This window comes from Actinoallomurus rhizosphaericola (assembly GCF_024055675.1).
GTDB lineage: Bacteria > Actinomycetota > Actinomycetes > Streptosporangiales > Streptosporangiaceae > Actinoallomurus > Actinoallomurus soli.
The window spans coordinates 1-57,126 of record NZ_JAMXMW010000029.1; the positions used below are offsets into that span (position 1 = coordinate 1).

The window sequence follows — 57,126 nt, forward strand, 5'->3', positions numbered from 1 at the left end:
GTCACAACGCGCCCGTGATGGCGCCACGGCGGCCGAGCTCGCCGAGACCGCCGAGCTGGCCCTGGCGGCCTGTCAGGCGGCCGGAGTCGGCTTGACGTAGGTCACCGCGACATTGAGGTAGGTCGCGAGACCATAGTCGTGGCCCCGGACGGCGAGCAGGTTGCAGCAGTCCAGGTAATTGGCCGGAACGACGACGTCGATGGCGCCGGCGTTGCAGTTGCCGCTCTTGACGGCCTGGAGCAGATGGCCGTTGAGGTAGACGCTCGCGTCGTTGTCCACGGTCCCCTGGATGCGGACCTCCTGGGCGTCCCGCGGGATGTGCACCCAGTGGCGTACGAGGATGTCCGTGTTGACGGCCCAGTGGGTCTTGACGTTCGCGGGATTGTTCCACTTGCACGTGCGGTTGACGGTCCCGAAGCCCTCCTGGCCGGAGGGCCAGCCGCTGTCGTCGAAGCTCCGGTCGGCGAAGAGCGGCTGGTCGGCCGCCGGGGGCACCTGCAGGTACCTCCAGTCGGTGCTGTTGTAGCCGAGCGCGGTGACCACGGTCTGCCGCTTCCCGGCCGGGGAGGCGGACGCGGGCGCCGCGGTGGTCAGAGCCATGGCGGCCAGCAGCGAGCCGGCCGCGAGGCCCACGGGCAGGAAGCGCAAGGACTTCGTCGACATGAGAGCCTTTCGTCGATTGTGCGGAGATTTCGCGATCCGGTCGATGTCTTCAGGCGACGGGATGCGAGGGAAGCGAATCATCCCGGCGTCGGCGGCGAACGGATCCGCGATCGCAGTTGGCCGATCTTTGCGCGGAGGATGCTTCCCGCTAGTGCGGTGACTGCTCGGGGAGACGGCGCGCACCGTGTTCAGGCGTTTGCGGCGGCGGATCGGCGGGTCGAGGAAATCGGATGGAAGTACGTCGACGGACCGTTCATCGTGCGCCCCGGACGGGAGGAGCGGGCTCACTTCTCCGTACGGCTTTCGTGGGAGACGCCGACTTCCGTGGACCACGTCGACTGGCTCGCGGAAGTCCGGCGGTGGACCGACGAAGTGGCGGCGAGAGCGTGACGAGACGCGTCAGGCGACGACGGCATCCGGCCCGCCGTCATCGCCGCTCGTACAAGGTGATTCTCGGACGATAGCGGCTCATCGAACCGGGCGGTACGGTCTATGGCATGCCGGTTCGCAAAGGCGCGACGATCAACCCGGCGCGCACCCGCGCCGCCATCCTCGAGACGGCCACTCCCCTGCTGTACGAGCGCGGCCTCGACGGCATCGGCGTCGCCGAGCTGTGCGCCCGGCTCGGGGTCTCCAAGGAGACGCTCTACCGACACTTCGGCACGAAGGACGGCCTGGTCGAAGCCATGCTGGAGGCGCGCAGCGAGCGGGTGACCCGATGGCTGGCCGAGGCCGTCGCCGCCGCCGGGCAGAACCCCGCCGACCAGCTCGCCGCGGTGTTCGACGCCCTGCAGGAGTGGTACGACGACCCGGCCTTCCGCGGCTGCGCGATGCTGAACGCGGCCGCCCAGCACCACGTCGCGTCCGTACGCGCCATCACCGCGCGCCACCTGAACGGCTACCTCGAGCTCCTGACCGGCATCGCCGAACGCGCCGGGGCCGCCGACCCATCGGCCCTGGGACGGCAGTGGCTCATGCTCGTCGAAGGAGCGACCGTCGTCGCCGCGCATCACGACGCGGCCGGCGCGGGTGAGCGCGCCCGCCAGGCCGCGCTCGCCCTGCTGCCCGCCGCCCTAACCGGCCCTCGGGGCTGACCCGCCGCGCCGGTTCCTCCCTGCCATCCGGCCGACGGACGTCCGGAACCGCTTGCTGCAGCACGTAGTCGTCAACGGTCGTTCCGTTGTTCCCCGAGGGCCCCGTCCCGGCCCGCTCACCGACCGCGACATGGGCGAAGCGGCATCGAGCGGCCCGCGACCGGCCTGGCCTCAGTCCCGATGCGTGAGCCCGGCCAGGTCCTCAGGGGCGCCGACCCCGTTGCGCGAGGACCTGGCCGGGCGCGGTCACGATGATGCGGTGGGCAGGTCGTGGATGTTCCAGGTCTTGGAGCAGGAAACCGGGGCCTGCATAACGGGGATCAGCTGAGTGCCGACGTAGCCCGTCATCGTGGCGGTGCCGCTGATGGTGACGGACTGCTTGTCGTCGCTGATGGTGTAGGTGCCGCCGTTGAAGTTGGAAATGTCCTCGAACGCCGTGACGCCGCCCAGGTAGCCGGCAATGTTGTTCACAGCGGTGATCTGGCCGAACGAGTTGTTGGTGTCCACGGTGACATCGGCGGTGACGTCGAACCAGGTGTCGATGGTCTCCTTGGTCGAGCACATCACGTGGAAGACCTGGGTCCCGCCGGAGGCGGGAGCGGCGTGGGCGGGCGTGCTGAGCGCGAGCAGCCCGCCGGTCAGTGTGGTGATGATGGCGGCGGCCAGCAGGGCGACGCGGCGCAGTGCGCTCGAACGGACGGCGGTGCGGCTGGTGGTGGTCATTGACGGTGCCTCCGAAGGCGTGTCGGGAGAATGACCGCGCCGGTCGGCGGCGGCCCGCCATCAGATTGAGGCCGGGTGCCGATTGCCCGGAAGGCTACCGTTGTTCGCCGTACAAACACCGCACAATCACCGGCACCGAACAATCAATCCCGCTGCGACCAGACCAGCCATGACCAGCTCGGACATTCGGTGCGGACCGCTGGCGGGCGACAATGCTGATGCGATGAAGAGCGGGGCCATGCTCGCCGAAGGCGCGACCGTCGTCGCCGCGCACCACGACGCGGCCGGGCAGGCCGCGTCAGGCCGGAACCGCGCGGATGAGGACCAGCGAACCCTCCAGGCACCGCTGCCGGCGCAGGGCTCCGTGGCGGCGGTCCCAGTCCCCCGACTCCAGGTCGTTCCGGAGCCGCTCGACGTACTGCGCGCGCACGGCCGGGTCGACGAAGCTCCATGCCGAGCAGGCTTGCCGTGCCCCGGGGTCGAGGAGGCGTTCCGGGCGCGCGTAGTACGCCTCGTTGAACCCGTCGGTGCAGTCGGCGGGGATGGGCACCGGCCGCACCGACGCCTCGCCGCCGAGCACCTCGGTGATGTCGCCGATCGCCGGGTACCGGCGGGCCTCGGTGTCCAGGACCAGCGGGGCGTACTCGTACAGCCAGAAGTTCCGGACCAGATCCGGGTCGCAGGTCAGGATGACGACGGGGCCACGGGCGACGCGCCGCATCTCCCGCAGGCCCGCCTTCAGGTCGCTCCACTGGTGAACGCTGAACGTGGTCATCGCGGCGTCGAAGGCGTCGTCGGCGAACGGCAGGTGCTCCGCCGTGGCGTCCACGGCGGGCGGCAGGTGGGCCGGCCGCTGGGCGCGCATGGACGCCGACGGCTCCACCGGGGTGACGTCCGGCGCCACGGACTCGTAGCCACCGGCGCCCGCGCCGACGTTGACCACCGTCCGCGCCTCTCCCAGGGCCTCGGCGATGAGCCGGGCGATACGGTCGTCCGGCCTGCGGTAGTCGCTGTACCCGGTCCCGATCGTGCCGTAGTCCGCGTCGCCCGCGCTGCCGTCCGCTTTCCGCTCTCCCATGACGAGCGAGCCTTCCACACCGCCACCGGCCTCGGGAACCGGTTTTCCGGGCACCCGTGGCATCGGCCGGGTCACCGGTGGAGGCGTTTCCCGAATGCCCTGAGCACTGGACCGCCGGGATTTGGGTAGCGTCGCGTGCGTGCGGCTTCATGTGGGATGTGCGATGTGGACCCATGCGCCATGGCAGGGGCGATTCCTGCCTCACCCGCTTCCTCCGCAGGAACGGCTGAAGGCGTACGCGAGCTGGTGCAATGCGGTCGAGGGGAACACCACCTTCTACGCCATTCCGGCACGTGGCACGGTGGAGACCTGGGCGGGTCAGACCGACGAGGATTTCCGCTTCGTCCTGAAAATGCCCAAATCGATCACGCATGTGCGCCGCCTCGGGGACGTCGGCGCCGAACTCCGCGCCTTCCTGGACGCCATCGAGCCGCTCGGGCCGCGGGCCCACGCGCTCTGGATCCAGCTGCCGCCGGCGTTCGCGCCGGCCGACGTCGGGGTGCTGGCGGCCTTCCTGCGCCGGCTCCCGTCCTCGCACCGGTACGCCGTCGAGGTACGGCACCGCGCGTTCTTCGAGGACCCGAGGGCCACGGCGCTCCTCGAGAAGGCCCTCGCCGGCGTCGGCGCGGAATGGATCCCCTTCGACACGACGACGCTCTTCCAGACCACGCCGACGAGCGACATGGAACGCGACGCCTGGACGCGCAAGCCGCGCGTCGCACGACGCACGGTCGCCCTCACCGACCGGCCCATCGTCCGGTACATCGGCCGTGACTCCGTGGACGAAACGGTCGCCGGCTGGCGAGGATGGGTCGGCCAGGTCGCCGGGTGGCTGCGGGAAGGCCGTTCGCCGACGGTCTTCATCCACACCCCGGACAACGCCGAGGCGCTGCGGCTCGCCCGCCGGTTCCACGATGACGTACGGGCCCGGCTCCCGGAGATCGAGCCGCTGCCGGAGCCGATGCGGGCGCCCGCCGAGCCGCCGACCCTCTTCTGACGGAGAGGCTGGCGGCCGGTACGGAGAGCATTTACACACGGCATACTCAGTGAGTGTGGACGTCCTCTTCGATTCCCCCGTCGTGCGGCTGCGGCAACCCGGAAAAATCCTCCCGACCCAGGCGAGCTACGAGATTCTCGATGACAAGCGGAATCGCCTGGCGTTCGCCACGGAGACCGATCGGCGCACCCGCCTGCAAATGCTGAAGGCGACCCTGCCCACCGCGCCGCCGCCGGGCGCGCGGATCCTCACGGTCACGGGCACCGACGACCAGGCGATCCTCCTGCTGACCCGGCATCCGAACGGGCGGCTCGCCGAGGTCCACCGGCCGGACGGCGGCCCGGTCGGCCGGATCCGCGCGACCGGGACGACGCGTCACTACAAGCTCACCGACGACCAGGAGCAGGTCGTGGCGACCGCCGTCGGGGAGCTGTCGCTCAAGCACTTCCAGGTCACCGCGGCCTCGGGCGCCCGGATCGCCCACGTGAGCAAGACCTGGGCCGGGCCGGTGAAGGAGTGGCTCACCCCCTCCGACCACTACAAGATCGAGTTCAACCGGGACATCTCCGAACCGGCCCGCACCCTCACCGTCATGCTGGCGATCATGCTCGACCTGTCCCTGTTCGGCCCGATGTGAGCGGTCCGCTTCACCGGATGAGGCCGGCGGGGCCACCGGGTCAGAGCCCTTTGATGAGGCGGCCGCTTAGGGGGCGCCTCGGGGTGCACGGCACTTACGACCCCATTCTGCCGGATCTGGCCCCCGGCGCCATCCGCAACCCCGACGCGCCCAACGACGGGGAATGAGCCCCCGTGACTACGCGGGCTCACCGTATTGGCCCCCTGCTCCCTAAAGTGTCCGCAGGCCCGAGGCGGTTCCTGGGCAGGGATTCCCGGAAACGTTTCTGCAAGTCGCGGTGAGGTCTACACACTTCCGGACGCCCTACCCGCGAGCAGCATCCAGATTCCCCCGCACCGTCCTCGTGAGTGGATGGTTGGTGCCCAGAATCCGCTCGGCATCGGTCAGGGTCTGCCTCAGCAGCGGGATCGCCCGGGCCGGGTTCCCCGCCGCCTGGTAAGCGGCGGCGAGGTTGTTGCGGGAGGTCAAGGTGTCGGGGTGGTCGGGGCCCAGGACCCGCTCTTGATCGGTCAGAATCTGTTCGTGCAGCGGGATCGCCTGGACCGGGTTTCCCGCCGCACGGTAGGCGGCGGCGAGGTTGTTGCGGCAGGTCAAGGTGTCGCGGTGGTCGGGGCCCAGGACCCGCTCGGCATCGGTCAGCGTCTGTTCGTACAGCGGGATCGCCCGGGCCAGGTTCCCCGCCACACGGTAGGCGTAGGCGAGACTATGGCGGGAGCTCAGCGTGTAGGGGTGGTCAGGGCCCAGGACCCGCTCGGCATCGGTCAGCGTCTGTTCGTACAGCGGGATCGCCCGGGCCAGGTTCCCCGCCGCCTCGTACGCGGCGGCGAGGCCGTTGCGGGAGCCCAGGGTGTCGGGGTGGTCAGGGCCCAGAACCCGCTCGGCATCGGTCAGGGTCTGCTTCAGCAGCGGGATCGCCCGGGCCAGGTTCCCCGCCGCCTGGTAAGCGGCGGCGAGGCCGTTGCGGCAGGTCAGGGGGTAGGGGTGGTCGGGGCCCAGGACCCGCTCGGCATCGGTCAGGGTCTGTTCGTACAGCGGGATCGCCCGGTCTAGGTCCCCCACGGCCTGGTAGGCACCGGCGAGACTATGGCGGGACATCAGCGTATGGGGGTGGTCGGGGCCCAGGACCCGCTCGGCATCGGTCAGGGTCTGTTCGTACAGCGGGATCGCCCGGTCTAGGTCCCCCACGGCCTGGTAGGCACCGGCGAGATTAAGGCGGGAGGTCAGCGTATCGGGGTGGTCAGGGCCCAGGACCCGTTCGCTATCGGTCAGGGTCTGTTCGTACAGCGGGATCGCCCGGTCTAGGTCCCCCACGGCCTGGTAGGCGTGAGCAAGGTTGTTGCGGAAGATCAGGGTGTTGGGGTGGTCAGGGCCCAGGATCCGCTCTTGATCGGTCAGGTTCTGTTCGTACAGCGGGATCGCCCGGGCCAGGTTCCCCGCCGCCTCGTAGGCGTTGGCGAGGTTGTTGCGGGAGGTCAGCGTGTTGGGGTGGTCAGGGCCCAGGATCCGCTCTTGATCGGTCAGGTTCTGTTCGTACAGCGGGATCGCCCGGGCCAGGTTCCCCGCCGCCCGGTAAGCGGCGGCGAGGGCGTTGCTGGAGGTCAGGGTGTCGGGGTGGTCAGGGCCGTGGAGGCGTTGGGAGGTGATCAGGGAGCGGTGCAGGTAGGTGATGGCGCGAGTGGTGGCGCCTTGGTCGTTGAGAAACAGTCCGGTGTAGGTGAGCAGGAGGCCGGTGGTGTCGGTGTCGGTGTCGGGGGGTGCGTGCTCGATCAGGGCGTCGATGTGCGGGAGCAGCGTGCGCCGGGTCGGCCAGGTCGCCGGGTCCCGAGGGTCAGCCTGTTGTGCGGCCTGCAGGAGCCGGGTGGCCTCATCGCGGGCGGCGTGGATGGCTGTGGGCTGGCGGTGCGGGTCGGTGGGGTCGGGCGTGCGGGCGATGGCTTGGACGAGGCGGTGCACGGCGATGGTGTCACCGTCAAGAATGATCATGTTATAGGCGGCCAGCGCGCCCAGCGCCTCGATCAGCTCGGCCTCATCGGCCAGGCCCTCCAGCAGGGATCGGGGGATGGCCTCGGGCGCCCACCACGCCAGCACCCGCAGCAGCTGCCCGGCCAGCGGCCGGTCGGCCAGCCGGTCCAATGTGAGCCGCCAGATCCGTGCGATTGTCCGCTGCGCGTCGGCACCCTCGGCGGCTTGGTCGTACATCACCGCGGGCCGCGCGGCCAGCAACCGCAGGTAAGCCGCCGGGGACAGGTGGGTCTGGTACAGGTAGGCGGCGGCCTGATCGATGGCCAGCGGCAGATACCCCAGTTCGGCGCACAATTCGGCGGCACCGTCCAGGTCCGCATGGTCGCGGTCGCCGGTTGCGATCTGGCGCAGCAACCTCAGCGCCTGGTCGGGCGGCAGTACGTCCAAGCGGATGCGGGCCGAGGTGACGTGGTGCCAGCCGGTGGCCAGCCGGCTGGTGATCAGAAACCGGCCACCCGTAGCGGCGGCCACCAGTTCTTGGATGTGGGAGGGGTGGGTGACGTTGTCCAGCACCACCAGCCAGCCGGTGTGGCAGGCCAGCCACCGCACCGCCCACCCGGCACGTTCCTGCAACCCCACCGCCTCCCCGCCCGGGGATACCGCCGCCAGTGCGGGTTGTAGCGCCTGAGCCAGATCCGCCAGCCCCTGGGTGATGTCGGCCTGGCTGTCGGCAGTGATCCACCAGGTCAACGTGTGCTGGTCGGCGTGAGCGGCGGCCCAGTGGGCGGCCAGCGTGCTCTTGCCCACCCCTCCCAGCCCATGCAGCGCATGCACCACCACACCCCCCGCGGTGGCCAACGCCGCGTCCAACCGAGCCAGCTCCTGCTCCCGGCCCACGAACATGGCGATCCGGAACGGCAGATTCGGCGGCAACCCCGGCGGCACATCCACCCGGTCGGCCGGCAGCAGCGGCGCCGCCTGATAGACATCCCCCACATGCGTGGAGGCGCCGATGACATCACCCCCGGCAGCGATCGCCCCCGCACCCCCGGCCCCGACCAGGCCCCCACCCCCCGGCGTGGGGGACGGCGACGGTTGAGAGCCGGAGCGGCGGCCCCGCCTCATGAGGTGGGGTCCTGGCCCGTGACCCGCGTATGGACGTCCTCGATCTGCCCGCCTGCCGCGACGGCACCCAGCCCCGACGCCGAGACTCCATCACCAGGATCCACCCGCCGGCCACCACCGGGCCCAGGCCGGGTCACCGTGGTCGACACCCCCTTGACCGAGTCACCGGCGGCGACCGAACCATCCCCCGACGCCACCACCCGACCAGCAGGTCGCTCCCGGACCGTTAACCATGCCTGCAGCCCGCCTCCGGCCAGCACCAGCACCCCGGTCGTCAGCCACCAGGCCACTGCCCAGTGCTGAGTCAACATCCCCGTCGCCACGTTCACCGCGGCCGCCACCGCCACGGTCCCCGCAGCCGCCGCCCCCCGCATCATCCCGATGCCCATGCCTGCCTCCCGCAGCGCACCGACACGTCCGCCGTTGCACCAGATTGTCCCCCTGGAGCCCCGGTCTGTCTCTACCTTCCGCCCACCCCCACTGGGGTCCCGGAACGTGAACGTGCCCGGATGCGACGTCCAGAAGAACCGGACAGCTGGGCCACCCACATCCGAACGGTCGACGGCGGTAACTCCGCCCGACCCGGCTCGCTATCGCCGTTGGTCGTTCGGTGGTTGCTCAACGGCGGTCAGCCGTCGGTGGTCTTGGCGGGGCCGGCCCAGATGCCGCGGACGTGCCGCAGGTGGTGGCGCATCAGCGTCTCGGCGCCCTCGACGTCACCGCGCGCGATCACGTCGAGCAGGGTCAGGTGCTCCCGCGCCGAGGGCAGCAGTTCGCCGCGCTCGGCGAGCTTGGGCACGCCGTACAGGCGGGAGCGGTGCCGCAGCTCGCGGACCACCTCGACCAGCTGCGCGTTGCCGGCCAGGGCGAGCAGCTCCAGGTGGAAGGTCTGGTCGGCCTCGATGTAGGCGAGGATGTCGCGGCGCTCGGCGGCGGTGACGATCGCCTCCGCCATCGGGCGCAGCCTCTCGACGCCGTCGGGCGACGCGGCGACCCGGCCGACGGTCGGCACCTCGATGAGCGCGCGCACCTCGGTGATGTCGTCCAGGTCCCGGTCGGACAGCTCGGTGACCCGGAAACCCTTGTTCCGTACGACGGTGACCAGGCCCTCTTTGACCAGGTCCAGCATCGCCTCGCGGACGGGGGTGGGCGAGACGCCGAACCGCTCGGCCAGCGCGGGCGCGGAGTAGACGACGCCGGGCCGCATCTCCCCGGCGACGAGCGAGGCACGCAGCGCCTGCGCGATCTGGTCGCGGACGTTCTGCCGCACCCCCAGCGACGGCAGGTTCAGCTCGCTCAAGCGCCCTCCTTCGCCGGAGGAGCGACCAGAGACGCTACGCCCGTGATTCGCTCGCTCATGTGCCATCCCTCCTGACCGCGGCCATGGTGACGATCCTCCCAGGGCGGTGTCGCCGCTCGTGACCGGGCCCTCGGCGCGCTACCAGGCATGTCCCCGGTCAGGTCTTCTGCTCCACGCGTCGTGACCGGCTCCGGGGAACCGGTCACGACGCGTCGAGCGGGTCAGGCCACGCCGCCGAGGTACGCCTCGACGACACGGGCGTCGGCGGCCAGGTCCGCCGCGGGCCCGTCGAGCACGCAGCGGCCGTTCTCGATGACGTAGCCCCGGTGGGCGATCTTGAGCGCGACCTTGGCGTTCTGTTCGACGAGCAGAACGGCGGTGCCGGCCTCATTGATGTCGCGGATGACGTCCATGACCGCCGCGACGATCAGCGGGGCCAGCCCCATCGACGGCTCGTCGAGCATGAGCAGCCGGGGCCCGGCGACCAGTGCACGGCCGATGGCCAGCATCTGCTGCTCGCCGCCCGAGAGGGTGCCGCCCTGCTGGGAACGCCGCTCGGCGAGCTTCGGCAGCAGGGCGTACGCCCGGTCGACGCGGCGGGCCAGCTCCTTGGCGTCGCGCACGAGGTAGCCGCCGAGCAGCAGGTTGTCGTGCACGGTCAGGGTGCTGAAGACCCGCCGCCCCTCCGGCACGTGCACCAGGCCGCGTCCGACGATCTTCGGCGGCGGCTCGCGGGTGATGTCGTCGCCCTCGTACGTGATCCGCCCGGCGCCGGCCCGTACCAGCCCGGACACCGCGGACAGCGTCGTCGTCTTGCCGGCGCCGTTGTTGCCGAGCAACGCGACGATCTCGCCCTCACCCACGGTGAGCGACAGCCCGCGCAGGGCCTGGACCCCGCCGTAGCTCACCTCCAGGTCACTCACCTCGAGCACCGCCGACCTCCTCTCTGGCCGCCTCGATCTCCGCCTCGTCGGCGTCCCGCCCGAGGTACGCCTCGATGACCGCCGGATCGGCGCGGACCTGTTCGGGCGGCCCGTCGGCGATCTCCCTGCCGAAGTTGAGCACGACGACCCGGTCGGAGACCTCCATGACCAGGCCCATGTCGTGCTCGATCAGCCCGATCGCGATGCCGAGGTCGCGGATCCGCCGGATCAGGTCGAGCAACTCGGCCTTCTCACCGTGGTTGAGGCCGGCGGCGGGCTCGTCGAGCAGCAGCAGCTTCGGCCGGCGGGCCAGCGCGCGGGCGATCTCGACCCGGCGCTGCTCACCGTACGGAAGGTTCCGTACGAGTCCGGTCCGGTCGCCGCGCAGGTTCACGAAGTCGAGCCACTTGTTCGCCTCCTCGGTGCCCTCGCGCTCACTGCGGCGGTACCGCGGCGTGTGCAGCAGCGCGTCGACGACCCGCTGGCGCAGCCACAGGTGCGTGCCGGCCCGTACGTTGTCCAGCACCGACATCTCGCCGAACACCCGCAGGTTCTGGAACGTGCGGGAGACGCCCCGGGAGGCGATCAGCGAGGGCCGCCGCCCGGTCACGTCCGCGCCGTCGATCCGGATCCGGCCGGCCGTGGGCTTGTAGAACCCGGTGACGCAGTTGAACGCCGACGTCTTGCCCGCGCCGTTCGGGCCGATCACCGAGACGATCTCGCCCGCGCCGACGCCGAACGACAGCCCGTCCACGGCCAGTACGCCGCCGAAGGACAGGCGAAGGTCCTCGACTTCCAGCATCACCGCTCCCTCGATCGATGGGGCCACAGGCCCTGCGGCCGAGCGATCATCACGATGATCAGCAGCACGCCGAACGCGAAGAACCGGTAGTCCGCCAGGCCGCGCAGCACCTCCGGCAGCAGGCTGATCACGATGGCGCCGAGCACGACGCCGGGCGTGGAGCCCATGCCGCCGAGCACGACGGCCATCAGCACGAGCGCCGACTGCAGGAACGTGAAGCTGGCCGGTGAGATCGCCGACAGCTGCGCCGCGAACAGCACCCCGGCCAGCCCGCCCCAGATCGCGCCCGCGATGTAGGCGGCCAGCTTCACCTTGTACGTGTTGATCCCCATCGCCTCGGCGGCGTCCTCGTCCTCGCGGACGAACCGCCACGCCCGGCCGATCCGGGACCGGCCGAGCCGCGCCGCGAGCAGCACGGCCACCGCGACGATGAGCAGCACCGCGTAGTAGAAGACGACCTGGCTGGACGTCGCGTCGCCGAACAGCCCGGGGATGCCGTAGATCCCGGACGGGCCGCCGGTGATGCTCAGGTTGTTCGCGGTGATCCGGATGATCTCCCCGAAGCCGAGCGTCACGATGGCCAGGTAGTCGCTGCGCAGCCGGAGCGTCGGCCCGCCGATGATGACGCCCGCGAGCACCGTCACGACGATGACCGCCGGGACCGTCGCCAGCAGCGGGATCTTCAGCTCGGTGGACAACACGCCGCTGGTGTAGGCGCCCACCGCGAAGAACGCGGCGTACCCCAGGTCGAGCAGGCCGCAGTAGCCGACGACGATGTTCAGCCCGACGGCGAGCATGACGAAGACGACCGCGCTGGTCATCACGTCCATCGCGTACGGCGTGGCGATGACGAACGGCGCGAGCAGCCCGATCGCCAGGCCCGCCCAGCCGAGGTGGCGGCTCTCCAGGAACCGCGTGACGAACGTCGGCCCCCGCCCCTTCACCGGCTTGACCGGCGGATCCTGCACCACGTCGTTCACACCCGCTCCGTGACGCGTTCGCCGAGCAGGCCGGTGGGCCGCACGGTCAGGAACAGGATGAGGAAGCCGAACGCGAAGACGTCGCGCCACTGGCCGCCGACGAAGTGCGTGCCGAACGACTCCAGCAGGCCGAGCAGCAGGCCTCCGAGCATCGTGCCGGGGATGTTGCCGATCCCGCCGATGACCGCGGCGGTGAACGCCTTGAGCCCGATGATGAAGCCCATCAGGAAGTCGATCTTCCCGTAGTAGCCGCCGGCCATGACGCCCGCCGCCCCGGCGAGCGCGGAGCCGATGAAGAACGTCCGGGAGATCACCTTGTCGACGTCGATGCCCATGAGCAGGCACGCCTTCGGGTCCAGCGCGATGGCCCGCATCGCGCGGCCCTGCCGGGTCCGGGTGATCAGGAGGTTCAGCGCGACCATGAGGACGATGGAGACCGCCATCAGGGCGAGCTGCTGCCAGGTGATCAGCGCGCCCAGGACGTGCAGCGCCGTGCCGTCGAGCCGAACCTGGTAGACCTTCGGGTTCGGCCCGGCGACGATGCGGGTGCCGTACTCCAGGGCGAACGACGCGCCGACCGCGGTGATCAGCAGCGAGAGCCGGGGCGCGCCGCGCAGCGGCCGGTAGGCGACCCGCTCGATGACGACGCCGGACAGGCCGGTCGCCACCATCGTGAGGATCAGCACGACGAACAGGGCGACGAGCGAGGAGGACCTCACCAGCCCGCCCATCGCCCCGAGCATCGCGAACCCGCTGAACGCGCCGAGCATGTACAGGTCGCCGTGGGCGAAGTTGAGCAGCTTGATGATGCCGTACACCATGCTGTAGCCCAGCGCGACCAGGGCGTAGAACGAGCCGACGAACAGGCCGTTCCAGATCAGCTGTGACATGGACCTGGGCCTACTTCAGCGCGTCCTGGAGCACGAACTTGCCGTTCTTGACGACGAGGATCACGAAGCCGCCGCTGGTGAGCGTGTGCCGGTCGGTGAACTTCAGCGGGCCGGAGAACAGCTGCAGCCCGTTGATGCCCTCCAGCGCCGTGACGAGCTTGTCGCCGTCGGTGCTGCCGGCCTTCCTGATGGCCTCGGCCGCGACCCGTACGGCGTCGTAGGACTGCGTGGAGTACGGGCCGGGGTCGGCGCCGAACTTCTGCTTGTAGCCGGCGATCCAGTTCTCCGCGCCCTGGATGGTGTCCGGGGTCTGGGTCATCGTCGCGTACGCGCCCTCGGCGGCGGTCCCACCGGCGATCTTGACGAGCTTGGCGTCCACCGAGCCGTCGGCGACCATGAATTTGCCCTTGTACCCGGCCTGCCGGAGCTGCCGCAGGATCAGGCCGCCCTCCTGGTAGTAGCCGGTCCAGTAGACGAAGTCGGGCTTGGAACGCAGCAGGTTGGCGACGTTCGCGGAGTAGTCGCTCTCTCCCGGGTTGACCGCGTCCAGCGTCGCCTTGTCGGGGCCGCCGGGCTTGTCGAGCTCGGCGGCGGTGCGCACGGCGATGTCCTTGGAGTAGGACGTGTTGTCGTGCAGGAGCGCGACCCTCTTGGCGCCGCTCTTGGTCATCCAGGTCATCGCGGCGACGGCCTGCTGGTCGCCGGTGCCGTTGACGAAGAACACGTGCTTGAGCTTCTGGTCGACCAGCTCGGTGGAGTTGGCCGCCGGGATGATCATCGGGATCTTGCGGCGGTCGAAGACCGGCAGCGTGGGCAGGGTCGCGCCCGAGCAGTACCCGCCGACCGAGACCGCGACGTTCGCGGCGACCAGCTTGTTCGCGGCGGCGACCGCCGTCTTCGGGTCGCAGGCGTCGTCCTCGGCGCGCAGTTGCAGCTTGCGGCCGATCACACCGCCCTTCGCGTTGATCTCGTCGATCGCCATCTGGGCGCCGTTCTTCATGTACGGGCCGATGTCGGCGCTGCTCCCGGACAGGGGGATGTCCATCCCGAGCAGGATGGGGCCCTTGTCCTTCTTGCTGTCGCCGCCGAGCACGCCCTGGCCACAGGCCGAGGCGGTCAGAGCGGTCGCCGCCAGCGCGACGCCGAGCGCTGCTTTCCTCATCATTGCGGATCTCCGATGCGTGAGCGACGGGTAGGGGGAGATGGCGGCGCGGCCGGGACGGCCGCGCCGCGTCGGACGGTCGGGTTCGGGAGGGTCTAGAGGCGGGGGGTCACAGGAGGAACCCCTCGGGGAAGGGGTCGTCGGGGTCGAGCAGGTACTGCGCCGTGCCGGTCACCCAGGCCCGGCCGGTGATGGCCGGGACGATCGCGGGCCGCGAGCCGCCGACGGTGGTCTCCTCGGCGATCCGGCCGACGAACCGGCTGCCGATGAACGACTCGTTGACGAACTCCGCGCCCGGCGCCAGTTCCCCGCGCGCGTGCAGCTGGGCGAGCCGGGCGGATGTGCCGGTGCCGCACGGCGAGCGGTCGAACCACCCCGGATGGATCGCCATCGCGTGCCGGGAGTGCTTCGCGTCCGAGCCGGGTGCGACGAACTGCACGTGGTGGCAGCCCGCGATGTCGGCGTTCTCCGGGTGGACGGGGCGGCGCTGCTCGTTGATCGCCGCCATCATCGCCAGGCCGGCGGTGAGGATGTCGTTCTTGCGCTCCCGGTCGAACGGCAGCCCGACCCGCTCGATCGGCAGGATCGCGTAGAAGTTGCCGCCGTAGGCCATGTCGTACGTGACGGGCCCGACGCCCGGCACGTCGACGGTCTGGTCGAGGGCGTCGACGAACGACGGGACGTTCCGGATCGTCACGCTCCTCGCCGCGCCGTCGCGTACCTCCACCTCGGCGACGACGAGCCCGGCGGGCGTGTCCAGCCGGATCGTGGTGACCGGCTCGGCGACCTCGACCATCCCGGTCTCGACCAGCACGGTCGCCACGCCGATCGTGCCGTGCCCGCACATCGGCAGGCAGCCGGACACCTCGATGTACAGCACGCCGTAGTCGGCGTCCGGCCGGGTCGGCGGCTGCAGGATCGCGCCGCTCATCGACGCGTGCCCGCGCGGCTCGTACATCAGCAGCGTGCGGATGTGGTCGAGGTGCTCCATGAAGTACGCGCGCCGCTCGAACATCGTCGCGCCGGGGATGACGCCGACGCCGCCGGTGACGACGCGGGTCGGCATCCCCTCGGTGTGCGAGTCCACGGCGTGGAACACGTGCCTGCTACGCATTGCTCTCCAGGTGCGCGGCGGCCTCCGTGGCGGCCCGCACGGTCGCGGCCTGCTCCTCGGTCAGCGGGAGGCGGGGCGGGCGGCAGGGCCCGCCGTAGCCGCCCATGACGTCCATCGACAGCTTGATCGCCTGGACGAACTCGGTACGGGAGTCCCAGCGCAGCAGCGGGTGCAGCGCGCGGTACAGCGGCAGGGCCCGCTCCAGGTCGCCCGCGACGGCCGCCCGGTACAGCGCGACGCTCGCCTTCGGCAGGGCGTTGGGGTATCCGGCGACCCAGCCCTTGGCGCCGGCGATGGCCAGCTCCAGCGTCACGTCGTCCGCACCGATCAGCAGGTCCAGCTCGGGGGCCAGCTCGGCGATCCGGTAGGCGCGGCGCACGTCGCCGCTGAACTCCTTGACCGCGACGATGTGACCGGCCCCGTGCAGGCGGGCCAGTAGCTCCGGGGTCAGGTCCACCTTGGTGTCGTACGGGTTGTTGTACGCGACGATCGGCATGCCGGCCTTGGCGACCTCGGCGTAGTGGGCCTCGACGATCCGGTCGTCCGCGCGGTAGGCGTTCGGCGGGAGCAGGAGGACCGCGGCCGCGCCCGCCTCGGCGGCCTGCTCGGCCCAGCGTCGCGAGTCCGCGGAGCCGTACGCCGCGACGCCGGGCACGACCCGGTCGCCGCCGACCGCCTCGACGGCGGTCCGCACGACCCGCGCCCGCTCCTCGGGGGTGAGGTTCTGGTACTCGCCGAGCGAGCCGTTGGGGCACACGCCGTCGCACCCTGCGTCGATCAGTCCGCGGACGTGCTCGGCGTACCGGTCGAAGTCGACCGACAGGTCCTCGCGCAACGGCAGCGCGGTCGCGACGAGGACGCCGTGCCAGGGCTTACGGGGGACACTCATGCGGTTCTCCCTTGTGCGATGTGACATTTCACGTTGGACCGAGCGCGGCCGTCAATACGTGGCCGGACTCGTGATCCGTCCGTTATGCCGGGTTAATCGGATGGTTCCCGTGCCGGTGCGGTCAGCACCGTCAGGGCCGGTCGCCCGCCGGGTCACGCGGATCCGCAGGATCCTCGGGCTCCCCGGCGAGGTCGCGGAGGCGTACGGGCTGGGCGATCGGCCGTCGCGCCGTTCCGAGCAGGTCCTCCGGGCCCGGGATCCGGCCGCAGACGCCGGTCGTGAGCCAGGCGGTCGCGTAGCCGCACACCCGGCCCTGGCACCGGCCCATGCCGGCCCGGCTGAGGAGCTTGGCCGAACGCGGGTCGGTGGCGCCGAGCTCGGCCGCCTCGGCGAGCCGCCCGCAGGTCACCTCCTCGCAGCGGCAGACGAGCGTGTCGTCCCGCAGCCGGTCCATCCAGCCGGGACGGACCGGGTACGCCGCGTGCATGGCCGCCGCGAACGCGCGCAGCCGCCGCCGGCGCGCCAGCAGCCGCTGGACGTCGGCCGGGTCCGGGGCGACCCCGCCCGCGGCCTCCGCGACGGCCAGTCCGGCCAGCTCCCCCTCGACGAGGGAGAGCTGCGCGCCGCCGACCCCGGTGGTCTCCCCCGCCGCGTACACGCCGGGCACGCTGGTGCGCTGCGCGATGTCGACCGCGACGACCAGGCTGCCGTCGGCGTCCATCCGGGTGGCGCAGCCGAGCTGAAGCGGGATCTCCAGTTGCGGCGTGAAGCCGTAACCGACCGCGACCGTGTCGCACCCGATGACGCGCTCGCGCACCGGCGCCCAGTCCCGGTCGAGGCGGGCGACGGTGACCGCCTCGACCCGGTCGTCCCCGTGCGCGGCGACGACGGCGTGGCCGGTGCGGTACGGGATGCGGTGCCGGGCCAGCAGGGCGGCGTAGCCCGCGCCCTCCCGCGCCTTGTCCGGGTGCCGGGCGACGTGCCGGGCGAAGCCGTACGGGCGGTTCGCCTCGAAGACGCCGGTGATCGTCGCGCCGGCCCCGGCCAGGCCGGTGGCCACGGGCAGCAGGAACGGTCCGGTGCCCGCCACGACGATCCTCTCCCCCGCCGTGATCCGGTCGCCCTTCAGCAGTGCCTGCGCGCCGCCCGCGGTCAGCACGCCCGGCAGGTCCCAGCCGGGGAACGGCAGCGACCGGTCGTGCGCCCCCGTCGCGACGACCAGCGCCCGCCCGCCGATCCGCACCGGGCGCTCGTCGCGGTCGCCGGTGAGGGCGTGCACGGTGAACCCGTCCTCGACGTGCCACACCCGGTGGCCCGGCAGGTACGTGAGCCGATCGAGCGCGCCCCGGAGCCGTACGAAGGCGTCCCAGTCATGGTGGAGACGGCCCGTCTCGGCCGCGTGGTGCCGGTAGTACTGGCCGCCGGGCCGCCGTCCCGCGTCGAGGAGTGCGACGTCCAGCCCGGCCGTCGCCGCGGCCACCGCCGCCGCCAGGCCCGCCGGGCCCGCGCCGATCACCACCAGGTCACGCATCCCGGCCACCGCCCTCCACCGTGTCGCCGTCCCGTGCCTCGACCATGCAGGCCCGCAGCGAGGGGCGGCCGTCGACGGTGACCAGGCAGTCGAAGCACACGCCGATCCCGCAGTACAGCCCGCGCGGCCGCCCGCCGAACCGCGTCGTACGCCACGAGCGGATGCCCGCGGCGGTCAGGGCGGCGCCGATGCTCTGGCCCGGTTCGAACGGCACGGGCCGCCCCTCGAAGACGAACTGGCTCATGGGTACTCCGGGAAACGGTCGGGGCGGAACGGATGCAGGTCGAGGTCCGGCGTCGCGCCGGTGAGGGACTGGGCGAGCAGGTGGCCGGTCGCCGCCGCCAGGCCGATCCCGGCGCCCTCGTGGCCGCAGGCGTGCAGCAGCCCCTCGGCGCGCGGGTCGGGGCCGATGACCGGCAGATGGTCGGGGCAGTACGGCCGGAACCCGCAGTAGGCGCGGATCGCCGCGACATCGCCGAGCGCCGGGAACAGCCGGATCGCCTGGCGGGCCAGCCGCCGCAGCGCCGCCATCGACAGCGTGCGGTCGAACCCGACCCGCTCACGGCTGGCGCCGATCAGGATCGTGCCGGCCGGCGTGCCCTCGACGACGGCGGAGGACTCCAGTCCCTCGTCGTCGCTCGCGACGTTCGCGACGTACTCGGCGGCGTACACCTTGTGCCGGATCAGCGGCGGCAGCGGCTCGGTGACGAGGATGAAGCCCCGGCGCGGCAGGATCGGGACGGTCACCCCGGCCAGGGCCGCGACCTCCCCGCCCCAGGTGCCGGCGGCGTTCACGACCGCCCCGGCGGCGAAGTCGCCCCGGTCGGTGCGGACCCCGGTGACCCGGTCGCCGCTCCGCAGCATCCCGGTCACGGTGACGCCCGTACGGACCTCGGCCCCCGACGCGCGCAGCAGATGCGCGGCGGCCAGCATCGGCTGGACCTGCGCGTCCTGGGGGTAGAACACGCCGCCCGCCAGGTCGGGCGCGAGGTGCGGCTCGTAGCCGGTCAGCTCGGCGGCGGGAACCTCGACCGCGTCGACACCCGCGGCCCGCTGCTCGACCGCCAGCCCGGCGAGCCCGGCCACGCCCTCCTCGGTCTCGGCGACGACGAGGCCGCCCTTGGGCTCGTACTCGACCGCCGCGCCGAGTCCGTCCTCGGCGGCGAGCTCCGCCCACCGCACAGAGGACAGGACGGCGAGGTCGAGCTCCGGCCCGGGCTCCTTGTCGGAGACGAGAAGGTTGCCCTCCCCCGCCCCGGTGGTGCCTCCGGCCACCGCGCCGCGCTCCACGACGGTCACCGTCAGCCCGGCCCGCGCCGCGTAGTACGCGCACGCGGCACCGACGACGCCACCGCCGACGATCACCACGTCAGCACTGCTCACGAGCGGTAAAATGTCACATGGCTCACATCTCGCACAAGAGGGCACTCAGCTGGCCGTGGGCCGGATGAGACTCCCTATCGCGGATCATCCATACCTGGTGGTCTCGGACGACCTGCTTCGAGTCGACCCGCGCTCGGAAGTGTGACGGCTGTACCCGCCGCCCCCGTAGCCGGTTTCCCGGAACCTGGTGCGCTCGGACCTGGTGCGCTCCGACTCGGAGCTCCGGATCCTGGTGCGCTCGTACGGCACACCGACATAGCGGTCTGGTCCATACCGGCGGCCTTCGTACCGACCGGGTCCGTACCGGCTGGGTCCGAACGGGCCACCTTCGTACCGGCTTGGTCCGTACCGGCTGCTCTCATACCGGCTGCTCTCGTACCGGCTCCTCTCATGGCGGCTGCTCTCGTAGCGGCCTTCTCCGTACCGGCTTGGTCCGTACCGGCTTGGTCCGTACCGGCTGCTCTCATACCGGCTGCTTTCGTACCGGCTCCTCTCATGGCGGCTGCTCTCGTAGCGGCCTTCTCCGTACCGGCCGTGCCCCGATCGGCCATCCCACCAGGGGGGCGGCTCACTGCGGGGAAGTCCGGCGCCGGCTACCGTCCGGACAGGAGGGGCACTGGTCAGAGCCATCGCCGTGGCGCCTTGAAGACCCCCGCCGAAACCACCGGCACCGAGCACAGTCAGGCCCAGTGCGGCTATCAGTTTCTTGCCGCGATCCATGATTCCCTCCGCTCACGTTTCGCCGCCGACAGGCTCCCGTTCCCGCAGGGGCGCTTCAGCGCCACGCGCCGAATCCCGCACGCGGCCGTACAACCGGCCGAAGCTTCTCCGGCTGCCTCCGAAGGAGGGGCCTGGCGGAAGATGCCTTTTCACCCACGCTAAACAGACAAGTTGTAGATTCGGGGCAAAAGCGCAGGTAATTCGCGCACAAGGCGGTTCACCGCTCAGCTCATCGCGGTGGTCAGCGTGCGTCCGGCGGCCGGCACGACCCGCTCAGATCGTCTGAACCGCGAACCACCCGGCGGTTCAGCCGGTTCGGCAGAGTGCGTGGTCGATCAGCGCCAAGGCCGCTTTCCCCTGACGCTCCGCGGCGGCGTCGGAGCCCTCGAACTCGGTGGACATCGAGACCACGGCGCCCCGGCGGCCGTCTTCGGTGAAGCCGTTCCTCGTCATGAAGCCCAGGATGTCCCCGCCGTGGCCCCAGTAACGTCCGCCGCAGGACAGCGGGATGGAGAACAGCGCGAATCCGTACCGCGCGCCGGGGAAGGCCTTCCGCATCTTCGCGTTCACGGGGACGGTCCGCTTCATCTCGGCCAGCTCCGCCGGGCGCAGCAGCCTGCCGGTGAGAAGAGCGCGGTAGAAGCGGTCCAGATCGGCGGTGGTGGAGATCATGGCGCCGGCGGCGTCGGCGGTGTAGGCCTCACGGGTCAGGGTGACGTCGATGAGCGCGCCGTCCGGGAAACGGTCATAGCTGGCGGGATGCGGGGCCGGAAGGTCCGGGGAGAGGCCCGGCACGGTCGTGTTCCGCAGCCCGAGCGGACGGACGATGCGCCGATCGACCTCCTCGGACCACGGGTGCCCGGTCACCCGCTTGATGATCATCGCGAGCAGGATGTAGCCGGCGTTCGAATACTTCCATGAGGTCCCGGGCGCGAAGGACGGCCGATGCTTCATGGCCTCCTTAACGACCTCGTCAGGCGGGACGACGTCGAACCGGTGCCGGTAGTAGTCGGCCGGCGTCTCATGTCCACTGGGGCCGTCGTTCAGGCCACTGGTGTGCTGGAGCAACTCGCGAATCGTGATCTTGCTACCGTCGTTACCGTTGCCGCGCACCACGCCCGGCAACCAGTGTTCCACCGTGTCGTCCAGCGACAGGCTCTTCTCTCCGGCCAACTGCAGGATGACCGTCGCCGTGAACGTCTTGGTGGAGCTGCCGATCCGGAAGTGATCGTCGGGCTTGACCGGTCGCCGGGAGTGAACGTCACCGACGCCGCTGGTGGCGACGAGGTCACCGCCGTCGCCGGTCACGCGTGCCTGGACTCCCGTCACCCCCGTCGCGACGATCGCGTCGGCGTCGTGCTGCAGCCGGCCCTGGCCGTACGACTGCGGGACGGCCTCATGCGGCGGCGCGCTCGTCCCGCACGCCCCGACGGCGAGTACTCCCGCCAGGACCGCGGCGGATGCCGGCCGGCGACGCGGGGACCACCGGCCCGCTCGCCTGACCGGCCGCGCATCTCCGCTGTTCACGTAGTGTGATGTTCCACTGACGCCGGGAATTCATGCGTCACCGGGAGGCGGCGGCCGGTCAGCCGAGCCGGGAGAAGCGCCGGGCGGCGACGACGAGTGCGCCCACCGTGAAGGCGGCGACGACGGCCAGTTCGACCGGTGGCGCCGGGCGCAGACCGCCCCAGGTGACCGGCTCGGTCAGCATCGCCCGTCCGTGGACGAGCCGATCGACTCCGACGGTACGCCGCATGGCGTCCACGGCGTAGGTCAGCGGGTCGAAGCGGGAGAGCAACGACAGCCAGCCCGGCAGCGCGCTGATCGGGAACATCGTCCCGGACAGGAAGAGCAGGGGCGCCATCAGCACGCCCAGCACGGTCGTCAGCGTGCGCGGCCGCCGGACGAAGACCGCGATCGTCGTGGCCAGCACCGTCAGCGTGAGCGACGTCAGCGCCAGCTCGGCGGTGAGCAGCCCGTAGATTCCGGGCCGGTAGGGGATGTGGAGCAGTCCGGCGCCGGCCAGGATCACCAGGCCCTGGCAGGTCGCGACCGTCATGCCGCCGAGACATCGGCCGATCAACAGGGTGGCCCGGTGCACGGGGGCGACGAGCATCTCACGGAGGAAACCGTCCTCACGGTCCCAGACGATGGACGCGCCCACGGCGACCGTGGCCGGTTGCGCCGCCAGCACCAGCACACCGGGGAACAGGAACGTCAGATAGTCCGACGCGGACCCCATGCCGGAGCCGGCGAAGAGCCCTCCCATCCCGACGCCGAGGATGAACAGGGACATCAGAGACTGCAGCAGGGACACCAGGGTCCCGATCCGATCACGGAGAAAGTGCAGCATCTCCCGCTGCCACACCATGCGCGCGGCGCGGAGCTCGGCGGAGAGGCCGCGCCCGTACGCCGCGGGTGGCACCGCGCCGCCGGCCATCAGTGGCCTCCCCCGGGCTCGTCCCGGAGGTGGCGCCCGGTGTGGTGCAGGAAGACCTCGTCGAGGCTGGGCCTCGTGACGGTCACCTCATGGACCGGGACGTCCAGACCCGAGCACAGGCGGGGGACGAGGCGCGCCCCGTTCTCCGCCTGGACGCGCAGACCTCGCGGTCCGGCGACGGCCTCGATGCCGAAGCGCTCGCGGAGCGCCGCGGCCGCCGCCACATCGTCGCCGGTGCGCAGGTCGATGCGGTCGGCGGCGACGGTCGACTTCAGTTCGGCCGGCGCGCCCCGGGCGACGATCCGTCCCTCGTCGAGGATGGCGATGCGGTCGCACCGCTCGGCCTCATCGAGGTAGTGCGTCGTCAAGAAGAGCGTGGTCGCCTCGCGTTCGCGCACCTCGCGAAGGTGGGCCCAGAGCCGGTCACGTGCCCGCGGGTCCAGGCCGATGGTGGGTTCGTCCAGGAAGAGGACGCGTGGCCGGTGCAGCAGGCCGCGGGCGATCTCCAGGCGGCGGCGCATCCCACCGGAGAAGGTCCGTACGAGGTGGTCACGCCGTGCCGCGAGCCCGGCCAGATCGAGCATCGCCTCGATCCGGGCTGCCAGTTCCGCCTTGGGCAGGGCGTACAGATCGGCGTGGAAGCGGAGGTTCTCGGCGGCGGTGAGCTCCCCGTCGAGCGTGCTCTCCTGGAAGACGATTCCAAGGCTCCGACGTACGCGGCCGGGCGCGGTCCGGGTGTCGTGACCGGCCACCTCGATCCGACCCGCGGTGGGCACGGCCAGCGTGCACAGCATCGCGATGATCGTGCTCTTGCCCGCGCCGTTCGGACCGAGGAGGCCGAACGTCTCGCCCTGCTCGACCGTGAGGTCCACACCGCGCACGGCGTCCACGTCCGGATAGGACTTGTGGAGGCCGGTCGCCCGGATGGCGGGAACATCCTGGTACCGGCACGGAGCGTTCGATTCCCGCTGGCGCATCCGGCCGGTTCCGAAGACCGCTTCCCCCTCTGTCATGTTCCAGGTACCGGATCCAGGAGGAGGGGGGAGGGGATCCGGTCGGGGTGGGCCAGGCGCAGGACGTGCATGCCGAAACCGGACATCCCGGCCATAAGCCCGGGAAGAACGCCCTCCGCCTGCCCGATGACGCCGTTCTCGGTCTCGCCGAAGTGCCGCCACTGCTCGTGCGCCTGAACGTTCGCCTCCAACCGGAAGACCGGCTCGTCCTGCAGCGTGGCGAAACGCAGGAACAGTTCGGCGTTCCCCGACCGGCCGTGGCAGAGCGTGTCGTTCCTCAGGCGGGGGAAGTTCCGCAGCGTCGCCGAGACGGCGTAGCGGGTCTCGCGCAGCAGGGACTCATCCTCGCCACCGAGGATCGCCCAGCTCGCGACGCGGCTCAGACCGATGCCGGCGGCTCCGTTGCACCAGGCATTGGCGTAGTAGCGGCCGTTCTGCCGGAAGCCGCCGGGGCGGGTGCGCAGGTCGTACCAGTCCCGCGTCGCCTCGTCGAAATGCCGGGCCTCGTAGGCGAAGGCCCGGAGTCCGGCGGTCACGTACTCCGGCCGGTCCGTCAGCCGCCCGAGCCGGATCAGCGCCCATCCGATGCCGGCCGCGCCGTGGGCGAATCCGGTCAGATCGGCCGAGGCGACGCGAGGATCGGGTGGCGGCCAGCTCAGCGTGTCCGCGTCCCCGACGGCGTGGCGCAGCAACACCTCCGCGCACGACCGTGCCTGCTCGATGCCCCGGCCGTCCGCCTCGGAGGCGAGCCCGAGCAGCACCGGGACGAGACCGGCCACGCCGCTGAAGATGTCCAGCGCCGCGTCGTCCTCGATCCGTAGGTTCTCGCCCAGCCGGACTGCGAGCTTGAGCAGCTCGCGGTCCCCCCACAGGCGGTGCAGGTGGGTGAGCAGGTAGATCAGGCCGCCGACCCCTTTGAAGGCGCCGATCTCGCGGCGATCGGCGGCCGCGATGGCGTGGGACAGCGCCCGTTCGGCCGCCTGCCGGAACTCCGGCCTTGGAGCGATGTGGTCGAGGTAGGCGAGGAACAGCGCGATTCCCGTCGCCCCGTCGTACAGGTCGCCGCCGACGCCGACCCGTACGGGCCCGTCGGGGCCGCTCTTGTAGGACGTCCACGGCGCGGCCTCCGATGGCTCACGGAGCATGGCGCACAGGCGCTCGCCGATCCGGCTCGCCTGCTCGACGCAGGCGGACGTGAACGCCGGGGTGGCGACCTCGCTCGTGGACAGGCCGGCCGCGATGTACCTGCACTGCTGATCGCGGTTGTCCGCGGACAGCAGCCGGATCCGCTGGACGGCATGGTCGAGCGGAGAGATGTCGAGGCCGGTCGCGAGCGCCGTCGTGTGGTCGTGGACCAGCGGGCCGCCGCGGGCGTCCGCGGTGAAGATCGGTACGTCGAGTCGCCACATCGACTCGACCTCCCGCTCCGCGAGGCGACCGTCCTGGTCCCAGACTTGCGGGAAGGTGCGGACCGTGCCGATGACCAGGTCCACCTCCAAGGGGTCGACCAGGCATTTCGGGTGCCGCGCGTACTGCAGCAGATCGACGTAGGCCTGGGTTCCCCAGTTGACGTACCGGACGGAGGCACCGCCGAAGATCTCCGTCACCGCGCGTACGGCCGCGTCGGGACGGCCCGCGAACCACTCGTAGATTCGGCCGAACCCTTCCATGATCGCCTCGGTGAAGTCCTCCGGCCGTACCAACGTGCCGCCGAGGAACACCCGGTTGTACGTCTCCGGTTCGACGCGTACGCCGGTCACGTGCGTCACCGACATCCGGAAGCTGTCGCGCCGCCCTTTGACGCAGGGCACGGGCATCGGCACCTCGTACGCCTCGCCTCCGGAGTAGCCGCTGGCCCGGATGGCCGCGCCGGAGCCCGCCCCGCGTGGCCACTCGAGCAGACCGGTCCTGAACACCGAGTCGAGCAGTGTCCCCGGCGGTTGGGCCTGACCGCGCGGAATCACGCTGAGGGCGGTCTCGCAGTCGCAGACGTGGGCATGGCCGTCGGCGACCAGAACGTTCTCGAAATGCAGGTCGTCGCCGCCCAGCACATAGAAGATCCCGAGGTGGCCGCCGAGCTCCCGGTAGATCCGCTCGGCCTCCCCCCGGGTCGTCACCTGGTTACGTCCCCGGGGGATCAGCTCTTCGTAGCCGTAGCCCGTCCGCCGCAGGACGACATGCGGAGCGAAGCCGAGTACGCCGTCGTCACGCAGCCGGCCGAGCAGTTCCTGCATGGCAGCCTCGGCGGTGAGCGAGCGCGGCTTGTAGACGAACGAACCGGTCGTGCCGTCCGCCAGCCGAGCCTCGACGACGGCGACGCTCCGGGCCCCGGCGTGGTAGTCGGACAGACCCGGCCGCAATGACCTGAATGAGGAGATGCCCTCGCCGAAGATCTCGCGGCCGATCGCCGCGGCGTCCGCATCGAGGCGTTCGATGAGCTCGCATCCGAAATCGGCCAGCAAGGCGGTGACGTGCGCCAGCCAGCGTCCCAGCACCGGGAACCTCAGATGGAACCCGTGGTGGGCGGCCGCGTCGGCGAATGTGGCGTCGAGATACGCCCGGAAGTCCTCGCGGGTCGCCTGTTCCCTGTCGATGCCCGCCTCGGCGCGGTACACCTTCGCGTCGGCCTCCACGGCCCAGGCGAGTGACAGTTCGAAACGCTCGAAGAGGTGCCACTGCAGATCCTCGGTCATGCGGCGGCCGAACCGGCCGGGACGGCGCGCCCGGGCGGTGTCCATCCGGCGACCGAGCTCGCGCAGGAAGGGCTCGCAGGCGATGGCGAGCCGGCCGTAGTAGGTCTCGGGGCGCCGCCACCTCGCGTCCGGCGCATCGTCGGCGGAGCGGTCGAACCGGCCGACTGCGGCCTGGTAGGTCGGCAGCCAGGAGCGCTGAACCTCGGCGAACACCGCCTTGGTGCCGTCATCGGCCTCGCCCAGGCCGAGTTCGTGGTTCCGGAAGGCGGTGAGCGCCCGCATGAGGCCGTCCCGGCCGTGACCGGCGGGTGCGGCCGGCCGCGGTGTCCTCCCATCGGTCTTCACGGCGAGCCGCCGGGAGATCCGGTCGATCTTCCAGGCGTCGAAACGAGGCAGCGGGTCGGCCGGCCTCGCCGGTCCGGTCGCGTCCAGCCTGGCCACGACGCGCAGACGTTCGGCGAGGTTCGCGGCGGCGGCGGCGATGTCGACGAAGGAGTGATCACCCAATGGTCGAGACTCCTTTCGGTGCGCAACGGTCAGCGAGCCTGATCGCGCGATCAACGGTGGATGGCCGTTCCGTCCGTACACGTTCGCGGACGCACGTGGATCTCGACACGGGCGCGGCCGACGGCTGCCGACCGCGCCGCGGGCGTCTGCACTCGCCGCCTAATAGGTCGGGTGACAGGCGTAGGTGTGGTTGCAGTGATGGGTGCTCGGACAAGCGTAGATCTCGCCGGCATCGCCCTTCACCCAGAACTCCAGGGACTCCCGGCCGGACTGCTCGATCGGGTCGGGCAGCGAGCCGACCCCGGCGCCGAAGGCCGTCGGATCCGCCATGAGCTGGGCACGGAACTCGTCGTCGACGACGGCCTGAATCGTCATCGCCCTGTCCATTTCAATCCCCCCTTTGATCAGCCCTTACGAGGAACGATCTATCCGGACCTGGACGAATATGACCGTTCGGGCCTCCTTGCCATGACTTAATTGTCACTCACCGAGTCACGAACACCGCAACAGAGATGTAACTAATCAGCAAAGGCAGGACAGCGCGCGATCTGTGCTTTACACGGATGTTAGCTTCATTTGCGGTTTGTTTGTTGCAACGGCAATCGTCGCAATATCGAATGGTCGCGTGCAGGTGTCATGCGGGTTGCGAGAATCCCGCAGACGGGGCCGGCGCCGAGCCCCGGGAGGGCCGATGGAGCGAACACCGTCTCGTGGCGAGGTCTCACGCCGGGCCGTCATGGCGGTCGCCACCGTCGCCGCGGCGCTCGCCGGGCCTCCGGCGCTCGCCGGACCTCCGGCGCGTCCCCTCCCGGCCGCGGATCACGACGACTCCGCCCTGCGTGCGGTCTTCGCCGAGGCCGTGCGCCAGAACCACTATCCAGGGGCGCTGGCGCAGGCCCGCAGGCAGGGACGGATCCGCGACATCGCCATCGGGGTCGGCGACACGCGGAACGGCGGACCGCCGCGGCCGGACGCGCGCTTCAGGGCCGGCAGCATCACCAAGACGTTCGTCGCGACGACGGTCCTGCAACTGGTCGCCGAACGCCGGATCCGGCTGACCGACACCGTCGAGCAGTGGCTGCCGGGTCTGGTCGACGGCAAGGGCAACGACGGGAGGCGGATCACCGTTCGGATGTTGCTGGACCATACGAGCGGCCTGTTCGACTACACGAATGACAAGGATCTGGGCCGGGCGTTCGAACAGGATCCGTCCCGACGGGTCCCGCCCCGCGCGTTGGTCGGCGTCGCGGTCTCCCATCCCCCGCTGTTCCGCCCCGGATCGGCCTGGAACTACTCCGACACCGACTATGTCCTGCTCGGAATGATCATCCAGCGGGTCACCGGCCGGTCGTACGCCGAAGAGATAACCCGGCGGATCATCCGGCCGCTGGGGCTGCGTTCGACCTACTTCCCCGGCGCATCGCGGTCCATCGACCCCCCGTACCTGCACGGCTACACGACGTCGGGCTCCGGCGCCGTCGAGGACGTGACCGCGCGCACCCCCACCTTCGCACCCGCCTCCGGTGACCTCGTCTCGACCGTCGGAGACCTGAACCGCTTCGACTCGGCCCTGCTCGCGGGACGTCTGCTCCCGCCGCCCGTCCTGCGGCAGATGCTGACGCCCGTTCCCAGGTCCCGCGCGGGCTCGGACCTCGACAAGTACGGCCTCGGGGTGATCATCACGAAGCTCCCCTGCGGAGTCACGGTGTACGGCCACGGCGGAACCCTCGACGGCTACCTCACCGGCATGGCCGGACGGCCGGGCGGCGCCCACACGCTCGCCTGGGTGGTCAACGGCGGCTGGGGAGTGGAGAAGCAGATGGCGCTGACGGACAAGGCCTACATCGCCGAGTTCTGTGGCGGCCGCCGGCACGCATCCCCGTCACCGAGCAGTCCATGACTCCGCCGGCACGACGGGGCGTGCTCCGCGTCAACGCCGTGACGGTGACACCGGCCGGCGAACACGTCGCCGCGCCGCTCCCGCGACACGCCCCCGGACGACGCATCTCATCATAACGTTGCGTCCATGCCTCATCACCGTTCGCGATCAGGTCGGCGCCCGGCCGCGCTCGCCACCGCGCTCACCCTGCTCGGCACGCCGGCCTTGCCCGGCTGTTCCACCGCGCGTGGCCACGCCCCCGGCAGGGCGAGCTCTCCGGCCGGCCGCGTCGGCGACGCGATCCAACGGCGGCTGGACGACCTGGTACGCAAAGACGGATACCCCGCCGTGCTGGCCGCCGTCCGCGGCCGCGACGGGCGGGTGCGCGACTACACCGCGGGCGTCGCGAACCTGCGCACCAGAGCCACGGTGCCGGTCGACGGACAGGTGCGCATCGGCAGCATCACCAAGGGCTTCACCTCCGCCGTCATCCTCCAGCTCGTCGGCGAGGGGAGGATCGGCCTGGACAAGCCGGTCGAGACCTATCTGCCCGGACTGATCCGCGGGGCCGGCATCGACGGCCGCCGCATCACCGTCCGCCAGATCCTTCAGCACACCAGCGGCCTGCCGGAGTACACCACCATCTTCGATCGGCACTTCCCGTCCTACCAGCACGTCTACATGGAGCCCCGGGCACTGCTGGACCTCGCGCTGAAGCAGAGGGCCCACTTCGCCCCCGGCACGCGCTGGGAGTACTCCAACACGAACTACATCGTCGCCGGGCTGATCATTGAGAAGGTCACCGGCCGCCCGGTGATCGAAGAGATCACCAACCGGGTGATCAAGCGTGCCGGGCTGCGCCACACCTACTTCCCCGCTGTGGGCGACCAGACCATCCACGAGGCCCATCCCCAGGGATACGCCGCCGAGGCCGGCGCGGCAGGCCCGCTGCGCGACGTCACAGAGTTGGACCCCTCCTGGGCCTGGTCCGCCGGCCAGATCGTCTCGACCAGCGGCGACCTCATCCGCTACCTCGCCGCGTTGCTCGGAGGGAGGCTGCTCCAGCCGGCACAGCTCAAGGAGATGCGCACCACCGTCGGCACCGGAGACAAGCGGGGCGCGGCGTACGGCCTCGGCCTGTTCCGCGCCCCGCTGCCCTGTGGCGGTGCGGTGTGGGGACACAACGGTGGAATCCCCGGATACAGCACGGCGGACTTCGCCGCCGAGGACGGGCGCGCGATCGCCATCGCCGCAACCGCCGAGCCTGTCAGCGACGTCAAGGTCGCGCACCTCGACGCCGCCGTCATCAGTGCCTTCTGTCCCTGACCCGGGAAGCGGCCGGTGAACGGACCGTGCCGCGATCCGCGAACCCGCTGCCGTCGATGGTGGCCCGTCGAGTCGGTGACGCCGCCCTTGACCGAACCGAAGTCTGGGCGAACACCGCACCGGGTAGAAATCCGGACCACGGGGACGATCCGCTCGCGGGGGGAGCCTCGATCGTGTTGATCTCGGGGGGCTGCCGCGACGCTGAGCCGGCGGGTGTTCGCCGCCGCCGGCAAGGGGTCGCCGGCGACGTCTGGTACCGGCGCCGTGACGGATCCGACGCCGGCGGATGACACCCGGCGCCCGACCGCGCGGGAACCGGCTCGCGTCACCGTCGTGGTGGCCACCCGGAACCGCCGCGGGGAACTGGAGCGGACGCTGATCCGCCTCCGGACGCTGCCGGAGCGCCCGCCGGTCATCGTGGTCGACAACGCCTCCTCGGACGGTACGGCGGACCTCGTGGCCACCGGGTTCCCGGACGTGCGCCTCGTCACTCTGCCCGCCAACCGGGGCGGGGCGGCCCGCAACATCGGCGTGCGCCTCGCCCCGCACGCCGTACGTGGCGTTCAGCGACGACGACTCCTGGTGGGAGCCCGGTGCCCTGCGCGCCGCCGTCCGCGCGCTCGACCGGCATCCGCGCCTGGCGGTGCTGGTCGCGCGGATCGGCCTGGGCGACGGGCGGCTCGACCACGTCTCGCGGAAGATGGCGCGGGGGGCACTGGGCCGGGCACCCGACCTGCCGGGACCGTCGGTCCTGCTGTTCCCCGCGTGCGCAGCCGTGGTACGGCGTGACACCTTCCTCGACGTCGGCGGATTCGACGAACTGCTGTTCTTCGGCGGCGAGGAGAGCCTGCCCGCCCTGGACCTGGCCGTGTCCGGATGGGGGCTGGCGTACGTTCCGGAGGTGACGGCGCGCCATGCGCCGTCCGGCCTTCGCGGGGACTCCGCGCGGCGACTCGCCCTGCACCGCCGCAACGACCTGCTCGTGACCTGGATGCGGCTGTCGGCCGGCCGGGCGCTGCGCCGCACGGGCGCGCTGGCGATCGAGGCCCTGCGCGACCCGCTGGCCCGGGACACCCTGCGCCGGGTGCTGGTCCGTCTCCCGGCGGCCCTGGCCCGCCGCCGGCGCGTGCCGCGAGCGTGGGAGCGAAGGCTCGAGATCCTCCACGAACTGGAGTGAGCCCCCCGACCTCGGGGCACGCGTCCTCGTTCGGTGACCGAAGGTGCCGAGCCCGTCGTTCGCTCGCCGCGTTCGCTCAGGTGTAGCCCCAGGCCCGGCAGACGTCCCGGAGCTGCGGCGGGACGTCGTCCGGGGGGTCGGTGCCGCGCAGCGGCCGCCCGGCGTCCCCTCCCTTTACATTGTAGATTTTTATTACGGATCGCATCCAATCGATCACGATATGCTGTTACGCTGACCGCGTGACCTCGGAACCCCCCGCAGGCCGGCCGACGCCCGGCGACTACGACCTGACCCGCGACCTCGTCGGCGGGCTCCCCCACGACCTCGTCGAGCGGTGGCGGCACACCGGCCAGACGGCCGAGGACGCGCGGCGCCTGCTGAGCGGATACGCCGTCGAGGGCTACAGCGTCGTGTCCGACTCGGCCGGGCTGACCCGGCTGAGCGAGCAGGTGGCGCTCCTGGAGGTCCTGGCGCTGATCGACCGGCCGAAGCGGATCCTGCACGCGTACGGCCGGGCCGTCGGGGGACGCGCGATCGGAGTGTGGGCGGCCGACAACGCCCAGATGTTCCATCCGGCGGACACGCGCGCCTCGACGCTGCTCTCGGCCCTCCTGAGCGTGCAGGACGAGATCCGGCGCCACTGCCGGGTCCGGATCGGCATCGGCGTCCACCGCGGGACCTTCGACCAGCTGTCCGGCGGGCTCTACGGCGAGGAGGCCGACGGGATCGAGGACATCGCGGAGAACCACACCGAGGGCGGGGAGATCGCCGTGACCGCGCCGGTGGTCGGGCTCCTGCCGTCCGATCACCCCTTCGTCCTGCGTCGCAGGGACGACCTGCGGCATCCGCTCGGCCCGGTCCACCGGGTGCTCGACGGTCCGCGCCTGGAGGACGTGCGTCCCGTCGAGGACGAGCGGTACCCCATCCCCTACTCCCCCGAGTTCCACGCCGACCTGCTGCGCCTCGAGCACTCCCCCGGCGACGCCGAGCTGCTCGTCCGGCTGACCGCCCGGCACCTCCGCGAGCGGACGGTCGTCCTCGTCGAGCGCGGCGGCACCTCGGCGGGGACCCCCGACCTGGCGCTCCTGAGAGGACTCGCCCTGTCGGCCACGATGCGGGAGACTGCCCTTCGCCTGCTGCCGCCCACCGGCGCCGTCGAGATCAAGGTCGCCGGCCCTCTGGGCATCTACCTCTTCGACGAGCCCGGGGCCGCCGTGACGTTCGCCCTCCGGCTGCGCTCGGATCTGGCCGAGCGCGAGATCATCTGCCGCATCGGCGTGGACACCGGACCGGTGCTGACCGGCGAGACGCCGGGCGGCGGCCGGGACATCGCCGGCGCTCCCGTCAACGTCGCGTCGAAGATGGCACAGGACCTCGGACGGCCCGGCCGCGTCTACCTCAGCGAGGCCCTGCGGGCACAGACCGGCCTGGCCCGCTTCGTCCCGGTCGAGCGCGCCGTCTCCGGAGTGCGCATCACCTTCTTCGAAGGCTGAGCCCGGCCCGGCGGCCAGGGGCGCGAGGGTTCGTCAGGGCGCCGCGTCGTGGGCCTCCGGCCGCCGGTAGCAGTAGCCCACCCGCCGTACGGTCACCAGGCGCGCGCCGTGGCGCCCGAGCTTGCGGCGCAGTCGATGGACGTGCACGTCGACCGTACGGGGCACGGCCACCGACGCGCCTTCCCAGACCGCGTTCATGAGGTGGAGGCGGGAGATCACCTTTCCGGGGCGGGCGGTCAGGTACTCCAGCAGCTCGAACTCCTGGAACGTCAACGACACCTCCTCACCGTCCGCCCAGACACGCCTGGCGTCGCGGTCGACGAGCAGGTCGTCGGGCTCCTGCTCGGTCGGCCGCCGGCCCCACGGAACAGGCGGGGATCCCCGGGGCGGCACGACGACCGGCGTTCCGACGTCTCCGGCCGGGAGAAGCTGAGCGGTGATCACCACGACCTGGCCGGTCCCGGGAAGCGGGATCACCTCCAAAAGGCCGCCCGGTGGCGTGCCCGGAACCTTCGGCGGCCCGACGTCCAGGTCGGGAGATGAATCAGGGAGGTGAGTGTCGAGCTTCGCAAGCTGAAGTCGTGGCATGGCGGATTCCTTCATCGACGTTCAGGGACCTGTACGAGCACCTGAGGCGGCCGTCCGGCTCGCGCCATCCAGAGTGAGAGAGATTTCCTACTTTGTCAATCGACAATACATGGATGCTGGCAGATGCCGGGGAAGAAGATGAGCGTGATCGGGGTTGTCGTACCATCGGCCAAGAATGACTGGGGGCCGTAAGGTTGAGACCACCATCATTCGGCGTGGAGGTGGGGACGAATGACGGCGGACCGATCGGACGAGGCGACGCTGGACGTGGCGGTCGAGCCACGGGGCGAGTGGTCGCTGGTACACGTGGCGGGCGAGCTGGACTACACGACCGTCGGCGGCATCCGCGACGAGCTCGACGCGATGCTGTCGGCGGGCCAGGTCCGGATCGCGCTCGACCTGTCCTTGCTCGAATTCTGCGACTCGGTCGGGCTCGGTTGCTTCGTCGGCGCCTGGAAGCGCGCGCGTAAGGACGGTGGCGAGCTTCTGCTGCTCCGGCCCGCCGGGCACGTCCAGCGCATGCTCAAGATCACCGGTCTCGACCGGTTCCTGTCCAGCACGGACGAGATCCCCGGAGACGCGCCCACCGGTGACGCGGATCTGACGGCGGCACGGTAGGGCGTCAGACGCCCGTCGGCATCTTCACCGCCGCATCTCCGTCGACGCACTGTTCGCCTTGCGGGAGCCCGCAGACCGCCCTGTGACGGCGCCCTGCCGGCCGCCTCGCGGGGACCACCCGGCGACGTCGGCCGGCCACGAGGCCTTCTTCGCGAGGGCCGCTCCGACGCCGGAGCACATGCCCCTGCCCGGCAGCACGACGAGGCGCGCTCGGGTTCCATCGGCGATCAGCGATCTGCGGGAGCTGCGGTGGGGACGGCGCTCACCGGGAGGGATCGGGCGGGATCCGCAGCGCGGTGATGGCCGTCGCGAGCATGTCGTAGTGGCCGACGAGCATGATCAGCTCGATGCACTCCCGGTCGCCGAGGTGCGCGCGGAGCCGTTCCCACGCCGTGTCGTCGAGGTCGCGCGCGGCCTGCAGCGCGTCCACCGCCGCCAGGACCGCGCGCTCGCGCGGCGACCAGCCGTCGTCCTCGGCCCCGCGCTCGACCAGCCGGGCCACATCGACGGCGGTGACCCCGGCCCGCGCACCGAGCCGTACGTGATGCTCGAACTCGTAACGGCAGCCCCGCAGATGCGCCACCCGCAGGATGACCAGCTCGGTCTCGCGGCGGGGCAGCAGGCCGCCCGGCATCAGCCGGCCGGCGAAGTGGAGCCAGCCGCGGAACAACCGGCGGTGCCGGCCGAGCACCCGGAACAGCACCGGCGGTGCCGTGCCCGCGCGCCGTCCCGCCAGCCGGGCGAACACCCACGCCGGCGTGCCCAGCTCGCGGCGCGAGCCGGCCGGGACGCGCGGCCCTGCATCTCTTCGCTCCGCATTCCAGGGCACTGCGCTCTGCGACACCGCACCCCGTGCCCCCGCACTCGGCGGCGCTGCATCCTGCGGCGCCGCGTTCCGCGGTGCCGTGCCCTGCGGATCCGTCATCCGGCCTGCTCCTCGGGCTGCGGTGTCGTCAGCGGCGGGTCCTCTTCGGCCGCGATCCGCAGAGCGGGCTCCACTCGTGCCCGCACCGCCGTCTCGAGCACACGCTGGGCCGCCATCCGCCCGTACAGGACCGGCCCGACCCAGCGCGGGGCGTGCACCCGGCGGGCGCGCGTCGCGATGCCGCGTTCGAGCGCGTCGATCCCGGCCCGGAGCGGCGTCACCCCGGTGAACGCTCCGCGCCTGCCCTGCAGCGCGGCGGCGGCCCGCGTGCCGAACCCGCGGTGCGTCATGTCGGTGTCCAGCTCGGCGAAGTAGGCGACGCCCACCCGCGCGCCGGTGTGCCGCAGCTCGACGCGGAGCGTGTCGCCCAGGGCCTCGACCGCGGCCTTCGAGGCGCTGTAGGCGCCGAGCAGCGGCGCGTGGACGGCGGCGGCCAGCGAGGCGACCGCCAGCGCGTAGCCCTCCGGGTGCGCAATGTACGGGCCCGCCGACCGCAGGGTGTGGTAGGTGCCGAAGACGTTCACGCGCATGGTCGTCTCCAGGACCTCGGGATCACCACCGAGGAGGGGCCACTGGCAGGCGACTCCTGCGTTGGCCACCACGACGTCCAGGCCGCCCAGCCGATCGGCCAGCTCCGCCACCACCCATTCGACGAGGTCGCGGTCGGTGACGTCGCAGGTCCGCCAGGGCGCGTCCGCGCAGTCGCGCGCGACGGCCGCCAGACCGTCCGGCTCCAGGCCCGCCAGGGCGACTCGGGCACCGCGGGCGTGCAGACGGCGGGCGAGGGCCGCGCCGATGCCGCGCGCCGCTCCGGTGACGAGGACGCGGCGCCCGCTCAGCGCCGCCGGGTCGTTCGGTCGTCCCATGAATCAGCAATACACCGGCTCCGCCGTTCGCGGAACCCGGTCTCGCCGGCCGGCCGCGTCCGCCGTCAGGCGGCGTCGGCGACGGACGCGGGCGGCATCGCCGGCTGCGGGGCGCGCCGCCAGGCCGGAGCGGCGAGCAGGACCACGAGGAGACCGGCCGTGCCGGAGATGGCGAACGCCCAGCGGGTGCCCAGGCCGTCGATGATGACGCCGGTGAGGGGGCCCGAGACGGCCAGTCCCAGGGTCATCGCGGTGCCGTGCAGTCCTGTCGCCTCGCCGCGGGCCGCGGCCGGCACCCATCGGCTGAGGGTGTCGATCGTGGTGGAGATCGCCGGGGCGCACATCACCCCCGCCGGGAGCAGCGCGAGGCAGAGCCACCCCCAGTGCCCGGCCAGGCCCATGGGAACGGTGAGCGCGGCCATGCCGCCGACGATGACGAGCGGGGAGAAGCCCCGGGCCAGCGCGCCGTACACGAACCCGCCGGCCATCGACGCGAGCCCCCAGACGGCGAGCACCAGGCCGGTCCAGCGGGTCGCGGAGTCGGCCTTGAGCACCGCGACCAGGCCGAGCTCCGTCGCGGCGAGCACGAAGGTCGCCGCCGCCGTCACACCGAGCAGCGCGAACAGGGCGGGGGTCAGCCACTCCCGGCGGCGCACCGCGGCCGCGCCGGTCTCCGGCTCGTCGTCGACGCGGATGGGCGGGTCGAGCGCCAGCAGTGCCGCGCCGGACCCGACCAGCCCGATGCCGATGAGCGCCATCGTCCAGGAACTGCCGATCGCGGTCGCGACGGCCACGGCGAGCGCCGGGCCGGTCATGTAGGCCACCTCGACGAGCATCGAGTCCAGCGCGTACGCGCTGCGGCGGTGCTCGGCCGGAACGGCGGCCGCGACGCACTGGCGGACGACGGTGAACACCGGCAGCGCCAGGACCCCGCTCACGAAGGCGCCGGCGAACAGCGGCCAGTACGACAGGAACGGCGCGGCCGTCCAGAAGACCAGCTGGGCGAGCGTGGTGACCACCAGGACCGGCCGGAGGCCGCGCCGGTCCACGAAGCGCCCGGCGATCGGGGCGCCGACCGCCACTCCGGCGGTCGAGGCCGCGCCGACGAGGCCCGCCTGCATGAACCCGCGTCCCAGGCCGCCGACCACGTACAGGGTCAGCGTCAGTCCGCACGCCACGACGGGGATCCGGGCGACCAGGCCGACGAGCAGCAGCGTTCGGACTCCGGGGATGGCCAGGACCCGCCTGTAAGGTTCAACGGTCACAGTGATCACTTACCTCCGCGGGCAGTATGCCAGCGGCCACTGACAGCCCGAAACCGGTTTTCCGCGCGCCACGCCGCCGGCCGCGAGCCGCCGGTCCTTTCCCGACACCGTTCTTCATCGCGCGTTCGGGCGGCCGGATTTCGCGGGTATAGGTAACGCGACGGGGGTGGCCCATCGCGGTCCCCGCTGTTCGGCTCGACATTCCGGACCGTTCCTGGCCGCCCCCCGAACCCTGCGCATGACCAAAAGTCGCTCAGTCGGGGGCAAAGGTGACGAACGACGAAAACGATAAAAATAATAAAGACGAGAAAAGCGGATTTCTGCAACGGCGTTGGGCCGTGCCCGCCGCCCTCGGCGCGGCCGTATTGGTGGGCGGTGTGGTGGGCGCGGGGGTGTTCCTTCTCGCCCGTTCGCCGTCCCACGAGAACCGGTCCGCCGCCCATCGGGCCGCGAAGCCACGGCCGGCCGCCCCGGCGAAGGTCGACTGCCACGTGCGCAAGTGCATCGCGCTCACCTTCGACGACGGACCGGTCACCGGCACCGCCAAGCTCCTGGACATCCTGAAGGCGCACGGCGCGCACGCGACCTTCTTCGTCCTCGGCCAGCAGGTGGCGAACAACCAGGACATCCTGAAACGTGAGGCCACCGAGGGCCACCAGATCGGCAACCACACGTTCGACCACGCCAAGCTGACCGGCGCCCCGCGAGCGAAGGTCGAGGACGAGCTCATCCGCACGCAGGAGGCCATCCTGCAGGCCACCGGCACGACGCCGACGGTGATGCGGCCGACCTACGGGTACTCGGACAAGCAGCTCAACGAGATCGCCAAGCAGATGGGGCTGGCGCAGATCCTGTGGACCGTCGACACGCTGGACTGGAAGGACCGCAACACCGCGGTGGTGACGAAGCGCGTCCTGGCCGGCGCGAAGCCGGGCCACATCGTGATCATGCATGACATCCGGCCGACGAGCGTGGCCGCGATACCCGGCATCCTGGACGCGCTGAGCAAACAGGGCTACGCCTTCGTGACGGTCTCCGAGCTGTACGGCGGCAACCTCGTGCCCGGCGACCGGTACCCGCCGTTCCTCGGATCGCCCACCGCGGGGCCGGCCCCGCCCACGTAAGCCCGCCACCCGGCCTGATCGGCGCCCGCGCGACCACGCGCGGGCGCCGTCGGCCGTTCAGGGGCCCCGGTGCCGCCCGGATCCCCTAATGGGCGGTCCAGCCGCCGTCCATCGTGAGGGACGCCCCTGTGATCATCGACGCGTGCGGCGAGCAGAGGTAGGCGACCATCTCGGCGACCTCCTCGGGCTCGATCAGCCGCCGGATCGCGGCCCTGGCCAGCATGACCTCGTCCACGACCCGGTCCGGTTCCATCCCGTGCGCCGCAGCCTGGTCCGCGATCTGGTGCTCCACCAGCGGAGTCCGCACGTACGCCGGACTGACGCAGTTCGCGGTCACCCCGTGCTCGGCGGCCTCCAGCGCGATGACCTTGCTCATCCCCTCCAGGGCGTGCTTGGCGGCGACGTAGGCGACCTTGTACGGCGAGGCGATCCGGCCGTGCACCGACGAGATCCCGACGATCCGGCCCCAGCCGCGTTCGTACATCCCGGGCAGCGCCCGGCGGGCGAGACGGAACGGCGCCTCCACCATGATCCGCTGGATCCGTGCGAAGACGTCCGGCGGGAACTCGGTGACCGGGGCGACGTGCTGCAGTCCCGCGTTGTTGACCAGGATGTCCACGTCGCAGTCGATCGCCTCGACCGCGGCGGCGTCGGACAGGTCCGCGGTGACCGCCCGGCCGCCGATCTCCTCGGCCGCGGCCTCGGCCTCCTCCTCACGCAGGTCGACGATGACGACCTCGGCTCCGGCGGCCGCCAGCCGCCGGGCGCACGCCAGGCCGATGCCGCCGGCCGCGCCGGTCACCAGGGCACGCCGGCCGGACAGGTCGGGACCGGCGGACGACTGAGGGGACGGTTCCGGGGCGTTCGGCGGGACCACGCGCTCCTCCTCGATCGGGACACTCCAGTGGATACGACCCTATCCACGCGATTCGGTGGCCCTGACCAGGCGATGGTACGAACGGGTAAACCCAAGACGATCTTGTGGCGTCCTCCGAGCGAACATCCGCGACGAAGGGGATCGATCATGAGGATGCGCACCACGGCCGTGGTGGGGGCCGCGGCGGTCGTGACCACGCTCGGGCCGGCGGGGGCGGTCACCGCCCCGGCCCACGCCTCGGCCGGTCCGGCGAAGGCGGGGGACTTCAACGGCGACGGCCGCCGCGACCTGGTGACGGCGAGCCCCGGCGGCACGGTGGCCGGCAGGCAAGAGGCCGGTTTCGTCACCGTCGTCTACGGCGGCAAGACGGGGCCGGACAAGACCCACCGCCAGGTCATCACCCAGGACAGCCCGGGGATCCCCGGCACACCCGACGACTACAACGCGTTCGGCGGCGCGGTCGCCTCCGCCGACTTCGACCGCGACGGGTACGCCGACCTCGCCGTGACGGCCGCCGGACGGCCGTGGCGGATCGTCATCGTCTACGGCGGTGCGAAGGGCCTCACGTCCCGCACGACCGCGCTGACGGGGCCGGGCGCGTGGAACAACCCGTACCTGGCGGTCGGGGACTTCGACCATGACGGCGGCACCGACCTGGCGTCCTCGGTGTCAGGCGACACGAACGCCCTCGTCCTGTTCCGCGACGTCCGCGACCGGGCCGTCCCCGCGACCGCGTACCCCGTCCAGACGAAGGGCGACGAGGTCGACGCGATCGACCCGATCGCGGGCGACTTCACCGGTGACGGGTACACCGACCTGGTCGTACTGGTGCGCAGCTCGATCGACGGCGAGCCGGTCGAGAAACGCGCCGAGCTCCGCCGCGGATCGCCCTCCGGTCTCGGCGCCCCGACCCCGGTGGGCTCCGACATCGGGCGGGCGGCGGCCGCCGGCGACGTCAACGGCGACGGCCGGGCGGACCTGATCGCCGCCACCGGCGGGGGCGACGGCGACCGCTCCGACCCGCCGGAGGGGATCCTCGTCTTCCTCGGCACCACGTCGGGCCTGGGCACGCCGAAGGAGTTCACCCAGGACACCCCCGGTGTTCCCGGCGTCTCGGAGGCGTGGGACGGCTGGGGCACGGTGCTCGCCGTGGGCGACGTCGACGGGGACCACCGCGCCGACGTCGCGATCGGCGCGCCCGGCGAGGACGTCGGCCGGGTGCAGGACGCCGGCGCGGTCACGATCCTGCGCGGCGCGGCCGGCGGTCTCACCGTCAAGGGCGCCCAGATCTTCGACCAGAACACCGCGCACGTGCCGGGCGTCGCGGAGACGGCCGACGCGTTCGGCGGCGGGCTGTCGCTGGCAGACCTGACGGGCGACGGCCGGGCCGACCTGACCACGGGCGCCCCCGTCGAGAACCGCGAGGAGGGCGGCCTCTGGGTGCTGCGCGGCGCCAAGACCGGGGTCACCACCACGGGCCTGCGCACGCTGAGCCCGTCCGATCTGGGCGTCGCGAAGCGCCACGCGCAGCTGGGCCGCGTCCTGCTCCCCTGAGATGACGGCTCCGTGATCACGCGCGCCGCCGGGCCGCCCGGCGGAGCCGATCGTCCCCGCCGCCCCCGTACGACCGCCGGTGCCGTACGGGGGCGGCGTCGTTCGCGACGGGAACGGTACGCGGGCGCGGTCCGCCGACGTTAACGATCTTGTGGGCATTCCGCCGTTTCCGTTGACATCGGCCCGCCGACGCTCGATGCTCCCGGAACGTACGCCCAAAATTTGCTCACTACGCCCACTATTCGGGCACCGACGGGGGGCGCGAGTCCTTGTCCGATTCACCGGAGCAGCGACCTTCCGGGCTTCCCGGGAACGACGCCGTGACGGCCACGACCGGGTCCGCGGACGGACGCCGCCGGTCCGGATGGTGCGACCTCCCGGGCTCGCGGCTGGCGCCCTCCATCGCACGCCGCTGGGTCGCGGCGATGCTGGACTCCTGGAACCTCTCGCTGCCCCCGGCGGACCTGGCGACGATCGCGGAGCTGACCAGCGAACTGGTGACCAACGCCGTCCAGCACGCGGAGCCGGGTCCCTCCGGCGACCAGGAGATCAGGGTCAACGTCCGGGTCGACTACGGCATGGTCTGGCTCGCCGTCTGCGACCGTGACCCGACCCTGCCCGTACGGAGGACGCCCGACTTCATCGCCGAGTGCGGCCGCGGCCTGTTCCTGGTCGACGCCCAGGCCGACCAGTGGGGCTTCGTCCGGTACCACGGCGGCAAGTACGTCTGGTTCGGTCTCGAATACCCCGGCGGCGCTCATCGGGCGACCGCCGCCCGCCGCCCGGAGCTCATCGTGGCCGCCGCCCCGGAGCCGCCCGCCACCCCTGATCCGTCCGCACCGCCTTCGACAGAACAGGACCCGGTATGTCTCCCGTCGCCCTTCCCCATGCCCTCTGCGGCTCCGGACCGCATCGGGTGATCGCGCTGCACGGCTGGTTCGGCGATCGCGACGCCTTCGCCGGGATCCGGCCGTACCTGAACGGGGAGGCGTTCACGTACGCGTTCCCCGACTACCGCGGGTACGGCGAGGCCCGCGACGTCGCCGGCGACCACACGCTCACCGAGATCGCCGGTGACGTCATCGCGCTGGCCGACGAACTCGGCTGGGAGGAGTTCTCGCTGGTCGGGCACTCGATGGGCGGGACGGCGATGCAGCGGGTGATGCTGGACGCGCCCGGCCGGGTCCGCAGGATGGTCGGCGTCTCGCCGGTCCCCGCCTCCGGCGTCCCGTTCGACGACCAGGCATGGGGGCTGTTCTCCGGTGCCGCCGAGGAAGCCGCGAACCGCCGGGCGATCATCGACCTCACCACCGGCGGCCGCCTCCCGGGCGCCTGGCTCGACGCGATGGTGGACACCTCGCTGCGCGTCTCGACGGTCCCGGCGTTCCGCGCCTACCTGGACGCCTGGGCCCGTACGGACTTCCATGAGGAGGTGGTGGGCAACGCCACGCCGGTCCTCGTCATCGCCGGCGCGCAGGACCCGGCGCTGTCCGCCGACGTCATGCGGGCGACCTGGCTGGAGTGGTACCCGAACGCCGAGCTGGTGACGTTCCAGGACGCCGGCCACTACGCGATGGACGAGACGCCGCTCGCGCTGGTGGCCGAGATGGAGCGTTTCCTGGCCGCCTGAACACCGTCCGGGCGGCCGGCGCGCCGGCCGCCCGGACCGGTCCGGCCGTCCGAGGATCGAGGGAGCACGTTGCCGTCCGAAGAACGAGACACCGCCGCCGTCCCGTCGGGCCCGGCCGCGGGTCTCGACGTGTTCGACCCGGCCGTCTACGCGCGGGGCGTCCCGCACGAGACCTACCGCCGGCTCCGCGACGAGGACCCGGTGCACTGGCAGGAGGAGTACGAGGTCGGCGGCTGGCCGGCCGGTCCCGGATTCTGGGCCGTGACGCGGCACGCGGACGTCGTCCACGTGCTGCGCGGCCCCGCCGAGTACAGCTCGTGGATCGGGGCGACGCAGATCCGCGACCCGGACCCCGCCGACCTGCCGTTCATCCGGCGGATGATGCTGAACCTCGACCCGCCCGAGCACGGCCGGCTGCGGCGGATCGTGTCCAAGGTGTTCACGCCCCGCCGCGTCGAACGCTTCGCGGCCGACGTCGAGCGCCGGGCGCGCCGCCTCGTCGACGGCATCGCCGAACGCGGCGCGTGCGACCTGCCGGTCGACGTCACCGACGACTACCCGATCCAGAACCTCGCCGACCTGCTCGGCATCCCCGATGAGGACCGCGACCGGATCCTCGCGTGGACCAACCGGGTGATCGGCTACCAGGACCCCGACCACGCGGAGGCCGCCCGCGGCCCGGACGGCAGGCCGGTGAACCCCCGGTCCCCCGCGATGCTGGCCGACATGTTCGAGTACGCGCACGAACTCGCCGCCGCCAAGCGCCGGGACCCGGCGGACGACCTGATGACCGCGCTGGCGACCGCCGTGGTCGACGGGCGGCGCCTCAGCGACGCCGAGCTCTCGATGTTCTTCTTCCTGCTGGTGATCGCCGGCAACGACACCGTACGCTCCGCCCTGCCCGGCGGGGTGATGGCGCTCCTCGACCACCCCGATCAGCACCGGCGGCTGCTCGACCGTCCCGAGCTGCTCGACTCGGCGATCGACGAGATGCTGCGCTGGCATCCGCCCGTGCTGAGCTTCCGGCGCACCGCCGTACGGGACACCGTGCTCGCGGGACGGCCGATCGCCGCCGGGGACAAGGTCGTCGTGTTCCACGCCTCCGCCAACCGCGACGAGCGGAGGTTCCCCGAGCCGGAGCGGTTCGACATCGCCCGGCGGCCGAACGACCACGTCGCGTTCGGCGACGGTCCGCACGTGTGCCTGGGAGCGCACTTCGCCCGCCTGCAGCTGCGGATCTTCTACCGCGAGTTCCTGTGGCGCCTGTCGGATCTGGAGCCCGCCGGGCCGCCCGCGCGGCTGGTGTCGAACTTCATCGCCGGGATCAAGCACCTGCCCGTCCGCTACACGCCCGTACGACGGAGCGACGCCCGATGACCGACCGACCGCACCGCTCGGCGCCGCCCGGCCGTCCCCGCGCCGGCTCGCCGTCCCCCGTCCCCGGAGCACCGCCCTTTCCCGGCTCCGGAGCACCGCCGTCCCCCGCCGCCACCGGGTCGAAGACCATCGACACCGGTCTGCGGCTCCTGGAGATCCTCCGGGACCATCCCGACGGGCTGACGATCAGCGAGCTCGCCCGCACCGCCGACGTGCACCGCAACGCCGTCTCCCGGCACCTGACCGCGCTGCGCAACCACCGCCTCGTCTCCCGCACCGGGACGCGGTACACGCTCGGGCTCGGCATCGTCGAGCTCGGCGCCGCCGTGCAGCACCGGCTGCGCGCCGCGGCCGAGGGGGCGCTCCAGTCGCTGGCCGACGGCTGCCGCGCGACGGCGTTCATCAGCGTGCTGGACGCCGATGAGGAGGTCGTCGTGCTCGCCGTGGCCGAGCCGCGCGGGTCCGACTTCCACGTCGCGTACCGCGCGGGCAAGCGCCACGCCGTCGACCATGGCGCGCCCGGGATCGCCATCCTCGCCGGCCGCCCGCCGCGCCCGCGCGAGCGGCCGATCGTGCGGGAGGCCCGCCGGACGGGATACGCGGTCACCGAGGGCGAGTTGCAGCCCGGCGCGTGGGGCGTCGCCGCGCCGATCGTCGCGAGGGGACGGCCCGCGCAGGCGAGCATCGGGGTGGTGACGATCGGCGCGCAGGACGAGTCCGCCATCGCGCCGCGCGTCGTCGCCGCGTCCGGCGAGATCGCCCGCCTGCTCTGAGCCTTCCCCGTCCTGCTGCTCCCGCCGATGCTCAGGCGGGCGGCCGGCACAGGCCGCGCCAGGCGGGCCGGGCCGCCCGGGCCGCGTCTGCGCGAGCCGGACCGAAGCAGGCAGCGTCAGGCTTGCCGAGCCGCATCAGGTGGGCCGGGCCGGCGCGGGGCGCCGCGCGTGGCCGAGCAGGGCCAGGGCTCGCGCGGTCTCGGTGGCGGTGAACGGCAGGCCGGGCCGGTGCAGCCGGATCCGTTCGCCGGTCGGAGCGGTCAGGGACAGCGTGTCCCGGTCGGAGCGGACCGCCCGGTCGGTGCGGTCGCCGGCGTCCGGGAGGAGGCGGGCCTCCAGCAGAGCCGCCAGGGCGGCCGGCAGCCGATGCGCGTCCGCGGCGGCCCACGACACCAGGAGCAGCGCGCGGGTGACCGGATCGACGAGTTCGCGGACGGTGGCCGGGCGGGCCTGGACCGCCCGGCCGCCCGCCGCGGTGAGCGCCTCGACCAGTGCCTCGGCGGTGACGGGCTCCGGCAGCTGGACGTGGAGTTCGTCGACGGTTCCGCCGGTGTCGGGCTGGGTGCTCAGCGACAGGATGTTGCCGCCGATCGCGGCGGTTGCGGCCGCAAGCGCCGCGAGCTGTCCGGGCGTCTCGCGCACCCGTGCCCGTACGCGCCACAGCCGCGCCGCCGGGACGGCGATACCCGCCGCGGAATGGTTCGGCGCGTGCCCGTGGCGGTCACGCCGGTGGGTCAACCAGAGGTGCGCCGACACGATCGCGCAGAGGACGCCGCCCAGCACGACGAGCATGAGGGCGCCCGACCGGCGATGGCCGAGCGCCGTGGAGAACAGGTGCGCGACGCCCGCCGCCACGAACAGCGCCGCGAACTCGACGGCCTCGCGCCGCCATGCCCGCCTGCCGTGGCCGTGGGAGGCGCCGCCGCGGTCGATCGGACGGCCGTTCCTGATCTTCAGTCCCATGCGGACCACTCTGGGCGGCCCTCGTTGCGGTTCGCGATCATCGCTGTGACGTCGGCGTAACCGAACGCCCTTTTTGGTGAAGACCGGAAAAATTAGGCTTTACCGGGCTCGGTGACAGCGACGGCAACTGTGGCTTACGGTGGGCGTCAGCGGATCGGCGACCCGGGAGCGAGGAGCGATGACGCACGGCGCGGACCTGGCGCGGCTGGACTTCTGGGGACGGCCGCCGGCCGAACGCGAACAGGCGTTCGCCGCGCTGCGGGCCGGCGGGCGTCCGGTGTTCGTCGACTACGCCCCGGACGCGGCGCAGACGGTGAACGGCTACTTCGCCCTGACCCGCCATGAGCAGATCATCGAGGTCAGCCGGCACCCGGAGACCTTCAGCTCCGAGCCGACCGCCACCAGCCTCGACGACCCGCCGCCCGCGCTGAGCGAGTTCGTCGGCTCCATGATCAGCATGGACGACCCGCGGCACGCGCGGCTGCGCCGGATCGTCTCCCGCGCCTTCACCCCCCGCATGATCAAGAAGTTCGAGGACGACGTCACGCTGGTCGCCAGGGACATCGTGGACCGGCTCGCCGAGCGCGGGCCGTGCGACTTCGTCACCGAGGTCGCGATGCCCCTGCCGCTCACGATCATCTGCGCGATGATGGGCATCCCGAAGTCGGAGTACGACGGCGTGATCGACGCCACCAACCTCATCATCGGCGTCGGCGACCCGGACTACGTCGGACCCGACGGGCAGGACCGGACCTCGATGGTCGGCGAGAGGTTCGCCTACCTGCACGGGCTGATGGGCGAGCTCGCCGCCGAACGCCGGGCACGGCCCTCCGACGACCTGGTCTCCGCCCTCGTCACCGCGAACCTCGACGGCGAGTCGCTGACCGAACGCGAGCTCGGCAAGTTCTTCGGGCTCCTCGTCGTCGCGGGGAACGAGACCACCCGTACGGCGCTGAGCCACGCCCTGACGCTGTTCACCGACCACCCCGACCAGCGGGCGCTGCTCACGGCGGACCTCGACGCCCGGCTGCCCGGCGCCGTCGAGGAGGTCGTACGGTACGCCACGCCGGTGACCTGGATGCGCCGCACCGTCACCCGCGACGTGGATCTGCTCGGGCACACCTACCGCGCCGGCGACCGCGTCGTCCTCTACTACAACTCGGCCAACCGCGACGAGGCGGTCTTCGACCGCCCGGACGAGTTCGACATCACGCGGTCGCCCAACCCGCATGTCGGGTTCGGCGGCCCCGGCCCGCACTTCTGCCTCGGCGCGCACCTCGCCCGCCGCGAGATGACGGTGCTGCTGCGGGAGCTGTTCACCCGGCTGCCCGGCATCCACGCGACCGCGCCGCCCGTCCGACAGCGCAGCAGCTTCATCAACGGGATCAGCCGGCTGCCCTGCGCCTTCTGATGCGGCCGCCCCTCGATCGCGTGAATTCTGCGTTACACGCCGTGTCGTCCGTGCTGTCCGCGTTCGGGCCCGCCATGCTGGTAGTCCCCCTCTCTGATCCACCCCTGTGCGAGGAATTCGATGCTCAGGCGCTCGCGGCTGTTCGGCCGCAAGATCCGTGTCACCTTCAGCCTTCCCCCCGACCAGCCGGAAGGGGTCGTCAGCGTCGTCGGCGACTTCAACGACTGGGAGCCCGGCCGTCATGAGCTCGTCAAGCGGCGCCACGGCAGGCGCACCGTCTCGGTGACCCTGCCCCCCGGCGTCCACCGGTTCCGCTACCTGGCCACCGGCGGCGTGTGGTTCGACGACGAGACCGCCGACGACAGGGACGAGCACGGCTCCCTGATCAGAGTCTGATCACGTCACCACGTCGGGTGCGGGGCCTCAGTCGCCATGGGCGGCCGCCTCGGGACCGGCGTCGAGCGCGTCGAGCACCGCGTCGCCGTTCGCCCTCGCCCACTCGGTCAGCATGTGGATCGGATCGATCAGTGTGGCCCCGAGTGGGGTGAGCTCGTACTCGACGCGGGGCGGCACCTCGGCGTAGGCATGGCGGCGGATGAGTCCGTGCGCCTCGAGCCGCCGGAGCGTCTGGGTGAGCATCTTGCGGGAGATGCCGCCGATCATCTCGATCAGCTCGCCATGGCGCACCGGGCCCTCGCTGAGGCCGTAGAGCACGACCGCCGTCCACTTGTCGGCGAGGAGCTCGACCGTCAGACGCGCCGGGCAGTCGGCGAGGAAGACAGCATCGGGACCGAAACCGCTCATGGCGCCAAAGGTACCTGGCGGTACCTATCGGAAACCTAGCCTGGGTCCTCTCCCCCCTTCAAAGCCAGGAGAGTCATGCGAGTCATCACCCAGCAGACGCTCGGCGGTCCCGAGGTGCTCACCATCGTGGACGCGCCCGAGCCCAGGCCCATTCCGACCGAGGTTCTCGTCCGCGTCAAGGCGATCGGGCTGAACCCGCTGGAGGCACGCCTGCGCGCCGGCGAGTTCCCGCTGATCGGCCGGCCGCCGTTCATCCTCGGCTGGGACGTCAGCGGTGTGGTCGAGGAGGCGCAGACGTGGCGGTTCAGGCCCGGCGACGAGGTGTTCGGGTTGCCGATGTTCCCGCGGGCCGCCAACGCGTACGCCGAGGCCGTGGCGGCGCCGGCGTTGCACCTGGTCCGCAAGCCCGCGTCGCTCTCGCATGTCGAGGCGTCGGCGCTGCCGGCCGTCGGGCTGACGGCGTGGCAGGGCCTCGTCGACCTCGCCGGCGTGACCGAGGGCGACCGCGTCCTGATCCACGGCGGTGGTGGCGGGGTCGGCCACGTCGCGATCCAGATCGCGAAGGCGCTCGGCGCGCACGTGATCGCGACCGCCAGCGGGAGCAAGCGGGAGTTCGTCGAGGGGCTCGGCGCCGACGAGGTGATCGACTACACGGCGGTCGACTTCACCGAGGTGGCCGGCGACGTCGACGTCGTGCTCGACACGATCGGTGGCGACACCGTCGAGCGGTCACTCAACGTGCTCCGCCCAGGCGGTCACCTGGTGACGGCGGTCGCCGAGTCGGATGCGGAGCTCGCCGCCAAGTACGAGGCGGCCGGCATGCGCTTCAGCGGCATCGTGGTCGAGCCCGATCCGGTCGGCCTGCGCGGTCTCGTCGACCTCGTCGAACAGGGCAGGCTCCGGGTCCACGTGCAGGAGACGTTCCCATTCGAGCGCGTCGCCGACGCGCACCGGCTGCTCGACGGCGGTCACCTCCAGGGCAAGCTCGTCCTCACCCTCTGATCCCGTCATGGGGCCTCGCGCCAGCGAGGCCCTGAGACGGGCGTCGGCCGGGCGGCCGGCTTGATCACTGGCCGTCACTGCCCTCTACCGTCACCGAATGCCAGTGATCAAGGTGTCCTGACCCGCCGCCATGTCCGGGCCGCGGAGCATGGCGGTGCCGGTCAGGATGGCACGTCGGCGGCGGGAAGGGCGCAGCCGCGTACGACCTCGAGGTATTCGACGATCGCGTCCCGGTTGCGGGTCAGGCAGTCGATGCGCTCGGTCATCCGGTCGCGCTCGCGTTCCAGCGTCGCGAGCATCTCCGGGGTCGCGTCCGGGAAGTGGATGGACCTCGGCTTGTCGAGGCAGGGAAGGATCTGCTTGATGATCCGCGTCGGCAGCCCGGCGTCCAGGAGCCCCCGGATCTGCAGCACCCGGTCGACGAAACGCGGATCATAGTCGCGGTAGCCGTTCGCGCAGCGCTCGGAGACGATCAGCCCCTGCTCCTCGTAGTAGCGCAGCAGCCGCCTCGACGTGCCCGTGCGCTCCGCCAACTCCCCGATGCGCATGTGCGCCACCTCACAGGATCCCGGGTTGACCGTCACATCAGTGTGAGGGTTTGAGCATACGGCCATGATCCTTCATGGCACAGCCCGGTCCGTCGACCCGGCCGCCGGGGGCCGGCGGCTCCCCCTGTCCCCGCTGCTCGCGCTGGCGACGGCCGTGTTCATCACCAGCCTCACGGAGACGCTGCCCGCCGGCCTGCTCCCCGGCATCGGCGCGGACCTCGGCGTCGGCGAGTCGGCGGCCGGGCAACTGGTGACGATCTACGCGATCGCCACGGCGGTGACCGCGATCCCCCTGACCTCGGCGACCGCGGGGTGGCGGCGCAAGCGTCTCCTGCTGACCGCGATGACGGGATTCGGCGTCGCGAACACGGTCACCGCCGTCTCGACGAGCTATCCCCTCACCATGGCGGCCCGGTTCGTGGCGGGGGTGGCGGCGGGCCTCGCGTGGGCGCTGCTGGCCGGGTACGCGCGCCGGCTGGCCCCCGCCCACCTCCAGGGCCGGGCGATGGCCGTCGCCATGGCCGGAATCCCGGTCGCCCTGTCGCTGGGAGTGCCCGCCGGGACCTTCGTCGGGAAGGCGCTGGGCTGGCGGACGGCGTTCTGGAGCATGACCGCGCTGACCGCCGTCCTCATCGCGTGGATCCTCGCGTCGGTCCCCGACCATCCCGGCGCACGGCGGCGCGACCGGGCGCCGATCCTCGGCGCGCTCCGCGTTCCCGGCGTGGCGCCGGTCCTGGTCGTGACGCTGGTGTTCGTGCTGGCCCACACGATCCTCTACGCCTACATCGCCACGTTCCTGGACCGGTACGGGATGGGGGCCTCGGCCGGCTCCGTGCTGCTCGTCTTCGGCATCGCGTCGCTGGTGAGCATCTGGGTCGTCGGCGCCCACATCCACCGACGGCTGCGCACCCTCGCCCTCGCCGCCACGCTCCTGGTCGCGGCGGCGGCCGCCGTGCTGGCGCAGTTCGCGGACAGTCCCGCAGCGGTGTACGCGGCGATCGCCCTGTGGGGCCTCGGCTGGGGCGGGGTCCCCACCCTCCTGCAGACCGCGGCGGGCGAGGCGGGCGGTGCGCGGGGTGACGCGGCCCAGGCGATGCTGGTCACCCTGTGGAACGTCGCCATGGCCGGTGGCGGAGTCGTCGGCGGCGTCCTGCTCGCCCGGTTCGGCCCGGCGTCGTTCCCCCGGAGCGTCCTCGTCCTGATGGCGCCGGTCCTGCTCGTGGTGCTCGCCGCCCGTACGCACGGCTTCCGGAACGCCCGCCCGGTCTCGACCGCGCCGTCGGGCTCCGGGAACGGCGTGCCTGACGCTCGGTGACCGGGGTCGCGAACCGTGCGAAGGACGGTGGATCGCGGCGCGGTCCGCGGTCCGCGGGACGTTAGGGTCGGCGTCATGGATCCGGCCGGAACGCCGCCCCGAACGGGGCCGGATCAGTGTCACACTTCGGCGTCCTGTGTCGTCCCTGGAGTGTGGGAAGCGCTGTTGCCAGAGGAGAGCGGTCGTGACCGGAACGCCGAGGAACGATGACCCGCCCGCCGGCGGCCGGTGGACGCAGGATGACCTCGCCCGTGCCTTCGAGACGGAGCGGCCTCGCCTGCTCAACGTCGCGTACGCGACGACCGGGTCCCTGGCGGAGGCGGAGGACTGCGTGCAGGACGCGTGGCTCCGGCTGCGCCGGCTCGAGGACCCGTCCGCGATCCGCGACCTGGCCGCGTGGCTGACGACCACGGTCGGCCGGCTGGCGCTGGACGCGCTGGGCAGCGCGCGGGTCCGGCGGGAGCGGTACGTCGGCCCGTGGCTGCCCGAGCCGCTGGTCGGGGACGCCGTCGCGGGCGATCCCGCCGACCGGGTGACGCTCGACGAGTCGGTGAGCATGGCGCTGCTGGTCGTCCTGGAGCGCCTGTCTCCGGCGGAGCGGACGGCGTTCCTGCTGCACGACGTGTTCGGGGTGCCCTTCGACGAGGTCGCCGAGGTGGTGGGCCGTACACCGGTGGCGGTGCGGCGGCTCGCGTCCCGGGCGCGCAAGCACGTCGAGGAGGGGCTGCCGCGGTTCCCGCCGACGTACGGCGAACAGCGGGAGCTCGTGGCCGCGTTCATGGCGGCCTGCCAGGGCGGCGACCTGGACCGGCTCGTGGGCGTGCTCGATCCCGGCGTCACCCTGCGCGGCGACGGCGGCGGCAAGGTCCCCGCCGTGAGCCGGGTCGAGGGGGGCGCCGAGCAGGTCGCGCGCATGCTCCTGGGATTCGCCGCCCACCCGTCCGTCGAGGTACGGATCGCGGACGTCAACGGCGCGCCCGGGCTCGTCATGCTGGACCCGACCGGCGTGCTCACCGTCATGGCGTTCACGGTCGACGCCGGCCGGATCACCGCGATCGACGCGATCCGCAACCCCGACAAGCTGCCCGGCCTCCGGTTCTGAACGGCGCCGGGCCCCGGCGGGGAGGGCTCAGAGATCGGCCAGGTCGACGACCTCGGCCATGGCCCGGTAGCCCGCGTCGTTGGGGTGCAGGTGGTCGCCCGAGTCGTACTCGGGGCGCAGGGCGAGGGGGTCGGCCGGGTCGCGGGTGGCCGCGTCGAAGTCGATGACGGCGTCGAAGGTGCGGCTGGTGCGGATGTAGGCGTTCACGGCCTCGCGCGTGGCCTCCAGCGTGTCGTCGTACACCTGCCAGCCCTTGAACGGCGTGAGCGTCGCGCCGATCACCTTGATGCCGCGGGCGTGGGCGCGGGCCGCGATCGCCTCGTACGCGGCGGTGATCTTCGCGGGGTCGGTCTGGTGCGGGCTCTGCTGGATGTCGTTGATGCCCTCCAGGACGATGAGCGTGCGGACGCCCGTGCGCGACAGGACGTCCTCGTCGAAGCGGGCGAGGGCGTTGACGCCGTACGACCCGCCGTCGAGCAGCAGCCGGTTGCCGCTGATCCCGGCGTTGAGGACGCCCAGCCTCCGGGACGGCGGCAGCGCCTGGATGCGGCGGGCGAGGTAGTCCGGCCAGCGGTGGTTCTCCCCGGCGGTGGAGTCGGCGCCGTCGGTGATCGAGTCACCCAGGGTGACGAGGCTGCCGCGCGTGGGCGGGTCGAACACGTCGACGCCGGTGAGGTAGTACCACTGGCCGAACGTCCCGGTGTAGGCGTCCCCGGCCACGTCATCGGCGTGGTCGCCGCCGGGCGCGTAGTAGGAGGTCTGCTGGGCCAGCGGATGCGTGGTCACCGGCCCGGAGACGACCGGCAGGTAGACGGTGACGAGAAGATCGGCGCCGGGCCGTACCGGGAGGAGGGCCGGATCGGCGGTCACGTCGGCGCCGGCGGGGACGGTCGCCGACCGGGCGCCGTGGAAGGTCACCTCGCGCAGCTTTCCGTGCGCCGTTCCCGCGCCGTCCGCGGCCCGTACGGCGACCGTGACATGGCCGAGGGTCAGCGGGGCGGTGCCGAAGCGGTTGGACAGCCGGATCCGTACGGCCGCGCCGCCTGCGGAGAGGTGCACGACCTCGCGCACCGACGAGCCGGACTCCGCGCCGGTGGGAGAGGACAGCCCTACGGCGGGCGACGCCTCCCACGCGCCGACCCAGCCCCGCTCGGGGTGGGCCGCGGGCCGAGGCGGGGCTGCGGACCGTGGCGGAGCCGCCGGGGTCGCTCCGGCCGCCGGCGCGACCGCGACGCCGGACGCGAGGGCCAGGGCCGCCGCGACCAGGATCCGTGCGCCTGCGGGTCCGCGCGTCCTTGTGTGCTGCATACGGGCACCTTTCTCGCCAGGAAGCGTTTTCCGACAAGGACGGTAAAACGATCACTTGGCCGCGACAATGGCCGGAGCCCCGTCATCGGCCGGACGGCCGGATCAGGCCGCGCGCGTCGGCTCCGGGCTCAGCGCGGCGGCGTGAACCAGGGCGGGAGATAGACCCGCCAGTGGCGGCCGAGCCGGGACAGCGGGTGGGCGACCCAGGTGGTGGCGTAGCCGGGCGGCGGCGAGCCCGGGGACAGGATCCCGGTCGGCTCCCGGCGCGCGGTCCGGAGCAGCCGTTCCGGGGTCGTCGAGGCGAGGACGCCGCCGGTCTCCCCGGTCCCGCAGCCGATGTAGAAGGCGACCGGCACCGACCGCGGGCCGCTGAGCAGGCAGGGCGGACGCACCCCGAGGCGTTCGAGCGCCGCCGCGCCGCGCACGTACGTCCGGCGCTCGGCGGCGTTCTCTCGCACCTGCTGCGACAGCAGCATCCCCTGGGAAGCCAGCTGGACCAGCACCACGGCGGCGATCAGGACGGCCAGCGGCCGGCGGAGACGCGAGACGGCCGCCGGAAGCCGCGTCAGGCACTCGGCCACGGGCAGCGCCAGCAGCGCGTACGCGGGCAGCAGGAACCGGGGGGCCGCGTAGCCGAGGAACAGCAGGTACGGCACGGCGGCCGAGACTCCGCAGGCGGCGGCGACCGCGACCGGCCCCAGGGCGCGGGCACGGGCCGCCAGCACCAGGCCGCCGGCGGCGAGCAGCGGAACGGCGGCCCACCAGAGCGTGAGCCCCGGACGCTGGACACCGACGCCGCAGGGACGGCAGAGCAACGGCCCGTTCACGGCGGACAGTTCGTACAGCAGCCCGCGCGGATGCCAGGCGATGCCGCCCTCGATGGCGCTGGACCTGTGGAGCCGCGCGACCGGTCCGCCGTAGCGCAGGAACGCCTCGGCGATCCACTGCGCCGCGCCGAGCGCCAGTCCTCCGAGCACGGCGCCGATCAGAGCCGGGCGCCGCCACCGGCGCACCAGCACCGCCGCCACCGGCAGCGGCAACGCGATCCAGAAGGCGTCCCCCGGTCGCATCAGCGTCGTGACGGCTCCCGCGAGCACGATCCCGATGAGGGCGCCGCGCCCGCCCGTCACGGCATAGCGCACGAACCAGCCGGCCAGGGCCAATCCTCCGACGGCGACCCAGAAGTTCGGGATGACCTCGGAGACGTAGTAGCCGGTGACCCACAGCCCGGTGAACAGCAACGCCGCCAGGGGGACGACGGCCCGGCGGGAGGCCACCGCCGACCACGGCAGGTAGGCGAGCACGATCGCGGCCGCGCCGAGCACGGCGAGGTAGGCCCGCAGCGCGATGACCGAACCCGTGAGCCACACGACGGGGGCGATCAGATAGGTGATGCCACGGGCCCGTGGCGCGCTGAAGAACGCCGCCGGCATCCGCGGGCTCACCTGGGTGATGTAGAGGGCCTCGTCCCAGCCGACCGCACCGTGCGGTACGACGACGGCGAACTCGAGGGCGGTCAGGAACACGGCCACGGCGACCAGCCAGGCGGCGGGACGGCGGACGAGTTCGGCCGGCTTCGGCGGCACCCGGATGATCAACCGACTCCCATCTCACCGTCCGGACGCGGCCGGAGACTCCCCTGGCCGTCCCAGGGTCGCGGGGGCCGGAGAACAGGGGATGTCCGGCGGCTGAACGGCGCCCCTCCGCAGAAGGTCGGCGAGCGCATGGACCGCGCCCCTCCGGCCGGCGCGTGAACCGCGTCCCTGCGGCCGGCCCGGTGAGCCACGTGACGCCGGACGCGCCGCCCTTCCTCATCCTGCACGGCACCGACGACACGATCGTCCCTTTCGCGCAGAGCGAGCGGCTCGTCGCGGTCCTGCGGAACGCGGGCCGCCCGGTCGAGTACCGGCCGGTGACCGGAGGCGATCACCTCTGGGTCGGGCTGACCGAGGAGGCGGTGGAAGACTGCTTCTCCGCCACCCTCGACTTCTCCACCCGCACCACCGTCTGACCGGCGGCCGTCCCTCCGCCCAGGCGGCCGTTGCGGGCCGGCTTCTCACCTTCAGCGGGATCCGGTGTCGGCGGGGCGCCGTCTTCCGGCGGCCGCGACCCGGAGTCCCGGGGCGAGGAGATCGAGCTCCGTGTCCGGCCACTGCTGCTCGATCGCCCTGACGAGCGCCGCCACCAGGTCACGGCCGTCGACTCCGTGTCCGGCCGCCCCGCCCTGGGGAAGCCGGTGCCACAGCGCGTTGACGGTCTCGAGGTACGCGTCCGTCGGCCGCACGGTGTTCGCCTGGTGGAGCAGGTCCAGCACCTTCGCGGCCGGCAGCCTGCCGACGTCGTCGCGGAGGCGCAGGAGGACGAGCCGGTGCAGTTCGGGGAAGGCGGCCGTCGCCCTGAGACTTTCCCGGTAGGTCGCCGCGCGTTCGTCCTCGGGCGCGTCGCGGGTGTGGTCGAGCCGCCCGAGGTGATAGCCGGGCACGATCCCCTCCTCGTCGGTCGACCTCGACCAGATGCGACCGCCCAGGGCCTGGAACAGCGGTAGGGACTGCAGGAGCAGCATTCCCATCCGCCAGTCCGGCAGGAACGCCAGGGTCCGGACGAGGAGCCCGAGGCCGCTCGCCGGGCTCACGCGCACGTCGTACGCTCCGGGGTCGCCGGAGAGGAAGAGGTCGTAGTCGGTCGCCTCGGGCCGGGCGCCCGGGGGCGCGATGGCGAACGCGCCGAGGACCGAGACCGCGGAGCCGTCCTCCCGGCCCAACCGGACCCGCAGCTCATCGGCCAGGTGCACGGTGACACGCAGTGTGTTCAGGATCCCGTGCCACTCGGACGGGGACAGCTCGGCCTTCCAGAGACGGCTCAGCCGGATCCAGCGCTCCACCGCGGCGGCCGGGGAACCGGGGAACAGTTCAGCGGCGGTGGCGCCTTCGCCGGAGAGCAGGACGAGGAGGATCGTCAGGTTGGCGGAGTAGGCGGCGAGCCGCCGGGTGACGGGATGCGCCACCGGCTCATAGGCGGTGTGGGACCGCCCGGCGTGCGGGTACAGCGCGCCGTCGAGCAACTCCCGCAGCAGCGCCCGGCGCTCGTGCTCCTCCGGCCCGCGACGCAGCAGTTCGCCGAGGAAGTCGACGATCGGCGCGCGTTCGGCCACGCAGGCGAAGGACAGGACCGCGAACAGGAAGCCGTCGTCCGGCCGGCCACCGGCCGCCGTCGGCCGTGCGCTCGTCACCTTCCGCACCGCGGTCAGATCGTCGATGACGCGGACGGCGAGCCAGGCGACGAGGAACTCCGCGAACGTCGGATGCAGGAACTCGAAGGTCCGTGCCCGCTGGTCCCGCACCCGGGCCTCGGCTCGGTGGATGAAGAAGAACCGGCCGGTGGTGCGCTCGGCGGGGCTCAGCGCCGCCGGCTCGTCGGCACCGGGGTCAGGGTGCTGCGGGAGCAGGAGGGAGAGGTCGCGGTCCAGTTCGTCCTCACCGGCGGTCTGCCGGCCGCGGTTGAACATGGCGAGCGCGGCGACGGCCAGGTGCTCCAGCTCCGCCTCCGCGAGCCTGCGCTGCTCGCCGGACGGCAGGGACGCGGTTCGTGGATCCTTGCGCACCTCCCGGAACGCGAAGTCCATCAGCAGCGCCTCGTACAGGTCGGCCTGACCGAGGCTGCCGGTACCGGCCTGCAGCGCGTTGTCCTGCGCGTCGAAGATGGCGAGCATGAGCAGGAGCAGTGGCTGCCGCGCCAGCTCCCGATGGGCCAGGACCGTCTCGGCGGCCAGTGGCCGGCGTGACCGTGCCGCGAGGAGCGCGGCGTTGTGCCGGTGCCAGACGTCCAGCCAGTAGCGGACCTGGTCGTCGGTGAAGGGCTGGAGCCGCAGCGCGACGGTGCCTGCCGGATACCGTACGCGGTCGGCGACCACGGTGCGGGTCGTCACGATGACGGCGACCGGCTGCCCGAGCGCCGACTGCCGGCGCTGAAGGTCGCGGACCTGCTCCAGGTAGTCGTACCGGTTGAGCCCCGCCGCCTGCAGCATCTCGTCGAAGCCGTCGAGCATCACGACGGGCAACGCGCCGTCGGCCGACTCGAGGAGATCGGGCAGGGTCACCCGTTCCCCCGACTGGCGGCGGATGGCCTGCTCGATCTGCTCCTGGATCATCGACTCCGCGGCGACCTGGCGGAGTTCGACCCGGATCGGCAGGAAGTCCTCCTCGGGCAGGCGGGCGGCGAGGACCTCGGTCAGCTTCGACTTGCCCGATCCGGGCTCGCCGAGGACCACGAGCGGGGCCTGGACCGCCCGGGGTGAGGTCAGGAAGCCGGACAGGAAAGCCTCGGCGTGCGGCTCCCGCACCTGTTCGGCGGCCCAGAACGCCGGGTCGGCCGGGCTCTCCGACGGGTCGACCTCCGCCACCTCGCACCGCGGGTTGACGTAGGCGTCGCCGAGGGCGGGCAGGACCACGCCGTCGGGCGCCCGGCCGGTCGCGACGATCGGTTCGGACAGCGCCGCGCGGTATCCCCGGAGCAACCGGCGCCTGGGCCGGTCACCCGGCCGGCCCGCCGCCATGGTGCCGAGAATCCTTCCCACCT

Annotated in this window: 52 protein-coding genes and 1 pseudogene (1 of these 53 only partly in view); 21 read left to right on the forward strand and 32 right to left on the reverse strand. The window is 72.1% G+C overall.

From position 1 onward, the window contains the following. Positions 1 to 72: 72 nt before the first annotated feature. Entirely contained in the window at positions 73 to 663 is a 591-nt protein-coding gene (locus NE234_RS40515; protein ID WP_252786469.1) for a hypothetical protein, read from the reverse strand. 497 nt (positions 664 to 1,160) lie between these two features. Between NE234_RS40515 and NE234_RS40520 the strand changes: the two genes are divergently transcribed. Then, complete coding sequence (locus NE234_RS40520; protein ID WP_252786470.1) at positions 1,161 to 1,757, forward strand: TetR/AcrR family transcriptional regulator; 597 nt, start codon at positions 1,161 to 1,163, stop codon at positions 1,755 to 1,757. 246 nt (positions 1,758 to 2,003) lie between these two features. Here the strand turns inward: NE234_RS40520 and NE234_RS40525 are convergent, their stop codons facing one another. Next, a complete protein-coding gene (locus NE234_RS40525) occupies positions 2,004 to 2,480 on the reverse strand; it encodes a hypothetical protein (protein WP_252786471.1) in 477 nt (158 codons plus the stop codon). A gap of 298 nt (positions 2,481 to 2,778) precedes the next feature. Next, positions 2,779 to 3,558: a methyltransferase domain-containing protein gene (locus NE234_RS40530; protein WP_252786472.1), complete on the reverse strand. Its 780-nt coding sequence runs from the start codon at positions 3,556 to 3,558 to the stop codon at positions 2,779 to 2,781. A 139-nt stretch (positions 3,559 to 3,697) separates the two neighbouring features. Between NE234_RS40530 and NE234_RS40535 the strand changes: the two genes are divergently transcribed. Beyond that, positions 3,698 to 4,555 (forward strand): DUF72 domain-containing protein, encoded by an 858-nt coding sequence (locus NE234_RS40535; RefSeq protein ID WP_252786473.1) that lies wholly within the window; start codon positions 3,698 to 3,700, stop codon positions 4,553 to 4,555. 55 nt (positions 4,556 to 4,610) lie between these two features. Further along, positions 4,611 to 5,192, forward strand: a complete 582-nt coding sequence (locus NE234_RS40540) for a phospholipid scramblase family protein (RefSeq protein WP_252786474.1) — start codon at positions 4,611 to 4,613, stop codon at positions 5,190 to 5,192. 303 nt (positions 5,193 to 5,495) lie between these two features. On the opposite strand, the gene NE234_RS40545 is transcribed toward NE234_RS40540, so the two are convergent. The 18 genes from NE234_RS40545 to NE234_RS40635 all read right to left on the reverse strand — a co-directional run bounded on the left by NE234_RS40545 (position 5,496) and on the right by NE234_RS40635 (position 27,001). Further along, positions 5,496 to 8,150 (reverse strand): tetratricopeptide repeat protein, encoded by a 2,655-nt coding sequence (locus NE234_RS40545; RefSeq protein ID WP_252786475.1) that lies wholly within the window; start codon positions 8,148 to 8,150, stop codon positions 5,496 to 5,498. 125 nt (positions 8,151 to 8,275) lie between these two features. Next, a complete protein-coding gene (locus NE234_RS40550) occupies positions 8,276 to 8,668 on the reverse strand; it encodes a hypothetical protein (protein ID WP_252786476.1) in 393 nt (130 codons plus the stop codon). A gap of 239 nt (positions 8,669 to 8,907) precedes the next feature. Continuing rightward, a complete protein-coding gene (locus NE234_RS40555) occupies positions 8,908 to 9,579 on the reverse strand; it encodes a GntR family transcriptional regulator (RefSeq protein WP_252786477.1) in 672 nt (223 codons plus the stop codon). Positions 9,580 to 9,800: 221 nt separating this feature from the next. After that, entirely contained in the window at positions 9,801 to 10,511 is a 711-nt protein-coding gene (locus tag NE234_RS40560) for an ABC transporter ATP-binding protein (protein ID WP_252786478.1), read from the reverse strand. Then, positions 10,495 to 11,304: an ABC transporter ATP-binding protein gene (locus tag NE234_RS45120; RefSeq protein WP_305886748.1), complete on the reverse strand. Its 810-nt coding sequence runs from the start codon at positions 11,302 to 11,304 to the stop codon at positions 10,495 to 10,497. The genes NE234_RS40560 and NE234_RS45120 overlap by 17 nt, the downstream gene beginning before the upstream one ends. Further along, entirely contained in the window at positions 11,304 to 12,284 is a 981-nt protein-coding gene (locus tag NE234_RS40575; protein WP_252786479.1) for a branched-chain amino acid ABC transporter permease, read from the reverse strand. The genes NE234_RS45120 and NE234_RS40575 overlap by 1 nt, the downstream gene beginning before the upstream one ends. Then, the gene (locus NE234_RS40580; protein ID WP_252786480.1) at positions 12,281 to 13,174 is read right to left on the reverse strand and encodes a branched-chain amino acid ABC transporter permease; all 894 of its coding nucleotides are present in this window, start codon (positions 13,172 to 13,174) and stop codon (positions 12,281 to 12,283) included. Before NE234_RS40580 ends, NE234_RS40575 begins: the two co-directional genes overlap by 4 nt. Before the next feature lie 10 nt (positions 13,175 to 13,184). After that, positions 13,185 to 14,339 (reverse strand): branched-chain amino acid ABC transporter substrate-binding protein, encoded by a 1,155-nt coding sequence (locus NE234_RS40585; RefSeq protein ID WP_252786481.1) that lies wholly within the window; start codon positions 14,337 to 14,339, stop codon positions 13,185 to 13,187. Positions 14,340 to 14,445: 106 nt separating this feature from the next. After that, positions 14,446 to 15,450: a proline racemase family protein gene (locus NE234_RS40590; protein WP_252786482.1), complete on the reverse strand. Its 1,005-nt coding sequence runs from the start codon at positions 15,448 to 15,450 to the stop codon at positions 14,446 to 14,448. Beyond that, positions 15,443 to 16,339: a dihydrodipicolinate synthase family protein gene (locus NE234_RS40595; protein ID WP_252786483.1), complete on the reverse strand. Its 897-nt coding sequence runs from the start codon at positions 16,337 to 16,339 to the stop codon at positions 15,443 to 15,445. Before NE234_RS40595 ends, NE234_RS40590 begins: the two co-directional genes overlap by 8 nt. Positions 16,340 to 16,469: 130 nt before the next feature. Continuing rightward, positions 16,470 to 17,870, reverse strand: a complete 1,401-nt coding sequence (locus NE234_RS40600) for an FAD/NAD(P)-dependent oxidoreductase (protein ID WP_252786484.1) — start codon at positions 17,868 to 17,870, stop codon at positions 16,470 to 16,472. Continuing rightward, positions 17,863 to 18,114, reverse strand: coding sequence for a (2Fe-2S)-binding protein (locus tag NE234_RS40605; protein ID WP_252786485.1), 252 nt, complete (start codon positions 18,112 to 18,114; stop codon positions 17,863 to 17,865). Before NE234_RS40605 ends, NE234_RS40600 begins: the two co-directional genes overlap by 8 nt. Continuing rightward, complete coding sequence (locus tag NE234_RS40610; protein ID WP_252786486.1) at positions 18,111 to 19,253, reverse strand: NAD(P)/FAD-dependent oxidoreductase; 1,143 nt, start codon at positions 19,251 to 19,253, stop codon at positions 18,111 to 18,113. The genes NE234_RS40605 and NE234_RS40610 overlap by 4 nt, the downstream gene beginning before the upstream one ends. A gap of 1,026 nt (positions 19,254 to 20,279) precedes the next feature. Beyond that, complete coding sequence (locus NE234_RS40615) at positions 20,280 to 21,500, reverse strand: serine hydrolase domain-containing protein (protein WP_252786487.1); 1,221 nt, start codon at positions 21,498 to 21,500, stop codon at positions 20,280 to 20,282. A gap of 58 nt (positions 21,501 to 21,558) precedes the next feature. Next, positions 21,559 to 22,413, reverse strand: a complete 855-nt coding sequence (locus NE234_RS40620; RefSeq protein WP_252786488.1) for an ABC transporter permease — start codon at positions 22,411 to 22,413, stop codon at positions 21,559 to 21,561. Beyond that, entirely contained in the window at positions 22,413 to 23,426 is a 1,014-nt protein-coding gene (locus NE234_RS40625; RefSeq protein ID WP_252786489.1) for an ABC transporter ATP-binding protein, read from the reverse strand. The genes NE234_RS40620 and NE234_RS40625 overlap by 1 nt, the downstream gene beginning before the upstream one ends. Beyond that, the gene (locus NE234_RS40630; protein WP_252786490.1) at positions 23,423 to 26,626 is read right to left on the reverse strand and encodes a type 2 lanthipeptide synthetase LanM family protein; all 3,204 of its coding nucleotides are present in this window, start codon (positions 26,624 to 26,626) and stop codon (positions 23,423 to 23,425) included. The genes NE234_RS40625 and NE234_RS40630 overlap by 4 nt, the downstream gene beginning before the upstream one ends. 159 nt (positions 26,627 to 26,785) lie before the next feature. Next, positions 26,786 to 27,001, reverse strand: coding sequence for a cinnamycin family lantibiotic (locus NE234_RS40635; RefSeq protein ID WP_252786491.1), 216 nt, complete (start codon positions 26,999 to 27,001; stop codon positions 26,786 to 26,788). Between the two features lie 316 nt (positions 27,002 to 27,317). On the opposite strand from NE234_RS40635, the gene NE234_RS40640 reads away from it, so the two are divergent. The 5 genes and pseudogenes from NE234_RS40640 (at position 27,318) to NE234_RS40655 (ending at position 32,501) form a co-directional block, all read left to right on the forward strand. Beyond that, on the forward strand, positions 27,318 to 28,526 hold the full coding sequence (locus NE234_RS40640) for a serine hydrolase domain-containing protein (RefSeq protein ID WP_252786492.1): 1,209 nt from the start codon (positions 27,318 to 27,320) through the stop codon (positions 28,524 to 28,526). 126 nt (positions 28,527 to 28,652) lie between these two features. After that, positions 28,653 to 29,831 carry a serine hydrolase domain-containing protein gene (locus tag NE234_RS40645; RefSeq protein ID WP_252786493.1) on the forward strand — a complete coding sequence of 393 codons (1,179 nt, stop codon included), beginning with the start codon at positions 28,653 to 28,655 and terminating at the stop codon, positions 29,829 to 29,831. A gap of 336 nt (positions 29,832 to 30,167) precedes the next feature. After that, positions 30,168 to 30,314, forward strand: a pseudogene (locus tag NE234_RS45700) (glycosyltransferase family 2 protein); the annotation flags it as partial. A 73-nt stretch (positions 30,315 to 30,387) separates the two neighbouring features. Then, positions 30,388 to 31,008 carry a glycosyltransferase family protein gene (locus NE234_RS40650; protein WP_308206995.1) on the forward strand — a complete coding sequence of 207 codons (621 nt, stop codon included), beginning with the start codon at positions 30,388 to 30,390 and terminating at the stop codon, positions 31,006 to 31,008. Positions 31,009 to 31,247: 239 nt separating this feature from the next. Further along, complete coding sequence (locus NE234_RS40655; RefSeq protein WP_252786494.1) at positions 31,248 to 32,501, forward strand: nucleotidyl cyclase domain-containing protein; 1,254 nt, start codon at positions 31,248 to 31,250, stop codon at positions 32,499 to 32,501. A 33-nt stretch (positions 32,502 to 32,534) separates the two neighbouring features. Here the strand turns inward: NE234_RS40655 and NE234_RS40660 are convergent, their stop codons facing one another. After that, complete coding sequence (locus NE234_RS40660) at positions 32,535 to 33,089, reverse strand: winged helix-turn-helix domain-containing protein (RefSeq protein WP_252786495.1); 555 nt, start codon at positions 33,087 to 33,089, stop codon at positions 32,535 to 32,537. Between the two features lie 231 nt (positions 33,090 to 33,320). On the opposite strand from NE234_RS40660, the gene NE234_RS40665 reads away from it, so the two are divergent. Continuing rightward, a complete protein-coding gene (locus NE234_RS40665) occupies positions 33,321 to 33,707 on the forward strand; it encodes an STAS domain-containing protein (RefSeq protein ID WP_252786496.1) in 387 nt (128 codons plus the stop codon). A gap of 262 nt (positions 33,708 to 33,969) precedes the next feature. Here NE234_RS40665 and NE234_RS40670 read toward each other — a convergent pair whose 3' ends face one another. From NE234_RS40670 to NE234_RS40680, 3 genes are all read right to left on the reverse strand, one after another. Then, complete coding sequence (locus NE234_RS40670; protein ID WP_252786497.1) at positions 33,970 to 34,551, reverse strand: carboxymuconolactone decarboxylase family protein; 582 nt, start codon at positions 34,549 to 34,551, stop codon at positions 33,970 to 33,972. A gap of 77 nt (positions 34,552 to 34,628) precedes the next feature. After that, the gene (locus NE234_RS40675) at positions 34,629 to 35,498 is read right to left on the reverse strand and encodes an SDR family NAD(P)-dependent oxidoreductase (protein WP_252786498.1); all 870 of its coding nucleotides are present in this window, start codon (positions 35,496 to 35,498) and stop codon (positions 34,629 to 34,631) included. Positions 35,499 to 35,563: 65 nt separating this feature from the next. Further along, complete coding sequence (locus NE234_RS40680) at positions 35,564 to 36,763, reverse strand: MFS transporter (RefSeq protein ID WP_252786499.1); 1,200 nt, start codon at positions 36,761 to 36,763, stop codon at positions 35,564 to 35,566. Positions 36,764 to 37,032: 269 nt separating this feature from the next. Here NE234_RS40680 and NE234_RS40685 point away from each other — a divergent pair, with 269 nt between their 5' ends. After that, entirely contained in the window at positions 37,033 to 37,887 is an 855-nt protein-coding gene (locus tag NE234_RS40685) for a polysaccharide deacetylase family protein (protein ID WP_252786500.1), read from the forward strand. A gap of 85 nt (positions 37,888 to 37,972) precedes the next feature. Here NE234_RS40685 and NE234_RS40690 read toward each other — a convergent pair whose 3' ends face one another. Further along, positions 37,973 to 38,764 carry a 3-hydroxybutyrate dehydrogenase gene (locus NE234_RS40690; protein WP_252786501.1) on the reverse strand — a complete coding sequence of 264 codons (792 nt, stop codon included), beginning with the start codon at positions 38,762 to 38,764 and terminating at the stop codon, positions 37,973 to 37,975. A gap of 147 nt (positions 38,765 to 38,911) precedes the next feature. On the opposite strand from NE234_RS40690, the gene NE234_RS40695 reads away from it, so the two are divergent. The 5 genes from NE234_RS40695 to NE234_RS40715 all read left to right on the forward strand — a co-directional run bounded on the left by NE234_RS40695 (position 38,912) and on the right by NE234_RS40715 (position 44,098). Continuing rightward, positions 38,912 to 40,318, forward strand: a complete 1,407-nt coding sequence (locus NE234_RS40695) for an FG-GAP and VCBS repeat-containing protein (RefSeq protein WP_252786502.1) — start codon at positions 38,912 to 38,914, stop codon at positions 40,316 to 40,318. Between the two features lie 320 nt (positions 40,319 to 40,638). Continuing rightward, on the forward strand, positions 40,639 to 41,238 hold the full coding sequence (locus NE234_RS40700) for an ATP-binding protein (protein ID WP_252786503.1): 600 nt from the start codon (positions 40,639 to 40,641) through the stop codon (positions 41,236 to 41,238). Beyond that, the gene (locus tag NE234_RS40705; RefSeq protein WP_252786504.1) at positions 41,184 to 41,948 is read left to right on the forward strand and encodes an alpha/beta fold hydrolase; all 765 of its coding nucleotides are present in this window, start codon (positions 41,184 to 41,186) and stop codon (positions 41,946 to 41,948) included. The genes NE234_RS40700 and NE234_RS40705 overlap by 55 nt, the downstream gene beginning before the upstream one ends. Positions 41,949 to 42,017: 69 nt before the next feature. Then, positions 42,018 to 43,325: a cytochrome P450 gene (locus tag NE234_RS40710; protein WP_252786505.1), complete on the forward strand. Its 1,308-nt coding sequence runs from the start codon at positions 42,018 to 42,020 to the stop codon at positions 43,323 to 43,325. Beyond that, positions 43,322 to 44,098, forward strand: coding sequence for an IclR family transcriptional regulator (locus NE234_RS40715; RefSeq protein ID WP_252786506.1), 777 nt, complete (start codon positions 43,322 to 43,324; stop codon positions 44,096 to 44,098). Before NE234_RS40710 ends, NE234_RS40715 begins: the two co-directional genes overlap by 4 nt. Before the next feature lie 135 nt (positions 44,099 to 44,233). Here the strand turns inward: NE234_RS40715 and NE234_RS40720 are convergent, their stop codons facing one another. Continuing rightward, positions 44,234 to 45,061 (reverse strand): hypothetical protein, encoded by an 828-nt coding sequence (locus NE234_RS40720; protein WP_252786507.1) that lies wholly within the window; start codon positions 45,059 to 45,061, stop codon positions 44,234 to 44,236. Positions 45,062 to 45,239: 178 nt separating this feature from the next. Here NE234_RS40720 and NE234_RS40725 point away from each other — a divergent pair, with 178 nt between their 5' ends. Together NE234_RS40725 and NE234_RS40730 are read left to right on the forward strand one after the other, a co-directional pair. Beyond that, positions 45,240 to 46,472, forward strand: coding sequence for a cytochrome P450 (locus tag NE234_RS40725; RefSeq protein WP_252786508.1), 1,233 nt, complete (start codon positions 45,240 to 45,242; stop codon positions 46,470 to 46,472). Positions 46,473 to 46,592: 120 nt separating this feature from the next. Continuing rightward, the gene (locus NE234_RS40730; protein WP_252786509.1) at positions 46,593 to 46,868 is read left to right on the forward strand and encodes an isoamylase early set domain-containing protein; all 276 of its coding nucleotides are present in this window, start codon (positions 46,593 to 46,595) and stop codon (positions 46,866 to 46,868) included. 27 nt (positions 46,869 to 46,895) lie between these two features. Here NE234_RS40730 and NE234_RS40735 read toward each other — a convergent pair whose 3' ends face one another. Next, positions 46,896 to 47,276, reverse strand: a complete 381-nt coding sequence (locus tag NE234_RS40735; protein ID WP_252786510.1) for a winged helix-turn-helix transcriptional regulator — start codon at positions 47,274 to 47,276, stop codon at positions 46,896 to 46,898. Between the two features lie 75 nt (positions 47,277 to 47,351). On the opposite strand from NE234_RS40735, the gene NE234_RS40740 reads away from it, so the two are divergent. Next, positions 47,352 to 48,278, forward strand: a complete 927-nt coding sequence (locus NE234_RS40740; RefSeq protein ID WP_252786511.1) for an NADP-dependent oxidoreductase — start codon at positions 47,352 to 47,354, stop codon at positions 48,276 to 48,278. Between the two features lie 161 nt (positions 48,279 to 48,439). Here NE234_RS40740 and NE234_RS40745 read toward each other — a convergent pair whose 3' ends face one another. After that, the gene (locus NE234_RS40745; protein WP_252786512.1) at positions 48,440 to 48,826 is read right to left on the reverse strand and encodes a MerR family transcriptional regulator; all 387 of its coding nucleotides are present in this window, start codon (positions 48,824 to 48,826) and stop codon (positions 48,440 to 48,442) included. 64 nt (positions 48,827 to 48,890) lie between these two features. Here NE234_RS40745 and NE234_RS40750 point away from each other — a divergent pair, with 64 nt between their 5' ends. Both NE234_RS40750 and sigJ read left to right on the forward strand, forming a co-directional pair. Beyond that, positions 48,891 to 50,141, forward strand: coding sequence for an MFS transporter (locus NE234_RS40750; protein ID WP_252786513.1), 1,251 nt, complete (start codon positions 48,891 to 48,893; stop codon positions 50,139 to 50,141). A gap of 184 nt (positions 50,142 to 50,325) precedes the next feature. Next, complete coding sequence (gene sigJ, locus NE234_RS40755; RefSeq protein ID WP_252786514.1) at positions 50,326 to 51,243, forward strand: RNA polymerase sigma factor SigJ; 918 nt, start codon at positions 50,326 to 50,328, stop codon at positions 51,241 to 51,243. A 27-nt stretch (positions 51,244 to 51,270) separates the two neighbouring features. On the opposite strand, the gene NE234_RS40760 is transcribed toward sigJ, so the two are convergent. Beyond that, entirely contained in the window at positions 51,271 to 52,551 is a 1,281-nt protein-coding gene (locus NE234_RS40760) for an SGNH/GDSL hydrolase family protein (RefSeq protein ID WP_252786515.1), read from the reverse strand. A 128-nt stretch (positions 52,552 to 52,679) separates the two neighbouring features. Further along, a complete protein-coding gene (locus NE234_RS40765; protein WP_252786516.1) occupies positions 52,680 to 54,149 on the reverse strand; it encodes a hypothetical protein in 1,470 nt (489 codons plus the stop codon). Positions 54,150 to 54,301: 152 nt separating this feature from the next. Between NE234_RS40765 and NE234_RS40770 the strand changes: the two genes are divergently transcribed. Beyond that, positions 54,302 to 54,562 (forward strand): alpha/beta hydrolase family protein, encoded by a 261-nt coding sequence (locus NE234_RS40770; RefSeq protein ID WP_252786517.1) that lies wholly within the window; start codon positions 54,302 to 54,304, stop codon positions 54,560 to 54,562. A gap of 51 nt (positions 54,563 to 54,613) precedes the next feature. Here NE234_RS40770 and NE234_RS40775 read toward each other — a convergent pair whose 3' ends face one another. Further along, positions 54,614 to 57,126: the 3' portion of an NACHT N-terminal helical domain 7-containing protein gene (locus NE234_RS40775; RefSeq protein ID WP_252786518.1), read on the reverse strand. It continues 724 nt past the right edge of the window; 2,513 of the gene's 3,237 nt are visible here — the last part of the coding sequence; its start codon lies beyond the right edge, outside the window — the gene reads right to left on this strand; its stop codon occupies positions 54,614 to 54,616.

Bases quoted from the DNA above. Each gene is read 5' to 3' on its own strand.
- NE234_RS40715 (WP_252786506.1), top strand. From the start codon at position 43,322: ATGACCGACCGACCGCACCGCTCGGCGCCGCCCGGCCGTCCCCGCGCC.
- NE234_RS40520 (WP_252786470.1), top strand. From the start codon at position 1,161: ATGCCGGTTCGCAAAGGCGCGACGATCAACCCGGCGCGCACCCGCGCC.
- NE234_RS40640 (WP_252786492.1), top strand. From the start codon at position 27,318: ATGGAGCGAACACCGTCTCGTGGCGAGGTCTCACGCCGGGCCGTCATG.
- NE234_RS40705 (WP_252786504.1), top strand. From the start codon at position 41,184: ATGTCTCCCGTCGCCCTTCCCCATGCCCTCTGCGGCTCCGGACCGCAT.
- NE234_RS40625 (WP_252786489.1), bottom strand. From the start codon at position 23,426: ATGACAGAGGGGGAAGCGGTCTTCGGAACCGGCCGGATGCGCCAGCGG.
- NE234_RS40600 (WP_252786484.1), bottom strand. From the start codon at position 17,870: ATGCGTGACCTGGTGGTGATCGGCGCGGGCCCGGCGGGCCTGGCGGCG.
- NE234_RS40750 (WP_252786513.1), top strand. From the start codon at position 48,891: ATGATCCTTCATGGCACAGCCCGGTCCGTCGACCCGGCCGCCGGGGGC.
- NE234_RS40760 (WP_252786515.1), bottom strand. From the start codon at position 52,551: ATGCAGCACACAAGGACGCGCGGACCCGCAGGCGCACGGATCCTGGTC.
- NE234_RS40730 (WP_252786509.1), top strand. From the start codon at position 46,593: ATGCTCAGGCGCTCGCGGCTGTTCGGCCGCAAGATCCGTGTCACCTTC.
- NE234_RS40595 (WP_252786483.1), bottom strand. From the start codon at position 16,339: ATGAGTGTCCCCCGTAAGCCCTGGCACGGCGTCCTCGTCGCGACCGCG.
- NE234_RS40585 (WP_252786481.1), bottom strand. From the start codon at position 14,339: ATGATGAGGAAAGCAGCGCTCGGCGTCGCGCTGGCGGCGACCGCTCTG.
- NE234_RS40620 (WP_252786488.1), bottom strand. From the start codon at position 22,413: ATGGCCGGCGGCGCGGTGCCACCCGCGGCGTACGGGCGCGGCCTCTCC.
- NE234_RS40720 (WP_252786507.1), bottom strand. From the start codon at position 45,061: ATGGGACTGAAGATCAGGAACGGCCGTCCGATCGACCGCGGCGGCGCC.
- NE234_RS40525 (WP_252786471.1), bottom strand. From the start codon at position 2,480: ATGACCACCACCAGCCGCACCGCCGTCCGTTCGAGCGCACTGCGCCGC.
- NE234_RS40645 (WP_252786493.1), top strand. From the start codon at position 28,653: ATGCCTCATCACCGTTCGCGATCAGGTCGGCGCCCGGCCGCGCTCGCC.
- NE234_RS40665 (WP_252786496.1), top strand. From the start codon at position 33,321: ATGACGGCGGACCGATCGGACGAGGCGACGCTGGACGTGGCGGTCGAG.
- NE234_RS40675 (WP_252786498.1), bottom strand. From the start codon at position 35,498: ATGGGACGACCGAACGACCCGGCGGCGCTGAGCGGGCGCCGCGTCCTC.
- NE234_RS40530 (WP_252786472.1), bottom strand. From the start codon at position 3,558: ATGGGAGAGCGGAAAGCGGACGGCAGCGCGGGCGACGCGGACTACGGC.
- NE234_RS40660 (WP_252786495.1), bottom strand. From the start codon at position 33,089: ATGCCACGACTTCAGCTTGCGAAGCTCGACACTCACCTCCCTGATTCA.
- NE234_RS40550 (WP_252786476.1), bottom strand. From the start codon at position 8,668: ATGGGCATCGGGATGATGCGGGGGGCGGCGGCTGCGGGGACCGTGGCG.
- NE234_RS40740 (WP_252786511.1), top strand. From the start codon at position 47,352: ATGCGAGTCATCACCCAGCAGACGCTCGGCGGTCCCGAGGTGCTCACC.
- NE234_RS40735 (WP_252786510.1), bottom strand. From the start codon at position 47,276: ATGAGCGGTTTCGGTCCCGATGCTGTCTTCCTCGCCGACTGCCCGGCG.
- NE234_RS40580 (WP_252786480.1), bottom strand. From the start codon at position 13,174: ATGTCACAGCTGATCTGGAACGGCCTGTTCGTCGGCTCGTTCTACGCC.
- NE234_RS40590 (WP_252786482.1), bottom strand. From the start codon at position 15,450: ATGCGTAGCAGGCACGTGTTCCACGCCGTGGACTCGCACACCGAGGGG.
- NE234_RS45120 (WP_305886748.1), bottom strand. From the start codon at position 11,304: ATGCTGGAAGTCGAGGACCTTCGCCTGTCCTTCGGCGGCGTACTGGCC.
- NE234_RS40695 (WP_252786502.1), top strand. From the start codon at position 38,912: ATGAGGATGCGCACCACGGCCGTGGTGGGGGCCGCGGCGGTCGTGACC.
- NE234_RS40745 (WP_252786512.1), bottom strand. From the start codon at position 48,826: ATGCGCATCGGGGAGTTGGCGGAGCGCACGGGCACGTCGAGGCGGCTG.
- NE234_RS40635 (WP_252786491.1), bottom strand. From the start codon at position 27,001: ATGACGATTCAGGCCGTCGTCGACGACGAGTTCCGTGCCCAGCTCATG.
- NE234_RS40725 (WP_252786508.1), top strand. From the start codon at position 45,240: ATGACGCACGGCGCGGACCTGGCGCGGCTGGACTTCTGGGGACGGCCG.
- NE234_RS40605 (WP_252786485.1), bottom strand. From the start codon at position 18,114: ATGAGCCAGTTCGTCTTCGAGGGGCGGCCCGTGCCGTTCGAACCGGGC.
- NE234_RS40515 (WP_252786469.1), bottom strand. From the start codon at position 663: ATGTCGACGAAGTCCTTGCGCTTCCTGCCCGTGGGCCTCGCGGCCGGC.